A 57,671-nucleotide genomic window follows, 5' to 3' on the forward strand; every position below is an offset into this window, starting at 1 on the left:
GTCTGGCAAACATCCGGGGTAACTTAACGAGTGTGGTTGATTTGCCTCGTTTTCAAGGACTTGATACGACACAGCTCGACCAAAGTTGCCGCATCGTTGCGTTTGCACCAGTGCTCGCCTTCAATAGCGGACTCTTGGTCTCACAAGTTCTTGGTTTGCGTAACATTGCCGAAATGGAAGAGGTGACTTCTGTTGAGGGCACGTCCGGTATGCCTGCCTGGCTATCAAGTCAGTACCGTGATCGTGAGGGAAATATTTGGCATAAGCTCAGCCTGGCTGCACTCGTGCAAGACCAGGATTTTTTACAAATAGGTTCATAGTCAGTTTGTATTTTAAGCAACACTGAAAGCACGTCAATCGTTTAGGAGACTTAGTAATGGAATTAAAGCTACCGTTCTTGTCCAAGGGAAAAGAAGATCCGGAAATAGACGGAGCAGATGTTGCGGCAAGGTCGTTCGGTAATGTTGATCCAGCTGAAGTGGAAGAGGCGAGCAACGTCAAAATGCTGACTCCTGAACCTGAGACCGCCGCGCCTCAGCAAAGTGCTGAAGCAGCGATCTCGCAAGATCAACGCGCCGATGCGACATTCATTGGTGATGCGCTGGAAAAAGGTGGTGATATTCGCTTGCCAATTATTGGCAAAATGTCGCTGCAACAACAGATGCGCGTCCTTTCCATTACGATGGGTTCTGCACTGGTTGTTGGTGCGTTTTTCGTATGGCTCAATGCAAGTCAGTCTGCGCTGGTATCAACACAAGTACAGATTTCTGGTGACATGCTGATGCACTCGCAGCGTATCGGTAAAGCGGCACCAAATGCGATTCAAGGTAACGTTGAAGCGTTTAAGCAATTGGAAGACAGTCGGAAAGAGATTAATGCCGATCTGAATATTCTGCTCAAAGGTGGTGCCTATCAGGGTCGTAATGTCGATAAAGCAAGCTCAGCACTGGAAAGTGTATTGCTCGACACATCAAAAACTTGGCAAAACTCGAACAAAGCGGCGGAAACCATTTTGGCGCGTCGTAAAGAGCTGACTGGTTTCGGTGAAACACTGCAAAAACTGAATGCTTTGTCGCCTGCCTTGTTGGAATTGACAGAGCAAATTTCGACCTTGAAGGTGCAAGGCGGTGGTTCGGCACGTGAAATTTCTGCATCAGGCCAGTTGGTCATGTTGACGCAGCGTCTGGGTCGTAGTGCGAATGAATTCTTGACATCGGAAGGTGTTAATCCAGAAACGGCGTTCTTGTTGGGTAAAGATACCAACACTTTCCGTGACTTGGTCGATGGTTTCCTGAAAGGTAGTGATGTCTTACGCCTTGCAATGACCAAGGATGCTGATACACGCGACAAACTGGAAGAGCTGCAAAAAACATTTGAAGACTACCGTGCTTCCGTTTCCAGCATTCTGGGTAACTTGCAGAATTTTATTGCGGCAAAGCAATCAGAACAGCTCATTTTTAATGAAAACGAAGATTTAAAGACAAAATTTGCCAAACTGCAAAAAACGTACACAGAACAGCAAGATTCGATCAGTCTGACATTCTGGCTGTTGCTCTTGTCTGGTGTGGTGGCATTGCTTTCAGCGGTTGGTATCGCGCTGGTTCTGTTGCAAGATAGCCGTAACCGCGCAAAAGAGGCGAATGAACGTCGCCAAGAAGCTGCGGCACAGATGTTGCAAGCGCAGAAACAAGAAGAAGAAGCGAAAGCTGCTAACGATCAGAACCAGGCTGCGATTTTGCGACTCATGAATGAATTGCAAGAAGTGGCGGATGGTGACTTGACAGTGCAAGCGACCGTTTCTGAAGATATTACGGGTGCGATTGCTGACTCGGTTAACTACACGGTGGAAGAGTTGCGCGGACTGGTTGGACGTGTGACCAAAACAGCGGAACAAGTTACGTCAGCGTCAAACGAAGCGCAGGATATTTCGACCAATCTGCTGCAAGCGTCTGAGCAACAATCACGTGAGATTACCGATGCGGGTCAGGTTGTTTTGACGATGGCGGCGGAAATTACAGACGTTTCTCGTTCAGCCAACGAATCAGCAGAGGTTGCGCGTCAGTCGGTTGCTGCGGCGGAGCAGGGCGCGCATGCGGTGGAAGACGCGATCAAGGGTATGAATGAGATTCGTGAACAGATTCAAGAAACCTCTAAGCGGATTAAACGACTGGGTGAATCCTCACAGGAAATTGGTGAAATTACGGAGCTGATTTCCGACATTACCGAACAAACGAACGTCTTGGCGCTGAATGCGGCGATCCAAGCGGCGTCAGCGGGTGAAGCAGGACGCGGGTTCTCGGTGGTTGCGGAAGAGGTGCAGCGTCTGGCGGAACGTTCAGCGGAAGCGACGAAGCAGATTGGTGCGCTGGTTCGTACGATTCAAACGGATACCCATGACGCGGTTGCCGCGATGGAAAAATCAACGCAGGGTGTGGTTGAGGGAGCCCGTTTGTCAGATGCGGCGGGTACGGCGTTGTCTGAGATTCGTAGCGTTTCTAATCGCCTTGCGGAACTGATTCAAGGGATTTCTCTTGCGACTGAACAGCAAGCGACGTCAGCGAACGGCGTTGCGCAAAATATCCAACACATTTTGACGGTGACCGAGCAGACACAAAACGGTACGCAACAAACAGCGGATTCGATTAGGCAACTCGCCTTGCTGGCGGAGGAATTGAAAAACTCCGTTGCACGTTTCCGCGTCGCTGCCTGATTTTCAGTCTTTGAAACGTGCTCATGCCGTTTCATCCTATGTCGAGACGATGAACCGAGTTTCATCGTCTCTTGAGTTTGCGGAGCACGAATGACATCCGATTTTTCTAGTTCGTCACATCTGCCTCAGGATCAGTTTGATACTGGACCACTATCCTGGGTGATGGCGGAAGTACGTGAAGCAGTAAATAGTGCCGGCAAGATGCTGAAAGACGCACTTGCGCAGGATGCTGAAGCAAGATCAACGTCTATTTTTCATGCCAAGAGCTACCTGCATCAGGCGCACGGTGCGTTGCAAATCGTTGATATCGATGGCGTTGCTATCGTCACAGAAACCATTGAAGATCTGTTAGACCGCCTGCACTCGGGGCAGTTGGACATTACAGCGGCCCACATCGACGTCATTCTCGATGCATTTCATGCCGTCTTGCGGTATCTCGAAGACTTATTATCTGGTGCTGCGCATCAGCCGGTTAGATTATTCCCCTACTATCGTTCTCTGTTGGAATTAAAAGGTGCTGAGCGTATTCACCCAGCTGATTTATTTTTCCCAAGCTTGGTTTCTCAGCAGACAGTGCCCGTATTGGATGTGAAGTCCTCCAATACACCAGTGAGTTATACAGCCGAGCGTCAGAAATTTGAAAAGCTGCTTCTCACGTTATTGACCAACAAAGACGTCGCACAGCAACGAAATGCCGCGCAACAGATGCGCGACGTGGTCGGCGATATTGCTGCAGCCCAGTCGAACGCACAAGCGAAGGCATTTTGGGCCGTGATGTGCGCATTTGTCGAGGCCTATGCCGACGGTAGTATCGATAATCAGTCCTATGCGAAGCAGATTTTTGGTCGTATTAATTTGCAAATTCGTCGCTTGGTGGAAGGTGTTGCAGCTATTCCTGAACGCTTGTTAAGAGACGCGCTCTTTTTCCTCGCTCAAGTTCGCTCGCCGACACCGTTTGTCGATAGCATTCGCCAAGCCTATCAACTCGATAACAAGGTCCCTGTTGATTACGACCAGAAAAATTATGGTCAGATCGCAGCGGGCGTGCAAAGTACAGCGAAGGAACAACTCACGGCTGTAAAAAATTTGTGGGGACGTATCGCGAACGGCGAGAATGGATTGGCCGAGAAGTTCTCACAAAAGATGAAGGATTTGGCAGAAACTGGCGCTGGATTTAACGCGCCTGCCTTATCGAAATTGTTGCGTGAATTAAGCGGTATCGCGCGCCATGTCGCTCATTCTGGCGATAAAGAAAAATTAGATATCGAACTGGCAACGAGCTTGTTGTTTGTTGAAACCGCGTTAGACCAAATTACCCGCTTGCCAGCCCATTTCTCAGAGCGTGCTGATGAGATTACAGCCCGGTTGTTGTCGATTGTTTCCGGCGAAGAGCCGCAATCGCAAAAAGCTTGGATGGGTGAAATCTCTCGTGAAGCGCAGCAACGTCAGACGATGGGTGTCCTCGTCAACGAGATGCAAAGCAGCTTGCGCCAAGTAGAAAAGAATCTCGATGAGTATTTCCGTGATCCATCTCAGCACGGCTCTTTAGCCGCCGTTGAGGATGTTTTACATCAAATTGGCGGTGCCTTGGCGATGTTGGATCAAGATGATGCCATGCTCGCCGTTGAGCAAACACGTCATCTCGTCAGCACATTCAAGGATCCTGTGGATGTGTTTGATGAAGCCGCCGTGATTGAGCGTCAAGACGCCCATCACAAAGTCGCACAGAACATTGGTGCACTGAGCTTCTTTATCGAAACCCTGCAAGCCCAGCCTGATTCTGTCCGGAAAAAATTCAGCTTTGATGCTGATGCTGGAATCTTCCGTTCTAACCTGCTCGAAACAGTTGCACATAAAGAGTTACTCCCTGTCATCGATGAGGCCAATACCTCGACGGCAGAACACCATGTGACGACTGACAATACCTCGTCACATGGGGCAGCGACTGCTGAGCAAGAACTTGTCCAACAACAGCAGGAATCAGCACGATTAGCAGTATCGTTGGCAGAACATCCTGAAGACAAAGATCTGCAGGCACAACTCAAAGATTCGTTGGAATTAGAGCGTTCTGTCGCGACGTTGCTTGATGATCCGGACGCCAGTGAACGTGCGAAAGTTGCGATTGATTTGCTGGATGAAACAGGGACAACACATTCGTCTGAACGCCTGCAAGATATCGTCGCCGCAACGAGTTCTGCTCCTGAGACATCAGCACCTGTTGCCGATCTTGCGCTGCCATCGAGTGATGAAGCGATTGATGCGGAGCTCTTAGACATCTTCCTGAGCGAAGCCGAAGAAGTCTTGACTTTTGTGAGTGAAATTTTACCGTTGTCGCAAAAAGATAACGACAACCAAGATTACCTCACGAGCCTCCGTCGCTCATTCCATACCCTCAAAGGCAGCAGCCGGATGGTGGGTCTGAACGTCTTTGGCGAGACAGCGTGGAATGTTGAGCAGGTGATGAATCTCTGGTTGTCCGAATCGCGTTCGGGTAACGAAGATCTCTATGCATTATTGTCCCACGCCGCTAGTGAAATGGGCTTGTGGGTAGAAGAACTGAAGCGCGATGGTCATTCGAGCCGTCGTGGAGCAGCGATCATCGAAGCTGCGCAACGTTTGAAAGCGGGTGAGGCGATCGAGTCGATTGCTGCTGAAACACCGATCGCCTCCAGTGCTGTAGAGACTGCGCAAGTCATCCATGCTGAGTCGGTTCCAGTTGCTGAACAAGAAGCAACTAAAGATATTGAACTCCCTGCTCAAGCATTGCAAACGGCAGCGTCGGCACATGAAGATCATCACACCATCGACGACCTCGGTTTGGACGATCTCCGTTTTGATTTAGACGATTCAATTGAATCGACGGTACCTGTCAATGACAACAACGCGCAAGTGTTGGACGAGCCATCGCATGATGTTTCACCGACGCCGTTGGAGAGCCTGACGACGATCAATGAGCCATCACTGTCAACAGCAACGGATGCTGAAACGGTGTCAGATGATGTGGTCCCTGCGCTGGACGCATTGCAGGTTGAAGAGTTCAGTATCGACTTGTCTCCGACGCCAACGATGGATGAGCTGTTGGCCGCTGCGTTGGGTACTGCTGCGACAACTTTGCCATCGATTGGAGAAATGCCTGTCGGTGAGACGCCAGTTGATGCCCTCGCGTCCGATCTGTCATTGGATCACGACACGCTGAATGAGAGCGTGTCGGAAAGCGCGCCAAACATTCATGCGGCAGAAGAGACACATGAAGCTGATGCCCATAACTCACTAGAGACGCTCGCAGAAACACCTGCTGAACCCGTCGCACCTGAGCCACAAGAAGCGCCGGTGGTCAGTGCAAAAATTTTAGAGTTCCCTGACCTCATCAAACCTGTCGCCGTTCCGACCATTGATGACAATATCAAGCGGATTGGCGATTTGGAAATCAGTCTGCCGTTGTATTCCATTTACATGGCAGAGACGGATGAGATTGTTCGTTTCTTGTCGCAGGATTTTTCAGAATGGCGTCACGAGCCACACCGTAACGTTACGACGCATGCTATTCACGCCAGCCACACGCTGGCCGGTAGTTCAGCGACGGTTGGATTAAAGCCCTTACAAGAATTAGCGCATAGCCTTGAGTTAGTCTTGCAGCGTCTCGAACGTCATCCTGTCGTGCTTGAGGCGTCCGAGTTCGATGTGCTTGAGCACGCGCTCGACACAGCGAAACGCATGTTGCAAAAATTTGCGCTTGCTGAAATGGCGGCGTTTGCACCAGACGTTGTTCGACAGTTAGAGCAATTAATGCAAGAGGTGATTGCACGCTCTGATGCGGGTGCTGATGAAGAGTTCATTACATCAACCAATGAAAAATTGGATTTGAATGGATGGGACACCGAGCCACAGTCGCTGCCAGAATCAGTAACAGATCCATTGGTTGCGTCGGAGACCTTATCGTCGATCAGCCCTGCATCAACACCGATGACAGAGCACAGCCTTCAGATCAACGATGAACTTGATTTGGACTTGTTGCCGGTGTTCCTGGAAGAGGGGCATGATCTCTTGCCAATGGTGGGGCAACTGCTGCGTAACTGGCAGGAACATCCAAGTGATACCGCCATTCCGCAGTCAATCGCTCGCTTGATGCACACCATCAAAGGAAGCGCACGCATGGCTGGCGCGATGGGCCTGGGGCAGCATATTCATGATATGGAAACCCGTATTGAGAGTCTGATGCATGTGGGTAGTCTGGTGCGTCAACCATTACTGGAAGACCTGCTCGCAAGACACGATTTCAGCATGCAGCTCTTTGATCGCTTACAGCATCCTGAAGCCTATGCCTCGATGCCTGTGATGCAAGCCCCGCTCACAGCAGCGCAGGAGCTCGATCAGTTCCAAGAAGGACAGGCTGCGCAAGAGAAAGAAATACCGCACGCTACAGAGATGGTAAGTCTGCAGCCCGTCATGCCATTGATCAACGCAGGACAAAAGGCAACGACGACACCGGCAGTAGCCGCAACGACAGCGGCGGCGACACCTGGTGCGCCTGTACCGCTCGTTCGTGTCCGTGCTGACGTCTTGGATCGTTTGGTGAATCAGGCCGGTGAAGTTTCCATTTCGCGATCACGCCTTGAGAATGAAGTCAGTACATTACGTTCCTCACTCGGTGAATTAACCGAGAACGTCACACGTCTACGTGATCAGTTGCGTGAGGTAGAAATTCAAGCAGAAACGCAGATTACGTCCCGTATGGCGCACTCTGCTGACCGTGAATTCGATCCACTTGAGTTTGACCGTTTTACACGTTTGCAAGAATTAACTCGCATGATGGCGGAGAGCGTGAGCGACGTGGCGACCGTTCAAACTAACTTGAACCGGACGATTGATGGCGCAGCAAGTAACCTGCATGCACAAGCACGTTTAACGCGCGAACTGCAACAGGATTTGATGCGTGTGCGGATGATTCCTTTTGCCAGTGTGTCTGAGCGCCTCTACCGCGTTGCTCGTCAGACAGCCAAAGAAATCGATAAGCGGGTTAACTTGGATATTCGCGGCACCAACGTCGAGATGGACCGTGGCGTTTTGGAAAAAATGGTCGGACCGTTCGAACATCTATTGCGGAATGCGATTGTGCATGGGATTGAATCCCGTGAGGCGCGTCGTCAACAGGGGAAAGATGAAACGGGTGAATTGCTCATTGAAGTGCGCCAAGAAGGTAACGAAGTCGTTATCCGTTTCAATGACGATGGACAAGGTCTCAACTTAACGACCATCCGTGAAAAAGCGCAGTCCTTGGGCTTATTGCTGCCGGACGAAACAGTCAGCGACGCAGAAACTGCGAACATGATTTTTGAGCCAGGATTTTCTACGGCAACAGAAGTGACCGAGTTGGCAGGACGCGGCGTTGGTATGGACGTTGTTCGCTCAGAAGCAGCAACTTTGGGCGGTCGTGTTGAGGTCAATAGCACACCAGGTAAAGGTGCCGAGTTCACGATTCACTTACCACTGACATTGGCAGTGACACAGGTCGTGTTGCTGCGTTCAGGTGGACGCACGTTTGCTGTGCCATCGGTACTGGTCGAACAGGTGCAACATCTGAAAGCAAACGCCTTGGCGAATGCCTATAACGATGCTGCGGTCATGTGGCAAGATCAACGCGTGTCGATGCATTATTTATCGGCACTCCTTGGCTACCGTGATGATATCCCGACGTCGCAGCAATATACACCATTGCTGATCATGAAGAGTGGTTCTGATCGCGTCGCGATTCACGTGGATGACATCGTTGGTAACCGCGAGGTAGTCGTTAAAAATATTGGCCCGCAATTGTCACGGATGGCTGGTATTGCAGGTGCAACAGTGCTTGGTTCTGGTGACATTGTTCTCATCATTAACCCAGTACCACTTGCGCAACGCATGGAATATGAACATGCCCGTTTACCGCAACAAGGTGTTGATACCGTCAATGTCGGTGCAGTCGCTGATTTACATCAGCCGCAGCAACAACTTGCAGTCAATACTGAGGCTGTGCAAGGGTTGCGTACACAACATACCATCATGGTGGTCGATGACTCTTTGACGGTACGTCGCGTCACGCAACGTTTGCTGACCCGTGAAGGTTATCAAGTCATTCTGGCAAAAGATGGTATTGATGCACTAGAACAATTGCAATCGGTGACGCCAGACGTCATGCTCGTCGATATTGAAATGCCGCGTATGGATGGGTTCGATCTGACACGTAACGTGCGCAGTGATGCCCGTACCAGCCATATTCCTATCATCATGATTACATCGCGTACGGCAGATAAACATCGTAACTACGCGAAAGAGTTAGGGGTGAATGAGTATTTTGGTAAACCTTATCGTGAAGACGACCTGATGGCTGCGATTGTTCACTTCATCGATGCTGAACAAACGGCGAAAGAATAAGTCACCGTTTTGTAGGATGCCGGATGCGTTCAAACTTCAACAAAAAAGCGGGGAATTCCCCGCTTTTTTTATGTGCAATTGATCATGCACCCCTATTCTATGGGGCTTAGTCTTCTGCCGTTGTCGGTTCATCTGCTTTTTTAACGACAGCATATCTCGCCAGCGTCGCCTTCCTCGCCACATCGTGATCAACAATCGGAGTTGGATAGGTGTCCCCTAATTTGACACCTGCTTGCTGTAAAAGAAGCGGTGCCGCTTTCCATGGTGCGTGAATCGAACGTTTATCCAATCGAGCTAATTGCGGTAAATAGCGGCGAATAAATTTGCCATCCGCGTCAAACTTTTCTGATTGCGTGATGGGATTAAAAATACGGAAATAAGGTTGCGCATCACACCCCGACGAGGCTGCCCATTGCCAGCCGCCGTTATTCGCGGCGAGGTCAAAGTCATTGAGCTTTTCGGCGAAATAGGCTTCGCCACGACGCCAGTCAATGCCCAGATCCTTGATCAGAAAACATGCCGTCACCATACGTAAACGGTTATGCATATAGCCGGTTTGATTGAGTTGCAACATGGCTGCGTCTACCAATGGATAGCCCGTTTTTCCTTCGCACCAAGCGTTAAAATACTTGTCCGCCACATCGCCATCTTCCCACTGAATAGCGTCGTATGCAGGTTTAAAAGCCGCTTTTTCGACGCGTGGATGATGGTGTAGGATCATGAAGTAAAAATCACGCCAAATCAGTTCATTCAACCAAGTCTGCGCGCCTTGATGTGATGCTGTCCGAATTTGTTGCATTGCTTCACGTACAAGATGGCGCACTGACACCGTCCCAAAACGCAAATGCACTGACAAATACGATGGCCCTTTGATCGCCGGAAAATCGCGCGTCACATCGTAGTCTTTCATCCGATTCACAAAATCGTCGAATAACTGTCGACCACCAGACATGCCTGCGGGGATGTTGATGGGCTGCGATTCAGCTTCCGCAAATCCCATGGATGCCAAGGTCGGCATGGGCGTTGGTGGAACCGCAAGAAATCGATCTGCATACGCCGCGACGGGATAAGCCTTTGAGTAAAAATCATCCGACTGCGCATAAAACTTTTTAAGCCACGCATTTTTATACGGCGTAAAAACGGAGAACTGTGTATTCGACAGCGATAACACTTCACTTTTTTCGAAAATCACCTGATCCTTAAAGCTCAACATCTCGCAAGAGTACTCTTTGAGTGCAGCCTTGACCTTGTCATCGCGTGAGATCGCCGAAGGCTCATAGTCATGGTTAACAAACACTGCCTTGGCGTGCAATTCCGCTGCAAGCCGTGGAATCTCGGTTGCTGCATCGCCGTAACGAACAATCAGGCTACCACCACATTCTTGCAAGGACTGTTGCAACTCCCGAACGCTGTCCGCAATAAATTTGACCCGCCTGTCATTGGATGGCAAATGATCAAGAATCGCCTTGTCAAAAATGAATACACCAATAACAGCCTTACTCTGCCGCAACGCATGATAAAGCGCGGCGTGATCAAAACTACGCAGATCGCGACGGAACCAGACTAAGGATAGGGGGAATTGTGGGGTGTGATCGCTCATGAGATGCTTCAAGTAGATATCGCAAAATAGCAGAGGAATGTCATTGGCTTTACATCAAAGACATCGAATTATAACGAGTATGTTGATGCTTCGCCGATCCTGCTATTAAACCGATCTTAATGGCAATGTCTAAACGTAAATTAAAATCGGATCAATTATCTCAACATGAACCTGATGCCACATCGGCATGAAAAATAGCGTCTTCACGACGTGGGTGTAAGTAGATGTGAGTTCAGTATTTGTTCGTAATACTTAGTGTGCTCGCGTTGAATGATCAATATATTTGTGCGCTTCGTTTAGTCGCTTTGCTTCTCATAACGCCTTGAGAACAAGCTACTTAAAGCTTACAAAATTTTGATTTTTCCTCTATGTTATCTCTAGTTCCGTGTTGTATCACGTTGTTTAGACATCTTCTTAAAACAGCATATAAATCGACCTTCATTCGTTCATTGCTTCTCGTGCACAGTCGCGATCGCTTGATTAAATCTATCCTTTTATGCTTTCCATTGATTGTTAGTTATGTAGGGGCTGACGCACAAGTTCAATACGTCAACTATGTCCATAACAACTGGGCTGATTCTCTTCAAGGGGCAGTTGCTGGTTGTTCTGCAGATAGTGCGGGTGTTGGTGGAGGTCCATGTTCTTGGAGCGATTTACAAGGATCGAGACAAGTCTCAAACGCATTTTTTTTCTTTACTGATACGTATCCTATTTATCGGTACTACATATTCAATTGGTATTTTTGTCGATCAGGAACACACTTTACAGATACCGACGATTGTAACGACTCGACACTAGCGCCTCCCCCAAAGCCCAAACCACCACCACCTTGTCCTGCGTGTGGCGATCCAATTAACCCTGCTGATGGCACAAACATGCAGTGGGCGACAGATATGGTCGCTATGGGACAAGAAAATAGTCTTTCACTAAAACGCTATTACTATGGAAATCCGCTCAACCCGGATGATGAACTCGTTCGCAGCTTTGGATTGCGGTGGATACAACGATACGATTCAGCGTTGCGACAGGAAGTTGATCAGCAACCAAATACTCCCAGTGGTCAATGCTTAAAAAATACTGCGACAGGTAACACCTTTTGTCATTACACAAAAATTGCTGGTATTGCAGCCGAGCCTCAGACAGTGTCAATTAGTAGACCAAATGGCGGGCGGCTATTTTTTAGTCGGGTGGGTAATAATTGGTTGGGCGACGCCGACATTAATGACAAGCTTACTCCGAATGTTGACAACAAAGGAGTGATAGCTAGCTGGAAACTTGTTGCTACAAGCAATGATGATACGGAACTGTATGGTAGTGATGGAAAACTGCTTTCCATTACTTCACGTAACGGTGCGGTACAGCGGTTGACGTACAGTTCAGGTACGAGTAATGACACCTCTGTCTCTCGATTCCCTGTAAATGCACCGGTATGTAAGCACGTTCAAAGCGGCAATGCGATGGCAGCGGGTCGCTTGTTATGCGTTACAGCTAACTGGGGACGTCAACTGCAATTTGAATATGATGAGTATGGTCGGGTTACCAAGGCATTTGACCCTGACAATCAACCTTATCTCTATTCCTATGACGGGCCGTCAGCGGGGTGTCCTACTGTAGTTACAAATAACCGCGCATGTTTCGCCGGGAATCTGACGAACGTTACCTACCCAGACGGTAAATCGATTACATACTTCTACAACGAAGCTGCAAAAATTAATGGTGGACTACCTTGTTCGGGGACCAATCCGATTGGTTCTGGGTATGGTAGTCTCATTAATAGTTTAACTGGCCTTGTCGACGAAAATGGCGTGCAATATTCGTCATGGACTTACGATTGTCAGGGGCGTACTACTTCGAATCAACTTGCTGGTGGTGTTCGTCGTGTTGACCTCAACTATGGATCAACAGATCCTAACGGTCATAGTGTGACGACGGTTACCTATACTTTAGGGAAACCCACAAAGAGCCAGCAGGTTTCAATAAAAATCTCGTACGCGACGATTTTGAATGTTCTCAAAAATATCGACATTGATCAGCCTTGCCCTGATTGTGATCGCGTCGCACACCGCACTTACGATGCAAACGGCAACGTCGCGAGTACCACGGACTTTAAAGGTGTTGTCACCAAGTACGGCTATGACCTAAATCGTAACTTGGAAACGAGCCGTACCGAAGCAGCAGGTACAACTTTAGCGAAGACAACAACCACATCTTGGCATGAGAAATTCCGCTTACCAGTACAAATCAACGAACCCTTATTGCGCACTGTATTCATCTACGACAGCAACGGAAACGTTTTAACTAAAACCCAGCAAACGACTACCGATATGAGTGGTAGTCAAGGTGCAGCAGCCACGGTGACTGGCGCCCCTCGCGTCTGGCGGTACACCTATAACAGCGTCGGTCAAGTATTGACGGTCACCGGTCCACGCTCCGACGTTGTAGATGTCACTACCTATGCCTATGACACCCAAGGCAATCTCACCAGCCTCACCAATGCGGCAGGACATGTCACCACCATGACCAACTATGATGCTCACGGCCATGTTGGCACGATCACCGACCCAAATGGTGTTGTGACTAACTTGACTTATGCCCCACGTGGCTGGCTGCTTAGTCGTAGCACCAGTGCCGACGGCGTTACCGAAACGACCACCTACACCTATGACGGTGTAGGGCAAATGACTCAGGTAACTTTACCGGACAATAGCCAGGTGCACTACACCTACGATGATGCACATCGCTTGGTACGCATCACCGATAACGTTGGCAACAGCATCAACTACATCTTAGACAACATGGGTAACCGTGTTCAAGAAACCGTGACAGACGCAAGCGGCAACCTGAGCCGTCAGGTTAGTCGTATCTACGACACACTCAATCGTCTCCAGCAAGTGACTGGAGTAGCACAATGACGAACGTCATTTCATTGAAAAACTTTGGCTTAAAAAAACTCAAGGTGATTATGACTTACAGAAGACTCGTTATCTTATTTTTGTTAATCGGATATACAATTCCCTCTGCTTTTTCGGCCTCTCTATTCGACTCTCAATCTACAAGAGTGAATAATAGAGAAGCCGCAATTGAAGCGTGCGGTGCATTTTCTGCACACTTTGGAGTTGATTCCGACGGATGTAAAACACGGGGATCAATGGATGGTTCAGGAAATGGCATTCTTGACGCGGGGTGGTATGCCACATGGGATGGCCCTGATGTGACTTACCATTATGCTAGATGGAATTTTTGTGGTTCTAACACGCGTTATTTTTTAGACCTAGGATCTTGCTCCGCGATTACTGCTATTCCGCCGTTCCCAGAGCCTCCACCATGTCCACCATGCCATTCGGGAGCGAATGCTCAACCAATTGCCGGCAACCCTATTGTTGTTGCCACTGGCGCGAAAATTCAAACTGAAATCGATTATCGTAATACCAGTTTTTTTAAGCTGATACGTACCTATGATGGTAATCCTTTGAAAGTATCTTCCATTGATTCGCATCCCTTTGGTAGTCGCTGGACACACAACTTCGAGTCTAGCATTCGGGCTGAAAATTCGGTGACGTTAAACACCACTCGATCGATTTGCTGGCAGAGGTCTGATAATAAAAACATTTTTTGTGAGAATGATACTAGCAACCTTAATCCGAGCAAAATTCCTGATGCGGTCTCTGTCACCATAGGCTCTGACAATAAAATTTTCTTTAAACGTGATGGCATGAATTGGCAAAGTGACCTCAGTACTAATGAGCGCTTAACTTCAATTTTTGACCGCAATCTAGGTACTATTGTTGGCTGGCTTTTAATAACTGGTGATGGTGATGAAACTTGGCAGTACGACGCCATTGGTCGTTTGATGTCGGTATCTAAACGTAATGGCGTTAAATTTAAACTGACTTATAGCAATGGTTTCACTAACGACCCGAACTTGGGGCGTATACCAGTTGATGCTCCCATCTGTACACAAGTACCGCAAACTGGAGCTGTTATCGATGCAGGAAAAATACTCTGCATTACAGATAATTGGGGGCATCAACTTCAAATGAAATATGACATTGCAGGGCGTATTAGTCTTCTTATTGATCCTGCGGGTGGTAGATTTACATATTCCTACGATGGTCAGAGTGGCGGTTGTGTAACTCCTTCAGATGGTACATCGGCGTTTGCAATAAGTGCAACTTCCAATCAAGCATGCTCTGCAAATAACTTGACTTCAATGACTTTTCCGGATGGAAGTAAGCGTGTGTACTACTACAACGAACTCGCCAAAGTTAACAACGGACAAGCGTGTCCAGCTAAAAATGTGAGTGCAGATTTCGGGTCACTCGTTAATGCTCTAACGAGCATTGTTGATGAGGACGGTACCGTCTATGCGAGCTGGAATTACGATTGCCAGGGGAGAGCAATCTCCTCAGAACACGCCGAGGGAGTAGACAAGGTCATACTGACTTATGGCACAACACAGCCAGATGGATCGAGTTCTGTGCAGGTTTCTACATTTTTAGGAACTGTCACAGAACCGCAGTCTACTTCGACCAATTACCAATTTAAATCGGTTCTGAATACCATCCTCAACGTTGGAATGGATCTACCCTGTCCAGATTGTAATAACATAGCAAGCCGCACTTACGATGCAAACGGCAACGTCGCGAGTACCACGGACTTTAAAGGTGTTGTCACCAAGTACGGCTATGACCTAAGTCGTAACTTGGAAACGAGCCGTACCGAAGCAGCAGGTACGGCTTTAGCGAAGACAACAACCACATCTTGGCATGAGAAATTCCGCTTACCAGTACAAATCAACGAACCCTTATTGCGCACTGTATTCATCTATGACAGCAACGGAAACGTTTTAACTAAAACCCAGCAAACGACTACCGATATGAGTGGTAGTCAAGGTGCAGCAGCCACGGTGACTGGCGCCCCTCGCGTCTGGCGGTACACCTATAACAGCGTCGGTCAAGTATTGACGGTCACCGGTCCACGTACCGACGTTGTAGATGTCACTACCTATGCCTATGACACCCAAGGCAATCTCACCAGCCTCACCAATGCGGCAGGACATGTCACCACCATGACCAACTATGATGCCCACGGACATGTTGGCACCATCACCGACCCAAATGGTGTTGTGACTAACTTGACTTATGCCCCACGTGGCTGGCTGCTTAGTCGTAGCACCAGTGCCGACGGCGTTACCGAAACGACCACCTACACCTATGACGGTGTAGGGCAAATGACTCAGGTAACTTTACCGGACAATAGCCAGGTGCACTACACCTACGATGATGCACATCGCTTGGTACGCATCACCGATAACGTTGGCAACAGCATCAACTACATTTTAGACAACATGGGTAACCGTGTTCAAGAAACTGTGACAGACGCAAGCGGCAATCTGAGCCGTCAGGTTAGTCGTATCTACGACACACTCAATCGTCTCCAGCAAGTGACTGGAGCAACACAATGAACAGACCACCATTAAAGATCAGCCTTCGGTTAACAAGCTTGGCTTATGTGACCGCCCTATCAATGGGCAGCATCAGTAGCAGTGCAAAGGCACAGAAAGTAACGTCAACGCCGTCACCTTCTGTTCCTGTGCAAAACAGCACCTATCAATATGAATATGATGCACTGGGAAATGTGACTAAGATCACCAACCCTTTAAAAGCGCAAACCATACAAAGCTACGATGTATTGGGTCGTTTGCAAACACAGACCGATGCCAATAACCAGGTCACCAGCTATAGCTATGATGGACACGATCACCTCATTAAGGTCACTGACGCACGCCAGTTGTCGACCCTCTATAGCATTGATGGTCTGGGTAATCAACTCGGTTTAACTAGTCCCGATACCGGTACCACTAGCACTACCGTTGATATCGCTGGTAACGTGCTGACATCCAGCGACGCTAAAGGACAAACGACTCGTTACACCTATGATGTCTTAAATCGCGTCACAAGGATTACCTTTAGTGATGGGCAAGTAGCGAACTACACTTACGACCAGGGGAACAATGCCAAAGGTCGTCTGACGCAAATACAGGACACCAACGGTAGTATTCAACTCAGCTATGATAGCCGTGGCCGACTTCTTAGTGAAACCCGCACGCTCAGCAATATCGGGATCCCCATCGTGTCGACCACCAGCTACCAGTACGACATTCAGGGACAGCTAACACAGCTCACCTACCCAAACGGAAGACAGATTCGCTATACACGAGATAGCCTTGGTCACATCATACAGATTGATACTAGCAAAGGTGGCATCACCGCCACCGTGTTAAGCAAGGTTGTCTATCGCCCCTTCGGTGGCGTACAAAGCTACCTCAATAGTGTAGGGCAAGCCTATACCCGAAGCTTTGATCTTGATGGTCGCATTACCAGCTTCACCCTTAATAACCAAGTACAAGCCATTAGCTACGATGCTGCCAGTCGTATTATTGCCATCAACGAAGTTAACAATACTGCACGTCAGGTCAGTTATGGCTATGACAGCGTTGACCGTCTCACCAGCTATCTGACCCCGCAAAATAATCAAAAATTTAGCTACGATGCCGTGGGTAACCGTCAAAGTAAAGCCACCGGATCGATCACTACCAACTACAGCTACAGCAACACCAGTAACCGCTTAACCCAGATTTCCGGTAGTCAGAGCACGAGTATTCAGATGGATGCCAATGGCAGCACTACCAACAACGGTAATGCGCAAATGAACTACGACGCCCGTGGTCGTCTCGTCTCAGTAACAACCGCCGGTACCACGATTAGCTACCGCATCAATGCCTACGGTCAGCGCGTACAAAAGAGCAGCCCGAATGGCAACACCCTGTATCACTACGATCAGCGTGGCCACCTCATCAGTGAACATAGTGGACAAAGCGATGTGGATTACGTCTACCTCGACGATATACCGGTCGCCGTGCTGAAGTAAGTCACACACAGCACACAAACCATCCACACATCACCCCATCATTGATGACAAGAAAAAATAGAAGATAAAAATGAAGCACGAACTTCCAACACTTCACGCACCAATAAATCCATGGCGTATGAGCGCCCTGAGTGCAGTTGTACTTCTGGTGGCTCTTTGCAACCAGGTGCAAGCACAAAGCCAACCTAATCAACCCCAGACAACGAGCAGCGGCAGCGTTTTTAACGCCTTCGCCAACGGGGGTATTACCTTAGGCGATCAGATTAATACGCAGGCGTATTGCAACTTTAGGTTTTACGATAGCCCAGTGCTTAATGTTAATAAGGCAGGGCTACTAGGGACCTCACAATGTCAAAACACCGATACAAAAAATCAAGGCGCTGCACTGACCAAAGTCAGTGCCAGTGGCAATCCTATCACCCGCTTACCGCTCGCAGCGTTCCAGACGACCAGTAGTTCACTCAACGTCAACTTTACTAATAGCTTACAAGTCATCGTCAACGATGGCGGTACTCAGAAACAGATCAGCGGCAATGGCCAAGTCAGTGCCAATAGTTTGGGACAAAGCCTGCTCATCAGCAAACAAGGTAACGTCGTTACCATTCCTGCAGGTGACTATGCAAGCATCACTCTCCAGGTCAATGGCATCCTGCACTTCCAAGCGGGAGCGAATAGTACGCGTATTCACCAACTCAATTTAGCCAATTGCAACGGCATGAGCATGGAATTTGAACCAGGTGATTACTACATCAACCAAGCAAGCATCCAGACTAGTTGCCATTTAAAAATCACACCAGCAACAAGCGGTGGTAGCAGCAATACCGCCAGCAACAGTACCAGCGTCAATTTGCACCTTAACAGCAGCTTCACGCTCAATGCTGGCCCCACCTGCTGGAACATGAGTGAAGGTACCTGCAACGCTACTATTGGTGTGCCAGAAATCCAAGCTCAACACCCGGAACGACTCAAGCTCTACCTGCATCAGGGTGACTTCATCACCTACCAAGGCGCTAAAATCGCTGCAGGCATTTATGCCGATCAGGGTGATATTAAATTCGTCGGCGCTGGTAACTCTGCCTTCATCGGCGAGGTATGGGCGAACCATATCACTTCCGCCAACGGTGGCCCAACTGCATATGCTTACCGCGAGGTCTTCACCACCAGTGGCGGCGGTAGTAATAACAACCCACCACCGAGCATCAGCATCACACCGGTAGCACCCAATGTTACCTTCGTCGCACCCGCCAGCATCACTGTGAGTCTGAACGCCACTGCGGTCGGAGCCGGCAATAGCATCACTAAAATCGACCTGTATCAGGGCAGCATCTTAGTGGGCACCACAAGCAGTCCTACTGCGCCGAACAGCAACACCTACAGCATCACATGATCAAATGTGGCAGCAGGTACTTACAGCATTACAGCTAAAGCAACAGACAACTTAGGAGTAAGCACAACCAGTACCCCAATCACCGTCACGGTAGCAAGTGGTACAGCAAAGATTTATGATGTCCAAACAGATCAAATCAACACGCCGCGGGTCATCACTGACAGCACAGGCAATGTCGTATGGAGATGGGATAGCACACCGTTTGGAGAGAGCTTGCCGGATCAGAATCCGGGTCATACGGGAACAACGAACGACTTTACGTTCAATTTGAGATTCGCGGGTCAGTACTATGATCAGGAGACGGGGCTGCACTACAATTACTTCCGGGATTACGATCCGGCTACGGGGCGATATATCCAAAGTGATCCGATTGGCTTGGGTGGAGGGATTAATACTTATGCGTATGTTGAGGGAGATCCGATTTCAAAATTTGATCCTGATGGTCTTGTTGTTGCTGTATGTTCTCGACCAGCCAATTTGCCGGGACCGTTAGGCTTAGTTCATCATCAGTGGATAAAAACCGATACCATAGAAGCTGGTATGGGGGCGACTCCTGGGGTGATTCCAGGGCAAGGGAATATGGATCTTCCATTTACACTAACACAAGTCGTGAATCACCAAGGTCAGTCTAAAGCGCCTAATGCGACTTGTGAACCTCAGAAGCCAGAGGTCGATGAGGATTGTGTTAATAAACATTTGGGGCTTGGGACTCCTACGGGTCGTTGGGCGCCATGGAATCAATGTCAATCATTTGTTAAAGAAGTTATTCAACAATGTACAAGAAAAAAGAAAAGTTAAAATTCAACTCCTCCATTTGTCTTATTAACGAATTAATTTAATAACGCAATGTTATAGAAATTTCGATTTTATGAAAAATTTAATTCAAAATAAGATATTAGTTTTTAGTTTAATTTTATGCATTACTTTTTTTATTTACGGCTTATTTGGCGTTCTCCAGACAATTTTTTTATTTGGTGTTGGCCCAAATTTTTCAAAGAATCGGTTTGTCTCTAATCTGGAAATTTGGGTCACATTAACTATCGTGAGTTGCGTATTGTTAATTTATTTATTTAGATGGATTTGTTTTTTACGAAAGCATAGAAAGTAGTGGCCGACAGCACTAGATAATGGTTCCGTCGCATTAACTTTTAAAAAGCGAAATCGGTTATGCTCCGCACATTTTTAAAATTGATGCTCAGCCATGCTTGATACGAAACGAATGCGATTTCCAGTAGAAATTATAGCCGTCTGTATTCGTTGGTATGCAGCTTACCCACTCAGCCACCGACATCTCGAAGAGATGATGCGCGTATGTCGGGGAAATCCGGTTTCTCTCAGCGACCCATATTGCCGCGACTGTTAGGCATAGTTCATCATCAGTGGATAAAAACCGATATCGTAGAAGCTGGTATGTGGGCGACTCCTTGGGTGATTCCAGGGCAAGGGAATATGGATCTTCCATTTACACTAACACACGTCGTGAATCACCAAGGTCAGTCTAAAGCGCCCAATGCGACTTGTGAACCTCAGAAGCCAGAGGTTGATGAGGATTGTGTTAATAAACATTTGGGGCTTGGGACTTCTACGGGTCGTTGGGCGCCATGGAATCAATATCAATCATTTGTTAAGGAAGTTATTCAACAATGTACAAGAAAGAGGGGGAGCTGCGATTGGGATCGAGAAGACGGCAGCCTCCAAGGGGGGAATTTGTTGGTAATGCCATGATGCGGGCGGTCCCTGACAACCTCTTAATCGGGCATGTGGTGGGCTCTGGTCTGGCGACATTTGGTGGCACTGCCTCCGGTGTCGTTGAGGTGGCTGGAGCCGTGCTAATCCCGTGTGGTACGGCGGTGTCGAGCACAAAGAGGTTGAAAACGACAACCATTGAATTGCTTAACTATTATTTGAAATGTTCATCAGACAAATCGTATGAGAAAAATCCGATATAGCGTACCCACGCTTGTTGCGATGATTTCCGTCATCGCGATATTTGTATTAGGAGGTTATTTAGCACAGCGGCCTTCATTTGTAGATCAAGCAAACGCGTGTGTTGCTAGCTGCAGAGAGCATGGCAAGCTCGGTGGCTTGGTAAAACAAGACCGTCCATACTCAAATAAACCTTCAAATATTGCGTTTAACTGTGAATGTTCATAGCTGGAATCAAATCGTGATGATGCAACGATGCATGCTTTTACCTGCCCTCAATCACCACCAACTACCCCTAATATTTTAAGATGGAGACGACCATCGGTAATACACAAACCTCATTCCTCACATAAATCATGTAGCCATTTCTCTTTGCAATTCATTCCCCATGACCTAGCTTTTATGCAATTTCTATTGGGTATTGAAAATTTATTATTGAGCCTTGTACCTTAACCCCCTTGTAAAAGAGCCCCTCGATACGAGGAATGTCACGAAGTTGATTTCTTTGCAAAAGCTTATTTATGGCTTTTATTGCAACTTATTGTCTTAACGCACCGATGCTTAGACATCGAAAAACCCCGCCAAAAATGCTAGAATACGGGAATGGTGAAGCAAATAAAATCCCCTCAAACAGACTTAAGCGACAACAAGTCCGCGTCGTCGATGGCGCTATCAGACACAGATGAATCTGCGACTGCGGAGCAGCCGTTGGTTGCCGAGCTTAATCTGACAAATCATTTTCTCATCGCAATGCCTGGTATTCAGGATCCGGTATTTGGTGGCTCGGTGATCTATGTGTGTGAACATAGCAAGCGGGGCGCGATGGGCATGGTGATTAATCGTCCGACGGATATGACCGTGTCGGGGTTGTTCGATCGCATTGATCTGAAACTGGAACATATTTCTGATTCTCACCCGATAGGTAAAGAACCTGTCTTGTTCGGTGGTCCAGTGCAGGATGATCGTGGATTTGTCTTGCATTCTCCCGCAGGAAAATACACCTCCTCACTCAAAGTGACTGACGAAATTGCTTTTACGACATCGCGTGACGTGTTGGAGGCGATTGCGGCAGGTGACGGACCCGAGCGTGTACTCATGGCGGTGGGTTATGCCGGGTGGGGTGCAGGTCAGTTGGAAAAGGAAATTCTCAATAATAGCTGGTTGACGGTGCGAGCTGATCCGCAGATCGTGTTTGCCTTGCCGCTGGAAGAGCGATTTCATGCCGCGATCAAACTGCTAGGTATTGATCCATTGATGTTGGCGCCAGTCGCGGGGCATGCCTGATGGGGGTGAGTCCGGCATCCACTCCTGCCGATGGCACGGTGCTGGCATTTGATTTTGGTTTGAAGCGTATTGGCGTTGCCGTTGGTAACACCTTTCTTAAACAAGCCGAACCTTTACGAATTATTCATGCAGCGACCAACGATGGCAAATTTGCCGAGGTCGCGGCACTGATCAAGAATTGGCAACCGGTGTTGTGTGTCGTGGGATTACCCATGCATCCTGATGGGGAGGCGCACGAGATGACACAGCGTTGCAAGCGTTTTGCCAACCAATTGCAGGGGCGATTTAATGTTCCGACGGTATTGGTTGATGAGCGTTATTCCTCAGCAGTACTCAATGGACAACGCGGTGAGTTTATCGATGATGATGCCGCCGCCCTTATTCTGCAACAATATTTCGACGAGAATCCATGACGACACTTGCCACAACCCTGAATGCAGAAACACTGTATCAACAGTTATTGAGTCAGATCAGAACGCACCTTATTGCTGATCCGCATCCTTTGTCTATCGTTGGTATTCATTCGGGAGGCGTGTGGATCGCAGAGCGTTTGGTCAACGATCTGGGCAGTGCTGTCGCTGCAGGTCAAATCGACGTCTCTTTTTATCGTGACGACTATGCAGCGAAAGGCTTGCATGCAAAAGTGAAACCATCGCAGATTCCGTTTGATGTCGATGGTGCGCATATTTTGCTGGTCGATGACGTCCTTTACACTGGCCGCACGATCCGTGCCGCGATGAATGAATTATTTGACTATGGCCGACCGGCGCGCATTTTGTTAGCTGCACTGGTTGATCGGGGTGGTCGTGAGTTACCGATTGCTGCCGATTTCGTTGCCCATGTCGCCCCATTTGAACCCGCTGTCTCTGTGAATCTGCAACGCGCAGAGGATGGCACACTGAGCTTCTCTATTGATCATGCATAATCCTCAACTGAATAAACACGGCGAACTCCAGCATCTGCTGACGATAGAGGGCTTGCCAAAATCGATTATCAATCACATCCTCGATACGGCATCGTCGTTTGTCAGTGTCAGCGATCGTGAAGTGAAAAAAGTCCCGCTGATGCGGGGGAAAAGTGTTTTCAATTTGTTTTTTGAAAATTCTACGCGTACCCGTACCACCTTTGAGATTGCTTCTAAGCGTTTATCCGCTGATGTGATCAATCTGAATATTGCTGCGTCGAGTACGAGTAAAGGCGAGTCCTTGCTTGATACGATCGACAATTTGGCGGCGATGCATGCCGACATGTTTGTCGTGCGTCACGCAACGTCTGGCGCGCCGTTTTTGATTGCTAAACATCTCAACGACACACGCCAGCATCATGTCCATGTGGTGAATGCAGGAGACGGACGCCATGCACATCCGACGCAAGGTTTGCTCGACATGTACACCATCCGTCATTACAAAAAAGATTTCACCAAGCTCACGGTAGCGATCGTTGGCGACGTGTTGCATAGCCGGGTGGCACGTTCTGACATTCACGCATTAACCACCCTCGGTGTCCCTGAGGTGCGCGTGATTGGCCCGCGTACATTGTTGCCGGGCGGATTGGAACAAATGGGCGTGCGTGTTTTTAGTGACATGAACGAAGGTCTCAAGGGTGTGGATGTCATCATTATGCTGCGCTTACAAAACGAGCGAATGAGTGGTGCTTTATTGCCTTCAGCACAGGAATATTTTAAAAGCTACGGCCTGACGCCAGAGCGCCTCGCACTCGCCCATCCTGACGCTATTGTGATGCACCCGGGGCCGATGAATCGTGGCGTTGAGATCGACTCCGCCGTGGCCGATGGTCCGCAAGCCGTGATTTTACCGCAGGTCACATTTGGGATTGCCGTCCGGATGGCGGTGATGAGTATCGTGGCTGGCAACAGTGGTGGCGACGCTTAAGCGAATAACTACACGTGCCGTTCAGGCTCAACGAGAAGGACAACGATGATGACTGTAATGGCGACGGAAGAGGAATGAAGAACATGAAAATACAAATACAACATGGTCGTGTGATTGACCCCGCCAGCGGCAACGATGCCGTTCAAGACGTATTTATTGCGGATGGAAAAATTCTGAGCTTCGGCACAGCGCCTGATGGTTTTGTTGCAGACCAAACCATTGATGCACGCGGTCTCGTGGTTGCGCCCGGTTTGGTCGACCTGAGTGCGCGGTTGCGTGAACCTGGTTTTGAATACAAAGCGACGTTGGAATCAGAACTGCAGGCAGCGATGCGTGGTGGTGTAACCAGTTTAGTGTGCCCACCTGACACAGATCCTGTGCTGGATGAATCTGGATTGGTTGAAATGCTCAAGCAACGTGCGCGGATGCAGAACAAAGCACACGTCTATCCGCTCGGTGCGTTGACGGTGGGACTGAAAGGGGAGTCATTGACTGAAATGTCTGCGCTCACCGATGCGGGTTGTATTGGATTTTCTCAGGCAGAAGAGACGATTGCCGATACCAATACCTTGCAACGTGCATTGCAATACGCAGCGACGTTTGGTTACACCGTCTGGTTACGTCCGCAAGATGCCTATATCGGTAAAGGCGGTGTCGCACACAGCGGTCCGTTGGCCTCGCGCTTGGGCTTGTCGGGTGTTCCTGTGATGGCAGAGACGATTGCATTACATACCTTGTTTGAGCTCATGCGTGCGACGGGTGCCAAGGTGCATTTGTGCCGTATTTCCTCGGCTGCTGGTTTAGCGTTGGTGCGCGAAGCTAAAAAAGAAGGATTGCCACTTAGTTGTGACGTTGGTGCCCACCACGTACATCTCACCGATGCGGATATCGGTTTCTTTGATTCGAATGCCCGCATGACGCCGCCATTACGTAGTCAGCGCGATCGTGATGCCATCAAAGCCGCGTTGGTTGATGGCACGATTGATGCCATTTGCTCCGACCACACCCCCGTGGATGATGATGAAAAACTCTTACCCTTTGCTGAAGCATCGGCAGGTGCAACGGGCTTAGAGTTATTGCTGTCTCTCGCATTAAAATGGGTGGAAGACAGTCGCGGTGACGTGACACTCACACAGGCACTGGCCGCTATTACATCGCGTGCAGCGCAGGTTGCTGGCATTAACGCGGGTACGTTGGCGGTGGGACAGGTTGCCGATCTTTGTGTGTTTGATCCAGTTGAACGCTGGAAGGTCGAGGCAAAAGCGCTTGTCAGTCAGGGTAAACATACTTTGTTTTTAGGGTATGAATTGCCGGGCGTTGTTAAAGCGACGATCGTTGAAGGCCGTGTCGCATTTAGTACATTGTCTTAATGTGTGAGACAGATGGCAGTAAAATGTCATCTCAGGCCGTTATTTGCGGCGGATCAAGGTAAGTGACTGTTAGTCCAGACGATCGCTGAAGGCAGGATAGCATGTCGTTTTGGCTGTAATGGCAGGTTATCAGATCAATTCATCGAAGTGGGAGCAAGGGCAGGTGCAGCACGGGTGATACTGCTGCATTGGCGCCTCACTCCCCTTTTTTACGATAAAAATTAACTAAATTATTGATACTTTTTAGAGTATCTGGCGAGATCAGCATGCTTTTTTGGTCATTCTTCCGCGTCTTTCTTCATTTGCTGTCTGGCTTATCCATCTGCATTTTTATTTTTCCGTTTATCGATGCAACGAAGCAGGAAAACCACGTTCGCCAATGGTCAAAGAAGCTTCTGGGTATTTGTCGAATCGACGTACGATTTATTGATGCCAGCGGCGGTCAAGTTGCAGACCGTGCGATGATTGTGTCCAACCATGTGTCGTGGCTGGATATTTTTGTCATTAACACGCTGCATCCATGTCATTTCGTCGCGAAAGCAGATATTCGTCAGTGGCCACTGATCGGTTTTTTGTGTGAAAAAGCGGGCACAATTTTTCTGGCGCGTGGCAAACAGCGCGAAGTGCGCAGAATCTACGAAGGCTTAGTGCATCAGATTGCGGACGGTAAGCGCATTGCTTTTTTCCCAGAAGGTACGACCGCCGCGCAGGGAAATTTATTGGCGTTCCATGCAAACTTATTTGAGGCAGCGATTGAAGCCAAAGTGCCCGTTCAACCATTCGTCCTGCGGTATGTGGATGATCAAGGCAAATTTCATCCTGCTGCCGATTTTATCGGTGACATGACGTTTGCTGAGAGTATGGCGGTCATTCTCAAAGCGCCGCGTATGAGCGCCGAGTTAGTCAGGTTACCAGCCATCGCCACAGAGGGAGCTCACCGACGCCATGTTGCCCAGCATGCCAGAGAGGCGGTTGCCGAGGCACTCGGCATCACTGATCAAGCAGCCTGAGGCATTATCAGCAGACCACCCTGCATCTTAGGCGGCTTCAGGTTGTTCGATGACATCCGCTGAGGTCAGTAGGGCTTGTACTGCTCGTTCAAATAACGGTTCCGCCTCTAGAAACCGGACACGGCCATGAGCAATCATGCGCCTAAACATGCGGACGCTAACCAGTGATGGTTTCGAATGTCCTTCCAAACTCAATACCAGATTCCGTAATTGTGGATCTACCCAGCTTAGTTTACCGGTGCTTGGTTTGAACCCTAAATGAAGTTCAAGACTGACACCAGTACGCAGCCGCTCTTTAATCATTTCAGGCGTCACCTCATTGGCCGCCACGTCTGTATTGACGGTGCTCGCTGCTGTTGACGTTAATTCGTTATCGCAAAGCTGGTCCAACATCTCGACCTGAATATCGAGTTCTCGAATCGCCTTGTCGAGACGCTCCTGAATTTCAGGATGCTTTGTCTCATTGAACATCACCTCGATGCCCACATCCGCAGGATAAATAAACGGGTGGAAATGGTGGTGAATCGAGGGCAAGGAGAGCGTGCGTGATGGGATATCGGATTTTGCAGTGCGTAATGCCGCAGTATGGGCATCCACCAGCCAGTCCAGTAAGCGTTTCTGATACGCTTGGTCGCATTGAAGCAAGCCGAGCGCTTCACGAATGGTGCTCAGAATGATCGGCAAGAGGGCAAAAAGTTGCGTACGATCTTCATCCGCTGCTTTAGGGACGATACTCCACAAGAGATCGGGTACCAGCAGACGATAACGGGTTCCACGTTTGGTATCCGTGCGTTCGACGAGCTCGATCGCCGATACCCATGTGTTTTCAAGGAACTCTCGCAAGAACGGATTGATGGTCAGTTTTTGGATTATTTCTTGCAGCTGAGCGGCGATGTGGACGATGCGCAGGGTACGGTTCTGTACTTCCTCGACCGCTTCGATCGTATCGGCTGTTTGCTTATCGTTACTCCGTAATTCGCGGGCAATAAAGGCGTCAAACTCATCCAGCATGCGACTAAAGAGTTGCGAGTTTTCGCTTTCATCTTCGAGCAAGGTTTCGACGATACGGCAGATTTCTTGCGTGATATGCACGCCACTCGGATCAATTTGTTTCAGCCCCAGCGAAATGGTACCAACACGGTTAATCAACAGGCGGGCTGGATGCCCTTTTTGCGTGAGTAGGCTTTGGTCGCGTAAGGCGATTTTAAGCACCAAAAATTGCAGACGTCCGAGTTGCGCCCGAATCTCTGCAGGGACTTGGTTATCACTCAGAATAAACTCAAATAACATCGCAACGACGTCAATCGTCATTTGCTCATCGACGTCGTCTGTCATGTCATTGAGTTGTTCGCGCTGCTCCAGAATCAAATTACGGATTCTGCCAAGCGGATCGAACATATGCTCTGTCGAGGCGGTGTGGCTTCGTTGTAATTGATGTACCGACTGGACAATGCCAGAGTGCGATTGACGCGGCACTTCTTGGTATTCACCGTTTCCTGCACCATGTACGTAAGGCGCTTGGGAACTCGCTTCCATCCCCGATACCGGCACCTCTGAGCCTATCATGGCATCTGTAATGACCTCCGCACCTGACAACATCTCTGTCTCAGTTGTCGAAGCGAGCGCATCGATAGGAGCGGCGTCAGTTGTTCCTTGTATCGGCGATCCTCTATGTTGGTCTTCGGTAGTCCGACCGCTAAATACTTGTCTCAGTACTTTGCCAATCGACTGATGTTGCCCTAGCCATGAGAACTGTTGGCGACGCATGTTTGTCTGTGATACGCCACCGCCTTGGTCTGCCGAAAAGCCGGAATCGCTTCCTTCGAACTTCGCTGCACTAGGTTGCGAGAGCGGAGAAAACGCCGTCTCTCCAGAGACGTTTTGCATGCGTGTAGCCGCAGGACGACCGCGACCATTGCCCAATCCACTGGCGAGATGGCGAACGGCTCTGACCAACTGTTCAATTCGGTTGGGTGGTTGGTCTGTGGAGACTTCCCTATCACTCGTACTATAAAATTTGCCCCCAATATCAACGATATCTGAAGCGGGTGTCGGCTGATCGATTGGCTGAGATCCGCCGTGTGCATAGGGCTGTTGTCCTTGCGCGTTGGATTCGATGGAGTTGTCTTCGTCAGTCACCCCTGTAGAAGCGCTGGAGCCTGATGCGTTCGCTGATTGTGGTGATTTTTTGAATCGGAATTGGAGTTCGGCAGCGATACCATGGGCCGCCATACACTCGTTCACTTTTTCATAAATCGTCAGTACGTGAGCCGAAAAATCTTCTGCAATCTGTGTTTCCAGAATATTGCATAACGCCCGCTCAAGCTGCATCGCATCGAGGGTGTTCGAGATACTTCTTGCCAGGAGGTAGGGCCGAAAGGGATTTTCTCGCTCGCGGATCGTGTCTTGCGCAAACAAAATGGCGATACGGATATTTAAGTCACGAATTTGATCATTGGCTTCAATGCGGAACTTGTCCGTAATCTCATTGAGCAACAACTCATCATCAAAAACATGGGTGTCGACCAATGACAGATTGTTGCTATTGAGGCTGAGTGCGGAGACTGGACGAAACGTGTTGTAGGTCGTTTGAAAGCTACGGGTGAGTAGCGCTTCCATACTGGCCCGCATTTGTTCCAGTAATTCTGATGACTTACGCAGGATATTGCAGGCATGAAGATAATGCGTCTGTTCAACCGACGAGTAGGCGCTTTCTGCTTTTTTAAACAAGGCTTCAACAGAACGTGGAAATGCTTCCTCTAAGGATTCCAAAAAAGCTTTTTGAAATTCTGTGCGAACGATGGGAAGAAGTTCGTTTGGGTCCATGCTTGTACCTAGGGGCCTTGTCATTCGGTTTGAAAAAGTGTTGTCGCTCTCTTGTCTGAGAAGTATATGCGCATTTCTTACGATAAAAACCCGATAGAGCGCGATTTTAACATTTTTGACAACTATGTTGCTACTTTGAAAATATTTTCGTTGGAAAACGATGTGAATCGCGACCACGTCGACCCGGGTGATGACAGAGCATGCCGCCGCCTCTCTTTCATGAGTGCCAGAAATTGTTATCGGTAAAAAAAACCATTGCTGAATAGTACGGAAGACGTATTCTGCAGAGTGAATAACAAATCGGCGGTCACGATGCGAGGAGACAGCTGGAAAAAGAGTAGCGTACAGAAACGCTATCTTGTTGGGAAATTAAATTGCTCTACGTAAATTGCGTGATGCCCAACAGATTTAACCTGGTTTTTGTTGTTGCGGACAATCAATTTGAACGACATGCCGCTCATGCATCGCGACAGCGGTGAGCTTGCCTCCCCAAACGCAGCCCGTATCAAGGCTTATTAGATTTGGCCGCAGTATTAATCCGAGTGTCGACCAATGTCCAAAAACCATCGTGCAGGAGGATGTTGCTCTGGGTAAATCAAACCAAGCGGCGTAGCCTGGCGGTGTCGAACCGACGCCTTCTTTCGTTTCAAAATCCATGCGTCCGTCAGCAGAGCAAAAACGCATTCTTGTCAGTGCGTTGATAATACAACGTAGTCGATCATTACCTTGCAAGTCATCGTGCCACGTATCAGGTGTGTTGCCGTACATGGTGCGCAAAAAGTCCAACCAGTCAGCACCTTTGAGCATGGTTTCTACTTCATGTGCGAGAGACATGGTTTGTTCGGCGGACCACGATGGAAAGACCCCAGCATGCACCAGTAGATGGTCATTTTTAAAGATCGCCATTGGCCGTTGCCGCAGCCAATGCAATAACTCGTCTCTGTCTGGCGCGTCTAAGATCGCCTCTAAGGTATCGTTACGGTGCGGTTGTCGTATGCCATTGGCTACAGCGAGCAGATGGAGATCGTGGTTGCCCAAGACGCTCTCAGCCCGTCCTGTCTGTTGCAATGTGCGGATCAGGCGTAAGGTGTCGAGCGATTTGGGACCGCGATTAACGAGATCTCCGGCAAAGAGATAATAGTTGTTTGACGAAGTTCGTTCGATGACCTCAATGAGTTCGCGTAACTGATCCGCGCAACCTTGAATGTCACCGATAAAATAAGTACTCGACATTGCTCTCTCAGCGTTCTGCGCCGAGGCGCTTTGCTTCCGACCGACTCAGCAAGGCTTGCTGTTTTTGCTCTTCGCGCAAACTTGCCGTCATCATGGTTGGCCAGCCGATTAAGTGTTGTTCGGCGATCTCTGCGAAGCCACGCATCCACGCAGGCGATTCATTGAGGCATGGAATGTAATTGAATTCTTTCCCACCAGCATGCAAAAACTCTTCTCTCACCTCCATGGCGATTTCTTCCAAGGTCTCGAGACAGTCAGCAATAAATCCGGGGCAGATGACGTCGATACGTTTCACGCCGTCTTTTGCCAATTGCTGAACAGTTGGTGCCGTGTAGGGTTGCAGCCATTCCGCACGACCCAAGCGCGATTGGAACGTGACGAGATATTGCTCTTTGCTTAATCCAAGTGATTCTGCCAACAAGCGAGCGGTTTTATAGCATTCGCAGTGGTAGGGATCGCCGCGCATGAGAAATGCTTTTGGTAAACCATGGAAACTCATCACCAGTTTTTCTGGGCGTCCGTAGGTTTGCCAGTGATTTAACACGGATTGCTTTAATGCTTCAATGTAGGCGCCATGATCATGGTAATTTTTTACCATGCGCAGTTCGGGAACATTGCGGACTTCCTGGTAATGAGTAAATACGGCGTCGAAATTAGAGGCCGTCGTTGTGGACGAATACTGCGGATAGGCAGACAAAATCAACAAGCGCTCATATCCTTCTGACTTGAGTTTTTCAAGGACAGAAGGGATAGAAGGAGAGCCGTAACGCATGGCATAGACCACGTTCACATCATGACCTCGCTCTCCCAAATAGCCTTTCAGAAGCAGGGCTTGTTTTTCGGTATGAATTTTTAATGGCGATCCTTCGTTTGTCCAGATCGATGCATATTTCTTGGCAGACTGACTAGAGCGAAATGGCAAGATGATCAGATGAAGAATAAGCCACCAGATGAAGCGAGGCACTTCGACAACGCGTCTGTCCCATAAGAATTGCTTTAAGTAGCGTCGTACTGCTGAGCTCGTAGGTGCATCGGGTGTGCCAAGGTTCACCAAGACAACCGCTGTTTTGGCAATTTTGCCGTGGGAATACTCAGGTTCTTTCAGAAAGCGCATGGTAGATCTTTACAATAAAATTAAGAGGCCAATAATTCTCTGGCATGTTTACGTGTTGTCGCGGTGATTTCAATACCGCCAAGCATACGGGCAATTTCTTCGACGCGTTGTTTATTATCCAGTGGCGTAATCGACGAAATCGTTTTTCCTTCCCTATTGGTTTTGCTGACTTGGAAATGCTGATTTGCCTGGCTGGCGACTTGCGGCAAGTGGGTTACGCACAGCACTTGCCGATCTTGACCGAGGCGTTTCAGCAAGCGTCCAACGACTTCTGCGACACCGCCACCTATGCCACTATCGACTTCATCGAAAATCAATGTGGGTGTCGCAGTTGCACATGACGTTATGACGGAAATGGCGAGAGAAATGCGAGCAAGTTCGCCACCAGATGCCACTTTGGCGAGGGGGCGCGCTTGAACGCCGGCATGTCCTGCAACTAAAAATTCGACTTGTTCGAGACCATAACTTGCTGCCTCGCATGGCACCAACGACACGACAAAACTACCACCGCTCATGCTTAAGTCTTGCATCGCCGTAGTGACTGCTTGGCTTAATTCATGGGCGATTTTTTTACGTGCGGCGCTTAATTTGTCGGCGGCTTTTAGATAACGTTGCCGTGCTTTTTCTTCTTCGGCTTTGAGTGCATCCATGTCCGTTGCATTGGATAACTGAAGCAATTGCGCGGAGAGGGTGGCAAATTCTTCGTGCAGATGTTCCGGTGCAACATGAAAACGTCTTGCTGTCGAGTGAATGACCTCAACACGGTTTTCTACTTCGCGCAGGCGCACTGGATCGAGTTCGGTACGACTGAGATAATCGTTGAGCGCGTACGTCGTTTCTTGCAGATGAATACAAGCGGATTCAAGGGCATCCGTTACTGGCTTGAGTGCGATGTCGTAATCGAGTAACTTCAGTAATTTTTGCTGAACGGCAGACAGTTGCGACAAGACAGGGTGGTCCGATTCGGAGATCAGCGCGGCGGCTTCTTGGGCACCATCGAGCAGGCTTGCTGCATGCGCCAAGCGACTATGTTCTTGGCTGATATTTTCCCATTCACCGGCTTTGATTTGGAGTTTGTCGAGTTCGCCGACTTGCCATTCTAAGCGTTCACGTTCTTGCAATACGCTTTTGGCATTGGTTTCAAATTCTTCGCGTTGCTTGCTGAGATTGCGCCATGCTTTATACAACGCGGCGACATCCACGACTTGGGCCTCCAAGCCGCCTTGCATATCCAGTAATGCACGTTGCGCGTCGGTTTTGAGCAATGATTGGTGCGCGTGCTGGCCATGAATATCAACCAGTAAGTCGCCTAATTCTCTCAGTTGGGTGGCGGTGGCAGTAATGCCGTTAATCCACGCTTTGGAGCGTCCTGCATTGTCGATGGTCCGTCGCAGTATTAATTGCTGGTCGGGATCACTGAAATCATTGGCTTCTAGCCATTGGCTGATGGCATCGCTGAGTGAAAATTCGGCACTAATATCCGCTTTCGATGCCGACTCTCTGACCATACTAGCATCACCACGGCCACCGAGTGCCAGGCTTAAAGCGTCAATCAGAATGGATTTACCAGCGCCAGTTTCGCCAGTGAGTACACTAAAGCCAGAGGAAAATTCTAGCTCTAAAACATCAACAATCACAAAATCACGAATAGCGAGCGTGCGCAGCATAGTAGCGGGAGTCTAGTTAGGTTATCGTCGATTGAAAAAAATCAGAGGCGGGCATGGATGATCCAGATAATCCATACCAGCGCACCGGATGATATTGTAGCAACTGTCGATTAATTCAGTGCGCCCTCGACCGAAGGATATTCATTCCAATGTAACTTTTCCCGCAGTGTATTGTAGTAATTCCAATCTTGCGGATGCAGAAACGTAACGGTATGGGTTGAGCGTTTGACGATGATCTTGTCCTGATGCATCAGGCTCGCAAATGTCTGCATATCAAAATTAACACTGATGTCACGTCCTGCTGCAATTTGAATCACAACTTCACTGCTATCCGGCAGCACAATAGGACGGTTTGATAGCGCGTGGGGGGCGATCGGTACCATGACGATGCCATTCAGGCTGGGGTGAAGCAAGGGGCCGCCAGCGGAGAGGGCATAGGCCGTGGATCCTGTGGGTGTCGAGACGATCAACCCATCAGAACGTTGGTTGTACATAAATAAGCCATCGACTTCGACCCGTAACTCCACCATCCCCGAACCAGCACCACGAGCGACAACGATGTCATTAAACGCCATGCCACTAAAAATCTGATCCCCATCGCGCACGACAATCGCTTGTAATAGGCTGCGGCGTTCAGAGACATACTTTCCTTGCAGCATGTCACTAATGACGGGAATCATCCGGTCTAAGGGAATATCGGTGATAAAGCCAAGGCGGCCTTGGTTGATTCCAATGAGCGGGACGTTGTAAGGTGCGAGCTGACGGGCAATCCCGAGCATTGTACCGTCGCCACCGACAACGATCGCGGCGTCGGCCGTTTTGCCAATATCAGCAACGGACATTGACTCGACACCATCTAACTGAATGTAGTGGGCAGTTTCTGCTTCTAGAACGACGGTATGACCCGCCTTATCTAAAAAGTGTGCCAGCTCGTACATCGAGTGATTAATACCAGCCGCATTGTATTTACCAACGAGCGCAATCGTTTTAGCCTGAACAGTCATAGAAAATGTAGGGTGACGTGATTCGTCAGATTAGACCATAATTACGCAAAAAATGAACTAACTGAGTGCGGGATATGACAATTAAAGCAGTATTGCTGGATTTAGATGACACCTTGTGGCCGGTTGCCCCGGTGATTCAACACGCAGAGGCGACCTTGTATGCGTGGATGAAAGATCACGTGCCCAAGGTGGTGTCGAGTTACGACATCAGCGCGCTCAGATCCAGACGTCAAGCGTTGGTCGTGACGGATCCCCGATTTAGTTATGATTTGTGGGCGTTGCGTCATCGCTTGTTACAAGACGTGTTTGTCGAACAAGGCGAAGATCCAGTGAAAGCGGATGCGGCGATGGCGGTCTTTGCCGCAGCGAGGAATGCGGTGGCACTCTACCCAGACGTCACACCTGCCTTGACAGAATTAGCAAAGAGGGTGAGATTAGGCACGATCTCTAATGGATTTGCTGACTTGCACAGCATCGGATTAGCGCCACATTTTGAGGTATCGATTGCGGCGCATCAGTTCGGCTGCGCCAAACCAGATCCAAGAATTTTTCATGCAGCATGCGAAAAGTTGTCTTTAGCGCCAGACGAAGTGTTGTATGTAGGCGATGATTTGGTGTTAGATGTACAGGGTGCCCAACAGGCAGGATTGCAAGCGGGATGGATGAATCGACGCGGTCTTCATAGTGAGCACCCGCATCACGCGCACATCAAGCCGGATGCAGAATTCAACGATTTACATGATTTGACACAATGGTTGTGATATTCAGTATGTTCAACTTGTTCACCCTCACATAAAATGCAGTTATGCAACTTGATATTCGTGCCCAAACGCTTTTAAAAGCCCTTGTCGAACGCTACATCGCTGATGGTCAGCCTGTGGGGTCGCGGGCGTTGTCCAAAATATCCGGTTTAGAGTTGTCACCTGCAACCATCCGTAATGTGATGGCTGACCTTGAAGAGCTGGGGTTTGTGGCGAGTCCGCACACGTCAGCAGGCCGGGTGCCTACGCCACGTGGTTATCGGGTATTTGTGGATGAATTGCTCACAGTGCAAGAAATTGATGAAAGTGCATTGAGTTCGCGCTTACAGCCTGGATTTTTGACCCAGCCGCCACAGCGAATTATTGCGAACGCGGCACAGATTTTGTCGTCGCTGTCGCAATTTGCGGGTGTGGTGATGACACCCCGAACAGAGTCGATTTTTCAGCAAGTGGAGTTTTTGCGTTTATCAGAAAAACGGATATTACTGGTTGTCGTCGCCCCTTCGGGAGATGTTCACAACCGCTTGTTGCTGACTGATGTGGATTACACACCGGGGCAATTAGTGCAGGCAGCGAATTACCTGAATCAAAATTTTAGTGGTCTCAGTTTTGATCAAGCACGCCTCCGAATTAACAGTGAATTACGTCAGTTACAGTCAGACATGACGTCATTGATGCAGGCGGCTGTCGAGGCTGGCAGTGATGCGTTGGCTGACCAAGGCGAGGATGTTGTGATCTCTGGTGAGCGCAATCTGCTCAATGTCGAAGACTTATCGTCGAATATGAATTCGTTACGAAAATTATTCGATATGTTCGAACAAAAAACGGGCCTGATGCAGCTCCTTGATGTCTCGAGCAAAGCAACGGGCGTACAGATTTTTATTGGTGGCGAGTCTCAACTAGTCCCCATGGATGAGATGAGCATTATTACTGCGCCCTATGGAGTCAATGGGAAAATCGTTGGTACCTTGGGTGTGATCGGTCCCACTCGGATGGCTTATGAGCGAGTCATTCCTATTGTCGACATTACCGCTAAATTACTCTCTAATGCACTTAGTCAATAGAAAGGTTGATTATGTCAAACCAGAATGTCTCAATCTTGTTAGTTGACGACAACGATATTACGCGTGAAGTATTGCGGGTAGTGTTACGGAGCGAAAATTACAATGTTGTTGGTGAGGCAACTGATGGCGGTACAGGATTGGATCTTGCCTTAAAACTCAGACCAGACATCATTATGCTCGACGTCGTGATGCCGAAAGTGAGTGGCTTGGAAGTGCTCCCGAAGATAAAAGATATGCTGCCTGAAAGTCGCGTGTTGTTGGTGACGGCGAGTAAAGATACCGAAACGATTTCTGAGGCGGTGCAAGCAGGTATCCACGGCTTTATTCTTAAGCCGTTTAATGCACAAAAAATTCTAGATACCGTCGCGGGTGTTGTCGCTAAGATGAAGCCAAAAGCAGGCTGAAGGGTTCTCGCGCGACCCTCCGCAGATGCCGAGGGTCGAGCTATCAATTAATTATCTCTGTGCGCACAATTTTCTTTTGTGCAACTCCCATAAATGGCTAATGAGTGATCAGCAATCTTAAATCCACGCTCTAACGCGATGGTTTGTTGTCTTTTTTCAATTTCAGCATCGAAAAATTCTTCCACCCGACCGCAATCGAGGCAGACCAGATGATCGTGGTGTGAGCCTTCATTGAGTTCGAAAATGGCTTTTCCGGTTTCAAAATGGTTGCGATGAAGCAATCCCGCCTGTTCGAACTGCGTGAGCACCCGGTAGACAGTTGCCAAACCAACATCCATGTTTTCATTCAGTAAAATCTTGTAGACATCTTCGGCGGTGAGGTGTCGAACCTTGCTATTTTGGAAAATTTCAAGGATTTTGAGACGCGGCAAGGTCGCTTTGAGACCGCTTGCTTTAAGATTTGTCGTGCTGTTTGTCATGTTTTCGGTCAAAAGATGGCTATCTGCTTTATGATATCGGGTTTTAGGGCATATTGCTCAATTACTGAGGGTACCTATGCGATTGTTGTTTTCGACATTGAGTCAAGCTAACGTTTTACGGATAGCAAGTCTGGCATTGTTGGTCAGCGTCACTGCTTGCGCTTCTTCACCGTCTCTTCTTGCGGATAAGAATGCATCGGGCACAGACACTGTGCCAAACACCGCGTCCGGCACACAAGTGTACACACCGACTGGCGCTAAGAAGTTCCTTGGATACATATCACCGTACCGTATCAGTGTACAACAAGGTAACTTTGTTTCCGAAGAAATGATGTCGCAGATTAAGCAGGGAATGACGCGCGAACAGGTACGTTTCGTACTCGGTACGCCACTGCTGACCGATATGTTTCATGAAGATCGTTGGGACTTTCCCTTCCGTTTGACGAAACCAAAGGGTGAGCAGGTCTCTAGTCTGGTAACGATTTATTTCAAAAATAATACGGTATCAAAGTTTGAGGGTGGTAATTTACCAACCGAGAAAGAGTATCTGGCACGTATTACCGAATCAGCGCTGGGTCTGGAAAAAGTGGAATCCCTCAACGATCTCGACGGTACGCCAAAGAAAAAAGATAAAAAATAAAAGATAAAGAGAATTCAGCATGACAGTATTGAAAGTAGCGGTTGCTGGCGCGTCCGGCCGAATGGGCCAAATGCTGGTGGAAGCAATCACAGCAGCAGAAGGCCTTGAACTGACTGGCGCGTTAGACATCGCCACGTCCCCAGCAATCGGTGTTGATGCGGGCGCATTTTTGGGTAAGGCGACTGGCGTTAAGATTGAGTCAGATTTGGCGGTGGCATTAGCGAACGCTGATTACTTGATTGACTTCACACGCCCCGAGGGCACGCTGAAGCATCTTGCCTATTGCGCTGAACACGGCATCAAGATGATTATCGGGACAACAGGTTTCGATGATGCTGGGAAATCGGCGATTGCCAAAGCGGCAGAAACAACTGCGATCGTTTTTTCTCCGAACATGAGCGTTGGCGTGAATGTGACGTTGAAATTGTTGGAGATGGCCGCAAAAAGCTTTGCAACGGGCTACGATATTGAAATTGTTGAAGCACACCATCGCCACAAAGTGGACGCACCTTCTGGGACTGCACTTAAAATGGGTGAAGTGATTGCCGATGCGTTAGGACGTGACCTGAATGAAGTGGGTGTGTTTGCGCGAGAAGGTGTGACGGGCGAGCGTGATCCATCTTCGATTGGTTTCGCAACGATCCGCGGCGGTGACATCGTTGGTGATCACACGGTGTTATTTGCGGGGATCGGCGAGCGCGTTGAAATCTCTCACAAATCCTCTAGTCGTGTGACTTACGCGCATGGCAGTGTCCGCGCCGCACGCTTTTTGGCGGACAAGTCGACAGGTCTGTTCGACATGTTTGACGTCTTGAACCTGCGTTAATTTTGCATGCCTGCTGCGATCAGCCATTATTGGGCGCAGTCTGACCAGTTTGGACACGCAATAGCCTACTTGCTTTTGTTGATGTCCTTGGTGAGTTGGACGCTTCTTTTTACCAAGGCATGGTCGTTCTGGTGCATCCGCCGTGCTGCGCCTGCGATCCAGACGTTCTGGAGCGCACCGACAATGCATGATGCGTTGGTGTTGTTGCAACGCGCTGACCATGAACGCCTCTTTGCAAGCATGGCAACAGCGGCAGTGAACGCTGCCGAACAGCCGCAACAGGGTATGACGTTGTCTTCTGCTAGCAATGTGAGCAATGGGAGCAATGTCATTGATGCGAGATATCAGTGACCTGCTCACCCGAATTCTCCGACAAGAGTTACAGACGGCGACGGCGCGTCTCGAAAACGGCTTGACGATCCTTGCGTCCGTTGGTGCCACCGCGCCCTTTGTTGGATTATTGGGCACGGTTTGGGGTATTTATCATGCGTTATCCAGCATTTCCGCCTCAGGCTTAGTGCAAATTGATCAATTGGCGAGTCCTGTTGGCGAAGCATTGATCATGACAGCCTTTGGGCTGATGGTCGCGATTCCAGCGGTGTTGGCGTTCAATGCATTCAATAGAATCAATCGAATAACGCTCGCGGAACTCGATGGATTTGCCCATGATTTGCACGCCCATCTCACGAAGCATCACCGTTGGCAAGTGCGCTGACATGTGGCGAACCAATATTCACTCTCAGGTGTGACGATGGCGTTTGGTCAATTTGATTCGCAAGGAAGTGCCTCATCCAAGCCATTGCAAACAATGGCAGAGATCAATGTCACGCCGATGGTCGACGTGATGTTAGTGTTGTTGGTCATTTTTATCATCACCGCGCCGTTGATGGCGCCGATGTTAAAGCTAGAGTTACCGAAGGCCGCTGCAAAAGCATCGCCCTCTGCCGTTGATGTTTTGCATGTCGCCATCGATGCGGATGGCATTGTTCATCTCAATGATCAGGTGATTGAGTATCCGGTATTAGAGGCAAAACTGGATGCAGCAGGCCGTCAGCCTATCCCGCCCGATTTACAGCTACGGGCCGACAAGTCGACACGTTACGAAACCATCGCTCAATTGATGGCGATGGTACAAGCAAAAGGGGTTAATAAGATCTCTTTTGTTACTGATATACCAAGGTAAAGTCCGCGCTGAACCCGTTTCTCCATCAAAACCAACTGATAACAGATGCATAAGTGACGCTGAAATATCACTTAAGCAGTTATAATCTACGGTTCTGAGTCATTTTCGCACCTATCTCCGGTCACGCCATGCAAGAAAAATATACTCCCTCTGACGTCGAACAAGCGGCGCAATCCCATTGGAAAAAAATTGATGCCTATACGGCAACGGAAAACGATCCACGTTTCCCGAAAGGCAAGTATTACGCCTGTTCTATGCTGCCTTATCCATCGGGTAAGTTGCACATGGGTCATGTCCGTAACTACACCATCAATGACATGTTGGCGCGCCAACTGCGCATGAAGGGCTACAACGTCCTGATGCCAATGGGGTGGGATGCATTCGGTTTGCCGGCAGAAAATGCAGCGATCGCATACAAAAAATCGCCAGCAGAATGGACTTATGCCAACATCGAAGACATGAAGTCGCAGATGCAGCCGCTGGGTCTTGCGTTTGATTGGTCACGCGAAGTCGCTACTTGTGACCCTAATTACTACCGCTGGAATCAATGGCTGTTTTTGAAGATGCTGGAAAAAGGCATCGCCTACAAAAAGACCCAAGTCGTTAACTGGGACCCGATTGATCAGACCGTGTTGGCAAATGAACAGGTGATCGATGGTCGTGGCTGGCGCTCTGGTGCCTTGGTGGAAAAACGCGAAATTCCGGGCTACTACTTTGGTATTACCCAATATGCCGATGAATTATTGAACAGCATCGACACGCTTGATGGTTGGCCAGAGCAAGTGCGTACCATGCAGCGTAACTGGATCGGCAAAAGTGAGGGCGTACGTTTTGCTTTCCCCCATCAGATCGCTGATGAAACAGGCGCTTTGGTACAAGACGGTAAGTTATTTGTCTTCACCACCCGCCCAGACACGATCATGGGTGTGACATTCTGTGCTGTCGCTGCAGAACATCATTTGGCGACGTTAGCAGCAAAAAATAATCCTGCACTGGCGGCATTTATCGAGGAATGCAAAGCAGGTGGCACAACCGAAGCTGAAATGGCGACCAAAGAAAAAGAAGGTCTGCCGACAGGGTTGTTTGTGACACATCCTCTCACTGGTGAGCAAGTGGAGATCTGGGTTGGTAACTATGTGTTAATGACCTACGGCGACGGCGCTGTCATGGGCGTCCCTGCGCACGACGAACGTGATTTCGCTTTTGCAAAAAAATACGGCATCAACATTAAGCAAGTCGTTGCTGTCGAAGGTGAGCCATTCTCTACCGATGCTTGGGCCGACTCCTACGGCGATAAACAGCGCGGTGTGATGGTAAATTCCGGTAAATACGACGGCTTACACTTTAAAGAAGCCGTTGACGCTGTGGCGGCTGACCTGGCAGCCAAAGAATTGGGCGAGAAGAAAACAACATGGCGCTTACGTGACTGGGGTATTTCCCGTCAACGTTACTGGGGTACACCGATTCCTATTATTCATTGCGAATGCTGCGGTGATGTGCCAGTGCCTTATGAAGACTTGCCAGTGGTATTGCCGACGGAATGTATTCCAGACGGTTCAGGCAATCCACTCAAAACGCATGCTGATTTCTTGAACGTTGATTGTCCGAAATGCGGTAAGCCAGCGCAACGCGAGACCGACACTATGGATACGTTCGTTGATTCTAGTTGGTACTTCATGCGCTATACCTGCCCAGATGCAACGAGCATGGTGGATGAGCGCAATGACTACTGGATGGCGATGGATCAATACATCGGTGGTGTAGAACACGCCGTATTGCATCTGTTGTACGCCCGCTTCTGGACCAAAGCAATGCGTGACTTGGGCTTGGTGAAGATTGACGAGCCATTCAAAAACCTGTTCACGCAAGGGATGTTGCTCAACGAGTCTTATTTCCGCGAAGAAGAAAACGGTAAAAAAACTTGGTTCTATCCTAACGAAGTGGAAGTACAGCACGATGACAAAGGTCGTCCTGTATCCGCAAGTTTGAAGAGCGACGGTCAGCCTGTTCAAATGGGCGGCATTGAAAAAATGTCGAAGTCCAAAAACAACGTCGTTGAACCAAAAGATATCATCACGCAGTTCGGTGCCGATACCGCACGTTTGTTCACCATGTTTGCCGGTCCTCCAGACCAAAGCGCAGCGTGGAGCAATAGTGGTGTGGAAGGCGCATCGCGTTACTTACGCCGTTTGTGGGCAAACGCTTTGCGTCTGTCAGACAAAATTGCAGCGGGTGCGGGTACGCGTCCAGAGGCAGCCTCTTTTGCAGCAGACGTGAAAGCCTTGCGCCGTGAAGTGCATTTGACCCTCAAACAGATCGATGGCGATTACGAGCGTCTTCAGTACAACACCGTCGTATCTGGTGCGATGAAGTTGCTCAATACCATCGAGTCATTCAAGTCAGAAGCGGACGGTCATGCTGTGGCATTGCGTGAGGCATTCAGTGTATTGCTGCGCGGTCTGTATCCGGTGTGCCCACATATCACGCATGCTTTGTGGCAAGAACTTGGCTTTGCTGCCGAGTTAGGCGAGCTGATCGATGCGCCATGGCCAACAGTTGATGAAGCCGCGTTAGTGCAGGACGAAATCGAACTGATGATTCAGGTGAACGGCAAACTGCGCGGCAGTATTAAAGTCGCGAAAGACGCCGACAAGGCAACGATCGAAGCGACTGCATTAGCCAATGAAGCGGTTCAGCGTTTCTTGGAAGGTGCACCGAAGAAAATCATCGTTGTACCAGGGAAGTTAGTCAACATCGTTGCTTAATGTTGGTCAGTGAATTCGTTGTTCATGTTGATGGGCAACACTAAATCAGGAGTACGCCGCATGCGTCAAATTTTTTCTCGTCAGCACACATGGTTACTGATGCTGGCTGTCGCGATGATGTTGTCTGCCTGCGGTTTTAAAATGCGGGGACCAGTAAGTCTCCCATTTCATTCGATTTATGTTGCCTTACCCGAAGCCTCACCGCTTGGCGCCGAGTTGCGCCGGCAAATCCATGCAAACGGCCAGACGCAAGTGATGGAAAGTGCCGATGGTGCTGAAGTGATTATGGATGTGCTACAAGAATCGAGAGAGAAGCAGATTTTGTCGCTGAACAGTCAAGGCCGCGTTCGTGAATATACCTTGCTGTACAACTTCACTTTCCGTTTGCGTAATGCACAAGGCAAGGAATATCTGGAGCCCGTCAAAATGCAATTAAAACGCACGCTGACCTTTAATGAGGCGGTTGTTTTGGCGAAAGAATCCGAAGAGGCTACGCTTTACCACGATATGCAAATTGATTTGGTACAGCAAATTATGCGTCGCTTGGCCGTCGTGAAGGTGGGCGATTAAGATGCAATTGCGCTTCGATGCCCTCGATGGCCATCTGGCGAAAACACTGGCACCACTCTATGTGATCACCAGTGATGAGCATCTGCTTGCCCTCGAGGCCGCGGATAAAATCCGGCGCGCAGCCAAAGCGCAGGGATTTTTTGAACGTGAGATTTTAACGGTCGAACGCAGCTTTAAATGGGGAGCATTGCTCGCTGCCAATCAATCACAGTCGCTGTTTGGTGATAAAAAGCTGATTGATTTACGAATTCCCACTGGTAAGCCAGGAAAAGACGGTGGTCAGGCATTGCAGGATTATGTCAGCCATTTGTCGCCCGATAACCTTACGCTCATCACGTTGCCGAAATTAGACTGGGCGACGCAAAAAGCAGCTTGGGTCGCTAGTTTGCAACAAGCAGCGGTCTATATCGATATTCCATTGGTAGAGCGGAATCAGTTGCCGAACTGGATCAACCAGCGATTGGCAATGCAACAGCAAAGTGCTGATCGCCAAAGTCTCGATTTTATTGCCGATCGTGTTGAAGGCAATCTGCTCGCGGCACATCAGGAAATACAGAAACTGGCACTGCTGCATCCAATCGGTAAATTGAGTTTTGAACAGATCCACGATGCAGTGCTGAATGTGGCACGCTACGACGTATTCAAACTCAACGAGGCTATGCTCAGCGGCGATGTGGCGCGTTTAGCTCGGATGCTCAATGGCTTAAAAGGTGAGGGCGAAGCTTTGCCGCTGGTATTGTGGGCAATGGCGGAGGAAATTCGTACCTTGTTGAAACTGAAATCAGGCATGAGCCAGGGGCGTCCCTTATCAGCGCTGCTGAAAGAATATCGCATCTGGGGCCCGCGAGAAAAGCTCATGGATCCTGCATTGCGACGGGTAAGTTTGCAGACCTTGCAGACCGCACTGCAAGAAGCATCGCAAGTCGATAAAATGGTTAAGGGCTTACGCGCCAAAGCATTTTCAGGCGACGCCTGGGATGCCTTATTGCAACTCGGGCTCCGTGTTGCCCGTGCATCCTAGTCACTGACACGGTATGTGCCTCGGTCTGAGGTGTGTCCAAAAGACACCGTCAGAACCGCATAATATTTGTCATGCTTTCCTTAACAATAGGGGAGTATCTGAAGATATAGATAATCTGTCCTTAGCCACTAAGGATGTTTACAAATACTCAGGGGAGCATTTCCTCTATTGAAATGACATCATGGATATAAAGCATTACATGACCGACCTCGGCTCACGCGCCCGCGCCGCTTCTCGCGCGATGGCCAGAGCCGATACCGCCGCTAAAAATACGGCATTGCGCTTGATTGCCGCCGCGATTCGTCGCGATGCTGCTGCGTTACGCGCCGCGAATGAACTCGATTTGACTGCTGCCCGTGCAGCCGGCATGGAAGCCGCAATGCTGGACCGATTGACGTTATCCGATAAAGCCATCACGACGATGGCAGAAGGATTGGAACAAATCATCAGTCTGGCTGACCCGATTGGCGAAATTTCAAACATGAAATATCGGCCGACGGGTATTCAAGTAGGCCAGATGCGTGTACCGCTAGGTGTGATTGGCATCATTTATGAAGCACGTCCGAATGTGACGGTTGATGCGGCAGGGTTATGTATTAAGAGCGGTAACGCAACGATTTTGCGGGGTGGCTCTGAAGCGATTCATTGCAATCAGGCACTTGCCCGTATTGTGAAAGAAGGTCTTGCCGGCGCAGGTTTGCCGCCAGATGCGGTGCAGATCGTCGAGACGACCGATCGCGCTGCGGTTGGTGAGTTGATCACGATGCCTCAATATGTGGATGTGATCGTTCCGCGCGGTGGCAAAGGCTTGATCGAGCGGTTGATGCGCGAAGCCACTGTGCCAATGATTAAACACCTCGACGGTATTTGCCATGTGTATATTGATGACAAAGCCGACTTGAAAAAAGCGGTTGACGTGGCGTTTAACGCCAAATGTCATCGTTACGGTACTTGCAATACAATGGAAACCTTATTGGTCGCCAAGGAGATTGCTGCCGAAGTATTGCCAGCGTTGCGCCCTTTGTATGAGGGAAAGCAAGTCGAGCTGCGTTGTGATCCGGCCGCATCCACGATTCTGGCAGGTTATCCTTATCTTGCTGAGGCAACCGAAGCGGATTGGTCGACCGAATATTTGGCCCCGATATTGGCGGTAAAAATTGTGGCGAATATGGACGAAGCGATCACGCATATCAATGATTACTCGTCGAAACATACCGAGGCGATCATTACCGAAGACTACAGCCGTGCAATGCGTTTCCTGCGTGAGGTAGACTCTGCCTCGGTGATGGTCAATGCATCGACACGGTTCGCAGATGGATTTGAATATGGTTTGGGTGCTGAAATTGGTATCTCCAACGATAAATTGCATGCGCGGGGGCCAGTAGGTCTCGAAGGTTTAACGTCGTTGAAGTATGTCGTCTTTGGTCATGGTGAAGTTCGTCAATAACTCTGAAAGATAATGATGCTCTGGATAAAAGCGTTTCACATTTTGTTTGTCATTTCCTGGTTCGCTGGTTTGTTTTACCTGCCCCGCATTTTGGTTAATTTGGCAATGGAAAATGATGCAGCGACGACAGAGCGTCTCTTGTTGATGGCAAGAAAGTTATATCGGTTTATGACAATCCTCGCTGTGCCAGCATTGGCGCTTGGTTTGTACTTATGGTTGGTTATCGGTATCGGCAAAGGGCCAGGCAATGGCTGGATGCATGCGAAGTTGACGTGTGTTATTTTGCTGATTGGCTACCACCACGCTTGCGGCAGTTTGCTGAAAAAATTTGAGCAAGGTGCCAACAAACGCAGCCACGTCTGGTTCCGTTGGTTTAATGAAGTACCCGTTGTGTTGTTGTTACTCGTGCTGATTATGGTTGTTGTTAAACCATTTTAAGGAAGTTGTTCAACACGGCGGATCTTGCAGCGGCGATCGCCATCAAGATCGCGGTGCAGTGTTGAAGATGTTGGGTTGTAGGAAGTAAGTAGTAAGTAGTAAGTAGTAAGTAGTGTTGAGTTTTGTCGCAATCAACATGTTGTTATTGTTATTGCGATGGTTTTTGATTTTTAACGGATAAAAGGTTCCCCATGACGAGATATTCCTATTTTTGTCCATGCCCACGCGGCATGGAAATCGCGCTTGCTGAAGAGTTGACTGAAATTGCTGCAATGGGTAAAACCATGTCAGTGCACAATCAAGTACCTGGCGGCGTACATTGCTCCGGTAGCTTGCAGGACAGCTGGCGTATTAACTTGCATTCACGGATCGCATCGCGTGTGCTGATGCGTATGGCGCAATCGAGCTATGTGAATGAAAACGATATTTACGATCTGGTTTTAGAACAGCCTTGGGAAGACTGGTTTGGCTATCATCACACGATTCGCGTTGATGTGACAGCGGTGAAGTCGCCACTGAAAAGTCTGGAGTTCACCACGCTCAAGATTAAAGATGCAATCTGTGATCGTTTCCGCGATCAATTCACGCAACGCCCTTCGGTCAACACCAAAACGCCAGATATGCGCATCGTTGGCTTTATGGACGCCCGTAATTTCACGATCTACCTAGATACATCGGGCGAGGCCTTGTTTAAACGTGGTTGGCGTATGGAAACGGGTGATGCACCATTGCGTGAAAATCTGGCGGCGGGATTGTTGCGTACAGCGGGCTGGAAACCAGGCGTTCCCTTGTTTGACCCTATGTGTGGTTCCGGCACGATTTTGATCGAAGCCGCACAAATCGTGGCAGGTATCCCCCCAGGACTGAAGCGCGAATTCGCCTTTGAGAAGTTTCATCAGTTTGATGAGGCCGCATGGGACGCCATCAAATCAAGCGTCAAACCCAATCCATTGCCTGCTGAGCCAACTATCTTTGGTAGCGATATTTCTGGTGATATGGTTGTGATGACACGAAACAACCTGAATAAAGCAGGTATTCGCTTTGAAGTACCTCTCAAGCAAATCGAGGCGCAGGAAATCAAAGCGCCTACCACACAGCCAGGCGTATTGCTGACAAACCCACCGTATGGTGAACGTATTGGTGTGCGTGGTGATAGTTCGTTAGAGACGGATGAGCTGGCAAAAGAGTTTTTCAGTGCGTTCAGCGCGACGCTCAAGCAGCGATTTGCCGGATGGAGCGTGTTTTTATTCACCGCCGACCTGACGGTACCTAAAATGTTACGCTTAAAAGAATCGCGTAAAACGCCATTCTTTAACGGCGCATTAGAATGCCGTTTGTTCCGCTTTGATATGGTGGCAGGGTTCAATCGCCGCGAAGAAGCGAAACCAAAAGAACCGAACGCATCTCACTAATTATCAATGATGTCGTTATCTTTGTTTTAATTTCCAACGGTCAGTTCTCTGCAGAGCTGGCCGTTTTGCTTTACCCTTACCTGTGTGCTGATGCTGTTTCAGACATGTTCCCATCCACAAGAGGGGCACACGACGTGACAGCACCGAATTGGCTATTGTGATCATTACATCGGAGAAAGCTTGTCATGTCTGTAACGCAAATCAACCACCAACTCGTTTTAAAAGATGCGTCATTGCTGCGAGATGCAGCGTTTATCAATGGGACGTGGCACACCACGCCGTCTCGATTTCCAGTGACTAACCCTTCGAATAATCAGCTTCTCGCGCAGGTGAGCAATGTGTCGGAAGCCGATGCCGAAGCCGCAATTGCTGCCGCACAGGCGGCCTTTCCTGCTTGGGCCGCGAAAACAGCCAAGGAACGCGCCACGGTGATGCGCACGTGGTTCAATTTAATGATCGCACACGCTGATGATTTGGCTGCCATTATGACGGCTGAACAAGGTAAGCCATTGGCTGAGGCCAAAGGCGAAGTGATTTATGGAGCCAGTTTTCTGGAATGGTTTGCCGAGGAGGCAAAGCGCGTTTCCGGTGATGTCATGGCATCGACATGGACCGATAAGCGTATCGTGGTGTTGAAGCAGCCAATTGGTGTCTGTGCAGCGATCACACCTTGGAATTTCCCGATTGCCATGATTACGCGTAAAGTGGCGCCAGCATTGGCTGCGGGATGCACGATTGTGATTAAACCTGCCGAACAGACCCCGCTGTCGGCATTGGCTGTGGTCGAACTAGCCCATCGTGCAGGTATTCCAGCAGGTGTCATTAATGTGTTGACTGCCGATGCTGATCGCTCGATCGCTGTGGGCAAAGTGTTGTGCGATAGCCCAGTTGTACGTCATTTGTCCTTTACTGGTTCGACACCAGTAGGCCGTATTTTGATGCGTCAATCGGCACCGACGATTAAAAAACTCGCGCTCGAACTTGGTGGACACGCTCCATTCATCGTCTTTGACGATGCGGACGTCGATGCTGCTGTTGAAGGGGCATTGCAATCGAAATTTAGAAATGCAGGTCAGACCTGTGTTTGTACCAATCGCTTCTATGTCCATAGCTCGATCTATGACCAGTTCGTTGAAAAATTAGCGATCGGTGCAAAAAAAATTCAGGTCGGAGACGGATTCACTGCGGGTGTTCAGCAGGGACCAATGATTGATGCGCAAGCCATTTCCAAAGTCAGTGAGCATGTGGCGGACGCGCAAGCAAAAGGTGCTCGTTTAGTGACTGGCGGTCGTGTACACGTTGCTGGCGACTTATTTTATGAACCAACCGTGCTGTGTGATGTCACACCGACCATGCAAGTCATGCAGGAAGAAACCTTCGGACCAGTGGCTGCTGTGATGAAATTTGAAACAGAAGACGAAGTCATTGCCGCGGCGAACGATACTGATTTTGGCTTGGCGTCCTATTTTTACTCGCGTGATATCGGTCGCGTATGGCGTGTCGCTGAAAAGCTGGAATACGGCATGGTCGGCATTAATACAGGTCTGATGTCAAACGAGGTTGCGCCATTTGGTGGTGTGAAACAATCTGGTCTGGGACGCGAGGGGTCAAAGTACGGCATGGATGAATACCTCGAGATGAAGTATCTCTGTCTTGGTGGCATGTAATCTAAATATGTGGATGGACGTCGTTAGCACTGAAAGAACGACGGATTGAAGGAGGGCGCTTTCATCGCCCTTCGACATCGAGAGCTTTCAATAGGGCGGAATTTCCTCCGCCCGAATTTTTTATACAACCGCTCACGCGGTCAATGATTGGTATTTATGGCATCAAGCAGTACACACGACAACAAGCTAAGTAACGCAGGGTTGGCAACATTACTGGCGGCGCTGGCAATGCTTGGCCCCTTTTCTATTGATACCTACCTCCCCGCTTTTCCGCAGATTCAGTCAACGCTCGGTGCCAGTGCGCTGGAAGTGCAGCAAACCTTGACGGCCTATATGCTGTCGTTCGCGGCAATGACGCTATGGCACGGTGCTCTATCCGATTCTTTTGGTCGTCGTAATGTGATTCTGATTGCGCTATTGGTGTTTGCTGTCGCTAGTTTTGGCTGCGCGTCAGCACATAGTATTCATTATCTGTGGGGATTTCGGATATTGCAGGGCGTTTCCGCTGGAGCTGGGATGGTGATTGGTCGGGCGATCATCCGCGATCTGTATGCAGGTGCGCCAGCGGAACGTTTGCTATCGATGGTGACCATGATTTTTTCGATCGCACCAGCCATTGCACCAATTTTGGGCGGTTGGATTGTCGTTTTTTGGTCATGGCGGGGCATTTTTCTGTTGTTATTTGCCTACACTATGCTCCTTTTTGTCGCATGTTACAAATTTCTTCCCGAATCGTTGCCCAAAAGTAAGCGACAAGAATTTAGCCCAGAGTTTCTTTGGGAAAGTTATTTAAAAGTATTTAAATCTCCTCTTTTCCATTTAAAAGCAGGAACGATTGCCTTCAACTTTGGTGGGCTTTTCCTTTACATCTCTTCTGCACCTGTCTTCATCACTCAGCACTTAAAACTGCATGCGGATCAATTCGGTTGGCAGTTTATTCCTTCTGTCGGCGGCATTTTTTTAGGCGCTTTGGCGGCAAATAGGCTGGCTGGAAAAATGACTGTATGGAAACAAGTTACCATCGGATTTTGCTTTTTAGGCGGGGCAGCTATATTCAATGTGATCTTTAATTTGCTGTCGCCTCCGGTGTTGTTCTGGTCAGTGATGCCGCTCTTTTTTTACACATTCGGGATGTCATTAGTGGCGCCTGGCGCAACCCTGCAAGTGTTGGATTTATTCCCTCCTATCCGCGGTATCGTTGCGTCCTGCCAGTCTGCGAGCGTGACACTGCTTGGTGCCGTGATTGCTGGCGTCGTTGCGCCTGCGCTGGATCAGTCGCCGTTATACCTTGCACTCGGGCAGTTTGCTTGCGTCTTGATTGCGATCGTCATGTGGTACACAGGACGCGCCTACTGGCGTGCAATGACTGCCCAAAAACAAAGTCCATGGGAAACGATTGGTTAATGCAGGATTAGCATTGTTTTTTAGTAATTTTTTATTGCGCCGGCTGTAGAAAAATGAGGCTGAGTTAGCGCCAGAATTCCTATTATTAAAAAATAATTAAAAACAATGAACGAAGACTCTTGAAAAGCGGCAAAACTGCCTTATCTGGGTTGTGCTGTGCAGCATAGTGAAAAATTGCCTATAATAATGGCTTGAGTCACAACGCATCGCATTTTGTTTATTTGAACTAATTACGATTTACTGTGTCTTTATATTGCAACGCTTTGTAAGACCTTGTTTTTAAAGTAGTCTGATTTCATTAAAATGTCATTTTCAGCAGGTATTGTGACATTTGTCATTGAGTCTAAGTTCGATTCAAGGCTTTAACAGACCTGCAATTCAGCTTTTTGCCGCGATGGATTCTGTGCTGCAGCAAAAAAATTAACATTCATTTTTGGATACTAGACAATGAAAAAATCATTCCTCGCACTTGCTCTGATGAGTGCATTCTCCGGTGCGGCTTTCGCGCAATCTTCAGTCACTATCTACGGTATCGCTGACGTTGGCGTTTCCGGTTTCAGCGCAGGTGCAGGTAAAACAGCACGCGTTGAAAGCGGTCAAGAATCCGGTTCCCGTTTGGGCTTCAAAGGTACTGAAGATCTGGGCGGCGGTTTGAAAGCTAACTTCGTATTGGAACAAGGTATCTTGATGGATACTGGCGCTTCTGATCAAGGCGGTTTGACATTCGGTCGTCGTTCTATCGTTGGTTTGTCTGGCGATTTCGGTGCTGTTAATCTGGGTCGCGACAAGAGCCCAACATTCCAATTGTTTGACAACTTTGATCCGTTCGGTTCTGGTTTCATCAACAACGGTAACGGCTTGAAAGGTATCTACTCCATCAGTGGCGGCGCTACTGCAGTTGGCGTAAATGCAAACACACGTGGTCGCGTAAGTAACTCCGTGTTCTACTACACACCAAGCAACATCGGTGGTTTCTACGGCGTAGCTCAATACGGCGCTGGCGAAGTTGCTGGTGACAACTCTGCAGGTCGTTCTATCGGCTTCACAGGCGGCTACAAAGCTGACGGCCTGGATGTTGCATACAACTACTTCAAAGACAACGCACAAGACGCAAAATTGGTAACAAACGCGAAGTCTGCAAACACAATCGCTGTTAACTACAACTTCGGCGTTGCAACTCCAGTATTCATCTACCAAAAAGTGAAAACTGACGGTACAGCAGCTGCACAACCAATCGATCGTAAGATCTTCACATTGGGTGTAACAGTTCCTGTTGACGCATCTGGCAAATTGTTGGCAACTTTCACAGACGTGAAAGATGACACAGTTCTGGTTGCTGCTACTGGCGCAAAAGTTGGTTCCGCTAAGCAATTCGCTTTGGGCTACCAATATGCATTGTCCAAGCGTACTGACCTGTACACAGCATATGCTCGTACAAACCAAGATTCCACATCTACAGGCTTCGAAGCTGGTGGCATCCTGAAAACAGCAGCTGGCGCAAACATCAACGAAATCACAGCTGGCGTTCGTCACCAGTTCTAATTTCTATCAGGCATCTGCCTGATACGATGAGTTGATAAAAAGAGCGGTCTTTTGACCGCTCTTTTTTTATTTCTTCGAAAAAGACAGCAATCGATCTTTTGTCTTCTCTGTCCCTTTATTTCAGATTGATACGGTACAAATGTCGTCGATTATTCGTCACTGAAGTGGGCTTGATTTGTTACAATGACTGTACGAAAAGTTCAACAGGTAGCCATCATGAAAAAAACGCTCAAACTCTGCGTGGGACTAGGTACTTCAGCACTGGTGTTGCTGCTTGCAGGGGCGGTTGATGCTCAGACGGCGACGGGACCTGCAACCACACAAACTAAAAGTGATCTGACACCGCCACCGCCGCCACCAAGACTGGAAGTGCTTGAAGAAGGTCCGCCTGAAGCAGACGTCAAAGCAGGTAAGGCAGAACCCAGAAATCAAACAAAAGAAATACGCGATAACACCGGCAAAGTCACTGAGGTTCAAGTGCAGTCAGGTGGCAGCCACTATGTATTGAAAGCCGACCCTGAGATTGGCAATGCACCAAAGGGGACTGCACAAGGGACAAATAATCGGCCCGCACAATGGACCCTCTTCCAATTTGGTGGAAAAAAAGAGAATAAAGAATCCGAGCCTTTACCAGTATTGCCTCCGGCACCAGCACAAGCTGCTTCCGCAAGCGCGACTGATAAGTGAACCAGTTGAGTATTTTTTTGTGAATGAATAATGGCAGTTTTTACACCAGTTACCCTCAATGATCTGAGCGCATGGATGCGTCAATTCCCACTTGGCGATGCACTTGCCATCAAGGGGATTGCCTCCGGTATCGAAAATAGCAATTTCTTTATTACGACCGAAGCTGGTGAATATGTTCTGACGATTTTTGAGAATCTGAATTTTGAGCAGTTGCCATTCTATTTGAAACTCATGCGCCATTTGGCAGATCATGGCGTACTGGTTCCTGCACCTGTTCCCAATGCAGACGGTGAGCTTGTGGTGGCCCTGCATGGTAAGCCTGCAGCGATCGTGAGCAAGCTCGAGGGTAGTTCGCAGATGATGCCCCAAGCATCACATTGCGCCGAAGTCGGTGCGATGCTTGCTCGGATGCATTTGGTCGGTAAAGACTTTCCTTTGCATCAGGATAACCTTCGGTCATTAAGCTGGTGGCATGAAACGACGCCGAAGGTGTTGCCATTTATTTCTGATGAATTGCAGCATTTATTACGTGCAGAAGTCCATTTCCAGGACGCGTTTGATAGCACGTCTGTCTATAAAGCATTACCTCGTGGGCCGATCCACGCCGATTTGTTCAGAAATAACGTCATGTTCGATGGCGATCGCCTGACAGGTTTTTTTGATTTTTATTTCGCTGGTTGCGACACGTGGATCTTTGATGTTGCTGTGACCGTCAATGATTGGTGTATCGATCTCGAGACAGGGGCGTTGGATCAAACCAGAGTGAAGGCGCTTTTGGATGCTTATCACAGCGTGCGCCCGTTTACCAGCGAAGAGACGATTGCGTGGCAACCCATGTTACGGGCTGCCGCATTGCGTTTCTGGTTATCTCGTCTATATGACTACTATCAACCACGCGATGCCGAAATGCTGACGCCGCATGATCCAGCCCATTTTGAGCGTATTTTGCGTTTACGTGAGTCACTGCCAGTACCTCCATTACCAACGACATGATGAATCAAATACTGCCAACTGCAGGTTGGCTTTGGGTAAAACGGGGATTCTTTCTGTTTCGGCAGCAACCGACAGAAATGCTGACCCTGTTTTTTTCTTATATGTTCATTGTGATGGGAATTGGATTTATTCCCATTGCTGGCGAATTTTTGCCGCTGCTATTAATCCCAGTGTTTAGCATGAGTTTCATGCAGGCATGTGATCGTATCGAAAACGGTGTCAAGGTCTACCCTAATTTGCTTTTAGTGGGGTTTCGTTCTGAAGCATTTACGCGGTTGTTGGCGCTGGGATCCTTATACGTTATTGCGATCGCGCTCGCTATTTTCATTTCCAGCTGGGTTGATGGGGGCGCACTGTTTGATTTCCTGTCTAATCAGAAGCCAACTGATCCCAAAGCATTACCTGATGGGCGTTTGTTTTTAGGCATTCTGGTGGCAGGATTGATCTATCTTCCAGCGTTAATGGCGTTCTGGTTTGCTGCGCCCTTGATCATGTGGAAAAAAATGCCGCTTGGAAAAGCGATTTTTTATAGTTTTTTCTCGGTCAAACATGCGGGTAAAGCATTTTTACGCTATGCCGCCGCTTGGATGTTCATTGCTGGCATTTTGCCTGCCATTTTTAGTGTTTTTGTGGCGGTAATTATTGGTGATGCCGTCGCGGTCATGCTGGCGATGCTGCCCATCTCGGCCGTGCTGACTACGATTTTATATTGTTCGTTTTATCCGACTTACCGCGATATGTTTGGTAAGCCGGAAATCGATACCCACGCTTGACGCGTAGAAGAACAGGTGGCTTACGCCGTCTGTTCTGTCACAACTTCATCGGTCAGATCGTCGATGATGTCGAAACTGTGCGTGATCGTTGCTGTTTTTTCCAGCATGATCGAGGCTGAGCAGTATTTTTCGTGCGATAGTTTGATTGCGCGCTCTACAAGATTCGGTTTGAGTTGACGACCTCGGACCGTAAAATGAAAATGAATCTTCGTAAATACCTTTGGCTCTGTGTCGGCGCGTTCGGCTTTTAATGTGACGTCACAAGCACGTACATCCTGTTTTCCTTTGCGCAAAATCAGCACAACGTCATAGGCTGTGCAGCCGCCAGTTCCCAATAAAACCATCTCCATGGGCCGTGGCGCACGGTTATGGCCACCACCCTCTGGAGCGCCATCCATCAATACAGCATGACCAGAACCGGTTTCAGCGAGAAATGACATACCAGACGGGCCGGTCCAGCGTACTGTTGTTTCCATAATGTCCTCTTTTGTTAGGTAGATGTTGTCGACCACAAATTGTACTGCATTCAATGACGCTGGGTTTTCTGAGAGAGCGGGAAGTGGGTAAGCTGTACAGCGCGACGAAAAAGGTTAAGCAGGTAATTTAGAAGAAATCTTCTCATATTTTGCGTCATTTATCTTGCACTGCACAATTTCTTGTCCTATTATTGACTCATCGGTTAGTTATTGCATCTAGACACTGAGTTTGACGTTGTGAATTGCGACAGCTACCAAGCAATTGTCTCCTCCACCTACACCTTTGGTGGATTCAGCCCGAAGCATGGTCTTCGGGCTATTTTTTTGTGCAATTTGTTTTACGCGTATCTATTTATGCCTAAAATTTAAACAGTTCTTGCACTAAGTCTTTGAAAACCTTATAATTTCCGATTCTCGATTTGCCTGAGCGAGAAATTCACAAGGGAGAGTCTGCCAAAACATGGGCAGAACCACCGCACAAAGGCGTATTTAACTTTTTAGGATTCAACATGAAAACCTTTTCCGCTAAGGGCCATGAGGTTCAGCGCGACTGGTTCGTGATTGACGCGACAGATAAAGTACTCGGACGTGTTGCCAGCGAAGTGGCACTCCGTTTACGCGGCAAACATAAACCAGAATTTACTCCACACGTTGACACTGGCGATTTTATCGTTGTAGTGAATGCAGGCAAACTGCGCGTGACAGGCACTAAAGCTCTGAACAAAACATACTACCGTCACACTGGTTACCCAGGCGGTATCTATGAAACAAATTTCACGAAAATGCAAGCGCGTTTTCCAGGTCGTGCACTCGAGAAAGCTGTTAAGGGCATGTTGCCTAAAGGCCCACTCGGCTACGCAATGATCAAGAAGCTGAAAGTGTATGCAGATGCAACGCATCCGCACGCAGCACAGCAACCACAAGTACTCGACATCTAAGGATTAGCCATGATCGGTAATTACAACTACGGAACTGGCCGTCGCAAGAGCGCAGTTGCTCGCGTATTCCTGAAATCCGGCAGCGGCAAGATCGTTGTGAACGGCAAACCAGCAAACGAATATTTCTCTCGTGAAACTGGCCTGATGGTTATCCGTCAACCACTGGAACTGACTAACAATCTCGAAACATTCGATATTATGGTTAACGTTCACGGCGGCGGCGAATCTGGTCAATCTGGTGCAGTTCGTCACGGTATCACCCGTGCATTGATCGACTACGATGCAGCATTGAAATCTGAGCTGTCAAAAGCTGGTTTCGTTACACGTGATGCACGTGAAGTTGAACGTAAAAAAGTTGGTCTGCGCAAAGCACGTCGCGCAAAGCAATTCTCCAAGCGTTAATTTTTTTTCGCTGGATCAAAAAGCCGTCCTTTGGGCGGCTTTTTTATTTTACATTTCGTGTAACGATTTTTAACGTGTCGAATGAGATGCATCACTCTGCTGTTAAAATAGTGAAAAAACTTTTACTGGGGAAAGTAAATGATCAAAGTAGGCATCGTAGGTGGTACAGGTTATACAGGCGTTGAATTACTCCGCTTATTATCAACTCACCCTCATGTGCAATTAACAGCCATCACTTCACGTAAAGAAGACGGCTTGCCAGTCGCAGATATGTATCCTTCATTGCGCGGTAAGGTCGATTTGGCGTTTTCCTCTCCTGATAAAGCGAATCTCCACGAATGTGACGTCGTGTTCTTTGCGACACCACACGGTGTGGCGATGGCGCAGGCACAAGAACTATTGGCTGCTGGTGTCAAGGTCATCGACCTCGCCGCTGACTTCCGCTTAAAAGATGTGGCGCAGTTTGAAAAATGGTATGGCATCCCACACACTTGCACCGATGTCCTCGAAGAAGCTGTTTATGGCCTGCCAGAATTGAACCGTGAAGCGATTAAATCTGCACGCGTGATTGGTAATCCTGGCTGTTACCCGACAACGATGCAACTCGGTTATGCACCGTTACTCAAAGCTGATGTCATTGATGCAAGTAGTCTGATTGCTGATTGCAAATCAGGCGTTTCGGGCGCAGGACGTAAAGCAGAAATTGGGATTTTGTTCTCCGAAGCCAGTGATAGTTTTAAAGCATACGGCGTCTCCGGGCACCGTCATACACCAGAAACGACAGAGCAATTACAGCGTTTGACAAAGCAGCCTGTTGAATTGTTGTTCACACCTCACCTTGTGCCGATGATTCGCGGGATGCATTCCACTTTATACGCCCGCTTGACCCGTGACATTAGCAACGAAGAACTTCAGGCGTTGTTTGTCGAGGCCTATAAAGATGAGCCGTTTGTCGATGTGATGCCATTCGGATCCCATCCGGAGACGCGATCAACACGTGCATCGAATATGTTACGGTTGGCGCTACACCGTCCTCAAAACGGTAAGACCGTCATTGTCTTGGTTGTACAAGATAATCTGGTGAAGGGGGCTTCAGGTCAGGCTGTGCAGTGCATGAATCTCATGTTTGGCCTCGATGAGACCACAGGCTTGCATCACGTTCCGGTCTTGCCATAACTGATATGGCTAAATCACGTTTCACAAATCGGCGCTATCTGGCGCCGAAACTCACCATCTCTCACGCCTGGCCATGGCATGTAAAAATAGGTGTTGCTGTACTTGTTTTGGCCTTGGTGGCTGTGTTGGCATGGTGGACGTATGACTTGGGTCGTAATTTTGCTTTTGGTTCTCGTTTTAATCGGAATCAATTGCAAGAGATGCAAGCCACCATTGATCGGCTCACCGCAGAACGCGAC

Annotated in this window: 44 protein-coding genes and 2 pseudogenes (2 of these 46 running past the window's edge); 38 read left to right on the top strand and 8 right to left on the bottom strand. The window is 48.8% G+C overall.

The window, feature by feature from the left end:
- From ACO0K2_RS00535 to ACO0K2_RS00545, 3 genes are all read left to right on the top strand, one after another.
- Positions 1–320: the 3' portion of a chemotaxis protein CheW gene (locus ACO0K2_RS00535; protein ID WP_423014651.1), read on the top strand. Its footprint begins 265 nt before the window's first position; 320 of the gene's 585 nt are visible here — the last part of the coding sequence; the start codon falls outside the window, past its left edge; its stop codon occupies positions 318–320.
- 56 nt (positions 321–376) lie between these two features.
- Positions 377–2,710 carry a methyl-accepting chemotaxis protein gene (locus ACO0K2_RS00540; RefSeq protein ID WP_423014653.1) on the top strand — a complete coding sequence of 778 codons (2,334 nt, stop codon included), beginning with the start codon at positions 377–379 and terminating at the stop codon, positions 2,708–2,710.
- 90 nt (positions 2,711–2,800) lie between these two features.
- On the top strand, positions 2,801–9,121 hold the full coding sequence (locus tag ACO0K2_RS00545) for an Hpt domain-containing protein (protein ID WP_423014655.1): 6,321 nt from the start codon (positions 2,801–2,803) through the stop codon (positions 9,119–9,121).
- A 106-nt stretch (positions 9,122–9,227) separates the two neighbouring features.
- On the opposite strand, the gene ACO0K2_RS00550 is transcribed toward ACO0K2_RS00545, so the two are convergent.
- Positions 9,228–10,721, bottom strand: coding sequence for a cryptochrome/photolyase family protein (locus ACO0K2_RS00550; protein WP_423014657.1), 1,494 nt, complete (start codon positions 10,719–10,721; stop codon positions 9,228–9,230).
- 476 nt (positions 10,722–11,197) lie between these two features.
- Between ACO0K2_RS00550 and ACO0K2_RS00555 the strand changes: the two genes are divergently transcribed.
- From ACO0K2_RS00555 to ACO0K2_RS00610, 12 genes and pseudogenes are all read left to right on the top strand, one after another.
- Positions 11,198–13,633, top strand: coding sequence for a DUF6531 domain-containing protein (locus ACO0K2_RS00555; RefSeq protein WP_423014659.1), 2,436 nt, complete (start codon positions 11,198–11,200; stop codon positions 13,631–13,633).
- Positions 13,630–16,185: a DUF6531 domain-containing protein gene (locus ACO0K2_RS00560; protein WP_423014661.1), complete on the top strand. Its 2,556-nt coding sequence runs from the start codon at positions 13,630–13,632 to the stop codon at positions 16,183–16,185. The genes ACO0K2_RS00555 and ACO0K2_RS00560 overlap by 4 nt, the downstream gene beginning before the upstream one ends.
- Positions 16,182–17,651 (top strand): hypothetical protein, encoded by a 1,470-nt coding sequence (locus ACO0K2_RS00565; protein WP_423014663.1) that lies wholly within the window; start codon positions 16,182–16,184, stop codon positions 17,649–17,651. The genes ACO0K2_RS00560 and ACO0K2_RS00565 overlap by 4 nt, the downstream gene beginning before the upstream one ends.
- Before the next feature lie 70 nt (positions 17,652–17,721).
- A complete protein-coding gene (locus tag ACO0K2_RS00570; protein WP_423014665.1) occupies positions 17,722–19,038 on the top strand; it encodes a hypothetical protein in 1,317 nt (438 codons plus the stop codon).
- A 6-nt stretch (positions 19,039–19,044) separates the two neighbouring features.
- A complete protein-coding gene (locus ACO0K2_RS00575; RefSeq protein ID WP_423014667.1) occupies positions 19,045–19,836 on the top strand; it encodes an RHS repeat-associated core domain-containing protein in 792 nt (263 codons plus the stop codon).
- A gap of 403 nt (positions 19,837–20,239) precedes the next feature.
- Positions 20,240–20,344, top strand: a pseudogene (locus ACO0K2_RS00580) (IS6 family transposase); the annotation flags it as partial.
- Between the two features lie 1,223 nt (positions 20,345–21,567).
- Positions 21,568–22,248 (top strand): YqgE/AlgH family protein, encoded by a 681-nt coding sequence (locus tag ACO0K2_RS00585; protein ID WP_423014669.1) that lies wholly within the window; start codon positions 21,568–21,570, stop codon positions 22,246–22,248.
- Positions 22,248–22,661 (top strand): Holliday junction resolvase RuvX, encoded by a 414-nt coding sequence (gene ruvX, locus ACO0K2_RS00590; RefSeq protein ID WP_423014671.1) that lies wholly within the window; start codon positions 22,248–22,250, stop codon positions 22,659–22,661. The genes ACO0K2_RS00585 and ruvX overlap by 1 nt, the downstream gene beginning before the upstream one ends.
- The gene (gene pyrR, locus ACO0K2_RS00595; protein ID WP_423014673.1) at positions 22,658–23,173 is read left to right on the top strand and encodes a bifunctional pyr operon transcriptional regulator/uracil phosphoribosyltransferase PyrR; all 516 of its coding nucleotides are present in this window, start codon (positions 22,658–22,660) and stop codon (positions 23,171–23,173) included. The genes ruvX and pyrR overlap by 4 nt, the downstream gene beginning before the upstream one ends.
- Positions 23,166–24,140, top strand: a complete 975-nt coding sequence (locus tag ACO0K2_RS00600; RefSeq protein WP_423014675.1) for an aspartate carbamoyltransferase catalytic subunit — start codon at positions 23,166–23,168, stop codon at positions 24,138–24,140. Before pyrR ends, ACO0K2_RS00600 begins: the two co-directional genes overlap by 8 nt.
- A gap of 83 nt (positions 24,141–24,223) precedes the next feature.
- Complete coding sequence (locus tag ACO0K2_RS00605; RefSeq protein ID WP_423014676.1) at positions 24,224–25,510, top strand: dihydroorotase; 1,287 nt, start codon at positions 24,224–24,226, stop codon at positions 25,508–25,510.
- Between the two features lie 266 nt (positions 25,511–25,776).
- A complete protein-coding gene (locus ACO0K2_RS00610) occupies positions 25,777–26,520 on the top strand; it encodes a lysophospholipid acyltransferase family protein (protein WP_423014678.1) in 744 nt (247 codons plus the stop codon).
- 27 nt (positions 26,521–26,547) lie between these two features.
- Here ACO0K2_RS00610 and ACO0K2_RS00615 read toward each other — a convergent pair whose 3' ends face one another.
- The 5 genes from ACO0K2_RS00615 to ACO0K2_RS00635 form a co-directional block, all read right to left on the bottom strand.
- Positions 26,548–29,346, bottom strand: coding sequence for a DUF1631 family protein (locus ACO0K2_RS00615; protein ID WP_423014680.1), 2,799 nt, complete (start codon positions 29,344–29,346; stop codon positions 26,548–26,550).
- A gap of 408 nt (positions 29,347–29,754) precedes the next feature.
- Complete coding sequence (locus tag ACO0K2_RS00620; protein ID WP_423014682.1) at positions 29,755–30,579, bottom strand: symmetrical bis(5'-nucleosyl)-tetraphosphatase; 825 nt, start codon at positions 30,577–30,579, stop codon at positions 29,755–29,757.
- 7 nt (positions 30,580–30,586) lie between these two features.
- The gene (gene hemH, locus ACO0K2_RS00625) at positions 30,587–31,693 is read right to left on the bottom strand and encodes a ferrochelatase (protein WP_423014684.1); all 1,107 of its coding nucleotides are present in this window, start codon (positions 31,691–31,693) and stop codon (positions 30,587–30,589) included.
- 20 nt (positions 31,694–31,713) lie between these two features.
- Positions 31,714–33,360, bottom strand: coding sequence for a DNA repair protein RecN (recN, locus tag ACO0K2_RS00630; RefSeq protein ID WP_423014686.1), 1,647 nt, complete (start codon positions 33,358–33,360; stop codon positions 31,714–31,716).
- 110 nt (positions 33,361–33,470) lie between these two features.
- Positions 33,471–34,364 carry an NAD kinase gene (locus tag ACO0K2_RS00635; protein WP_423014687.1) on the bottom strand — a complete coding sequence of 298 codons (894 nt, stop codon included), beginning with the start codon at positions 34,362–34,364 and terminating at the stop codon, positions 33,471–33,473.
- Between the two features lie 74 nt (positions 34,365–34,438).
- Here ACO0K2_RS00635 and ACO0K2_RS00640 point away from each other — a divergent pair, with 74 nt between their 5' ends.
- Genes ACO0K2_RS00640 through ACO0K2_RS00650 form a run of 3 tightly spaced genes read left to right on the top strand, consistent with a single transcriptional unit; the run spans position 34,439 to position 36,593 of the window.
- Positions 34,439–35,125 carry an HAD family hydrolase gene (locus ACO0K2_RS00640; protein ID WP_423014688.1) on the top strand — a complete coding sequence of 229 codons (687 nt, stop codon included), beginning with the start codon at positions 34,439–34,441 and terminating at the stop codon, positions 35,123–35,125.
- 44 nt (positions 35,126–35,169) lie between these two features.
- The gene (gene hrcA, locus ACO0K2_RS00645) at positions 35,170–36,189 is read left to right on the top strand and encodes a heat-inducible transcriptional repressor HrcA (protein WP_423014689.1); all 1,020 of its coding nucleotides are present in this window, start codon (positions 35,170–35,172) and stop codon (positions 36,187–36,189) included.
- Between the two features lie 11 nt (positions 36,190–36,200).
- The gene (locus tag ACO0K2_RS00650; RefSeq protein WP_423014691.1) at positions 36,201–36,593 is read left to right on the top strand and encodes a response regulator transcription factor; all 393 of its coding nucleotides are present in this window, start codon (positions 36,201–36,203) and stop codon (positions 36,591–36,593) included.
- Positions 36,594–36,640: 47 nt separating this feature from the next.
- Here the strand turns inward: ACO0K2_RS00650 and fur are convergent, their stop codons facing one another.
- Positions 36,641–37,072, bottom strand: coding sequence for a ferric iron uptake transcriptional regulator (gene fur, locus ACO0K2_RS00655; RefSeq protein WP_423014693.1), 432 nt, complete (start codon positions 37,070–37,072; stop codon positions 36,641–36,643).
- Between the two features lie 76 nt (positions 37,073–37,148).
- On the opposite strand from fur, the gene ACO0K2_RS00660 reads away from it, so the two are divergent.
- The 16 genes and pseudogenes from ACO0K2_RS00660 (at position 37,149) to ACO0K2_RS00735 (ending at position 54,440) form a co-directional block, all read left to right on the top strand.
- Positions 37,149–37,712 (top strand): outer membrane protein assembly factor BamE, encoded by a 564-nt coding sequence (locus ACO0K2_RS00660; protein ID WP_423014695.1) that lies wholly within the window; start codon positions 37,149–37,151, stop codon positions 37,710–37,712.
- A gap of 19 nt (positions 37,713–37,731) precedes the next feature.
- The gene (dapB, locus tag ACO0K2_RS00665; RefSeq protein WP_423014697.1) at positions 37,732–38,538 is read left to right on the top strand and encodes a 4-hydroxy-tetrahydrodipicolinate reductase; all 807 of its coding nucleotides are present in this window, start codon (positions 37,732–37,734) and stop codon (positions 38,536–38,538) included.
- 6 nt (positions 38,539–38,544) lie between these two features.
- A pseudogene (locus ACO0K2_RS00670) lies at positions 38,545–39,253 on the top strand (MotA/TolQ/ExbB proton channel family protein).
- A 36-nt stretch (positions 39,254–39,289) separates the two neighbouring features.
- Positions 39,290–39,721 carry an ExbD/TolR family protein gene (locus tag ACO0K2_RS00675; RefSeq protein ID WP_423014699.1) on the top strand — a complete coding sequence of 144 codons (432 nt, stop codon included), beginning with the start codon at positions 39,290–39,292 and terminating at the stop codon, positions 39,719–39,721.
- 128 nt (positions 39,722–39,849) lie between these two features.
- Positions 39,850–42,486, top strand: a complete 2,637-nt coding sequence (gene leuS / locus ACO0K2_RS00680; RefSeq protein WP_423014701.1) for a leucine--tRNA ligase — start codon at positions 39,850–39,852, stop codon at positions 42,484–42,486.
- Between the two features lie 60 nt (positions 42,487–42,546).
- Complete coding sequence (gene lptE, locus ACO0K2_RS00685; RefSeq protein ID WP_423014703.1) at positions 42,547–43,056, top strand: LPS assembly lipoprotein LptE; 510 nt, start codon at positions 42,547–42,549, stop codon at positions 43,054–43,056.
- Position 43,057: 1 nt separating this feature from the next.
- Entirely contained in the window at positions 43,058–44,077 is a 1,020-nt protein-coding gene (holA, locus tag ACO0K2_RS00690) for a DNA polymerase III subunit delta (protein WP_423014705.1), read from the top strand.
- 181 nt (positions 44,078–44,258) lie between these two features.
- The gene (locus ACO0K2_RS00695; RefSeq protein WP_423014707.1) at positions 44,259–45,524 is read left to right on the top strand and encodes a glutamate-5-semialdehyde dehydrogenase; all 1,266 of its coding nucleotides are present in this window, start codon (positions 44,259–44,261) and stop codon (positions 45,522–45,524) included.
- A 15-nt stretch (positions 45,525–45,539) separates the two neighbouring features.
- The gene (locus ACO0K2_RS00700; protein ID WP_423016117.1) at positions 45,540–45,962 is read left to right on the top strand and encodes a CopD family protein; all 423 of its coding nucleotides are present in this window, start codon (positions 45,540–45,542) and stop codon (positions 45,960–45,962) included.
- Between the two features lie 191 nt (positions 45,963–46,153).
- Entirely contained in the window at positions 46,154–47,374 is a 1,221-nt protein-coding gene (locus ACO0K2_RS00705; RefSeq protein ID WP_423014709.1) for a THUMP domain-containing class I SAM-dependent RNA methyltransferase, read from the top strand.
- 185 nt (positions 47,375–47,559) lie between these two features.
- Positions 47,560–49,041: an NAD-dependent succinate-semialdehyde dehydrogenase gene (locus ACO0K2_RS00710; RefSeq protein WP_423014711.1), complete on the top strand. Its 1,482-nt coding sequence runs from the start codon at positions 47,560–47,562 to the stop codon at positions 49,039–49,041.
- 156 nt (positions 49,042–49,197) lie between these two features.
- A complete protein-coding gene (locus tag ACO0K2_RS00715) occupies positions 49,198–50,445 on the top strand; it encodes a multidrug effflux MFS transporter (RefSeq protein WP_423014713.1) in 1,248 nt (415 codons plus the stop codon).
- A gap of 447 nt (positions 50,446–50,892) precedes the next feature.
- On the top strand, positions 50,893–51,987 hold the full coding sequence (locus ACO0K2_RS00720; RefSeq protein ID WP_423014715.1) for a porin: 1,095 nt from the start codon (positions 50,893–50,895) through the stop codon (positions 51,985–51,987).
- A gap of 216 nt (positions 51,988–52,203) precedes the next feature.
- Positions 52,204–52,674, top strand: a complete 471-nt coding sequence (locus ACO0K2_RS00725) for a hypothetical protein (protein ID WP_423014717.1) — start codon at positions 52,204–52,206, stop codon at positions 52,672–52,674.
- 30 nt (positions 52,675–52,704) lie between these two features.
- The gene (locus ACO0K2_RS00730; RefSeq protein WP_423014719.1) at positions 52,705–53,667 is read left to right on the top strand and encodes a homoserine kinase; all 963 of its coding nucleotides are present in this window, start codon (positions 52,705–52,707) and stop codon (positions 53,665–53,667) included.
- Positions 53,664–54,440: a BPSS1780 family membrane protein gene (locus tag ACO0K2_RS00735; protein WP_423014721.1), complete on the top strand. Its 777-nt coding sequence runs from the start codon at positions 53,664–53,666 to the stop codon at positions 54,438–54,440. Before ACO0K2_RS00730 ends, ACO0K2_RS00735 begins: the two co-directional genes overlap by 4 nt.
- Positions 54,441–54,460: 20 nt before the next feature.
- Here ACO0K2_RS00735 and ACO0K2_RS00740 read toward each other — a convergent pair whose 3' ends face one another.
- On the bottom strand, positions 54,461–54,916 hold the full coding sequence (locus tag ACO0K2_RS00740; protein WP_423014723.1) for an OsmC family protein: 456 nt from the start codon (positions 54,914–54,916) through the stop codon (positions 54,461–54,463).
- A 509-nt stretch (positions 54,917–55,425) separates the two neighbouring features.
- On the opposite strand from ACO0K2_RS00740, the gene rplM reads away from it, so the two are divergent.
- The 4 genes from rplM to ACO0K2_RS00760 form a co-directional block, all read left to right on the top strand.
- On the top strand, positions 55,426–55,854 hold the full coding sequence (rplM, locus tag ACO0K2_RS00745; RefSeq protein WP_186911382.1) for a 50S ribosomal protein L13: 429 nt from the start codon (positions 55,426–55,428) through the stop codon (positions 55,852–55,854).
- A gap of 9 nt (positions 55,855–55,863) precedes the next feature.
- On the top strand, positions 55,864–56,256 hold the full coding sequence (gene rpsI, locus ACO0K2_RS00750; RefSeq protein WP_423014725.1) for a 30S ribosomal protein S9: 393 nt from the start codon (positions 55,864–55,866) through the stop codon (positions 56,254–56,256).
- Positions 56,257–56,394: 138 nt separating this feature from the next.
- Positions 56,395–57,432: an N-acetyl-gamma-glutamyl-phosphate reductase gene (gene argC / locus ACO0K2_RS00755; protein ID WP_423014727.1), complete on the top strand. Its 1,038-nt coding sequence runs from the start codon at positions 56,395–56,397 to the stop codon at positions 57,430–57,432.
- A gap of 5 nt (positions 57,433–57,437) precedes the next feature.
- Positions 57,438–57,671: the 5' end (the start) of a DUF6776 family protein gene (locus tag ACO0K2_RS00760; protein ID WP_423014729.1), read on the top strand. The gene runs 492 nt beyond the window's last position; only the first 234 of its 726 coding nucleotides appear in the window; its start codon is at positions 57,438–57,440; its stop codon lies off the right edge, out of view.

This window comes from Undibacterium sp. MH2W (assembly GCF_049340215.1).
Classification (GTDB): Bacteria; Pseudomonadota; Gammaproteobacteria; order Burkholderiales; family Burkholderiaceae_D; genus Undibacterium.

What these genes read in the sequence shown, in the direction of transcription:
- ACO0K2_RS00585 (WP_423014669.1), top strand. Translation starts at nt 21,568, where the DNA reads ATGGTGAAGCAAATAAAATCCCCTCAAACAGACTTAAGCGACAACAAG.
- ACO0K2_RS00610 (WP_423014678.1), top strand. Translation starts at nt 25,777, where the DNA reads ATGCTTTTTTGGTCATTCTTCCGCGTCTTTCTTCATTTGCTGTCTGGC.
- ACO0K2_RS00545 (WP_423014655.1), top strand. Translation starts at nt 2,801, where the DNA reads ATGACATCCGATTTTTCTAGTTCGTCACATCTGCCTCAGGATCAGTTT.
- lptE (WP_423014703.1), top strand. Translation starts at nt 42,547, where the DNA reads ATGCGTCAAATTTTTTCTCGTCAGCACACATGGTTACTGATGCTGGCT.
- rpsI (WP_423014725.1), top strand. Translation starts at nt 55,864, where the DNA reads ATGATCGGTAATTACAACTACGGAACTGGCCGTCGCAAGAGCGCAGTT.
- ACO0K2_RS00705 (WP_423014709.1), top strand. Translation starts at nt 46,154, where the DNA reads ATGACGAGATATTCCTATTTTTGTCCATGCCCACGCGGCATGGAAATC.
- dapB (WP_423014697.1), top strand. Translation starts at nt 37,732, where the DNA reads ATGACAGTATTGAAAGTAGCGGTTGCTGGCGCGTCCGGCCGAATGGGC.
- leuS (WP_423014701.1), top strand. Translation starts at nt 39,850, where the DNA reads ATGCAAGAAAAATATACTCCCTCTGACGTCGAACAAGCGGCGCAATCC.
- ACO0K2_RS00565 (WP_423014663.1), top strand. Translation starts at nt 16,182, where the DNA reads ATGAACAGACCACCATTAAAGATCAGCCTTCGGTTAACAAGCTTGGCT.
- pyrR (WP_423014673.1), top strand. Translation starts at nt 22,658, where the DNA reads ATGACGACACTTGCCACAACCCTGAATGCAGAAACACTGTATCAACAG.
- ACO0K2_RS00605 (WP_423014676.1), top strand. Translation starts at nt 24,224, where the DNA reads ATGAAAATACAAATACAACATGGTCGTGTGATTGACCCCGCCAGCGGC.
- ACO0K2_RS00730 (WP_423014719.1), top strand. Translation starts at nt 52,705, where the DNA reads ATGGCAGTTTTTACACCAGTTACCCTCAATGATCTGAGCGCATGGATG.
- ACO0K2_RS00660 (WP_423014695.1), top strand. Translation starts at nt 37,149, where the DNA reads ATGCGATTGTTGTTTTCGACATTGAGTCAAGCTAACGTTTTACGGATA.
- ACO0K2_RS00720 (WP_423014715.1), top strand. Translation starts at nt 50,893, where the DNA reads ATGAAAAAATCATTCCTCGCACTTGCTCTGATGAGTGCATTCTCCGGT.
- ACO0K2_RS00695 (WP_423014707.1), top strand. Translation starts at nt 44,259, where the DNA reads ATGGATATAAAGCATTACATGACCGACCTCGGCTCACGCGCCCGCGCC.
- ACO0K2_RS00635 (WP_423014687.1), bottom strand. Translation starts at nt 34,364, where the DNA reads ATGACTGTTCAGGCTAAAACGATTGCGCTCGTTGGTAAATACAATGCG.
- ACO0K2_RS00715 (WP_423014713.1), top strand. Translation starts at nt 49,198, where the DNA reads ATGGCATCAAGCAGTACACACGACAACAAGCTAAGTAACGCAGGGTTG.
- ACO0K2_RS00675 (WP_423014699.1), top strand. Translation starts at nt 39,290, where the DNA reads ATGGCGTTTGGTCAATTTGATTCGCAAGGAAGTGCCTCATCCAAGCCA.
- ACO0K2_RS00570 (WP_423014665.1), top strand. Translation starts at nt 17,722, where the DNA reads ATGAAGCACGAACTTCCAACACTTCACGCACCAATAAATCCATGGCGT.
- ACO0K2_RS00620 (WP_423014682.1), bottom strand. Translation starts at nt 30,579, where the DNA reads ATGTCGAGTACTTATTTTATCGGTGACATTCAAGGTTGCGCGGATCAG.
- ACO0K2_RS00640 (WP_423014688.1), top strand. Translation starts at nt 34,439, where the DNA reads ATGACAATTAAAGCAGTATTGCTGGATTTAGATGACACCTTGTGGCCG.
- ACO0K2_RS00650 (WP_423014691.1), top strand. Translation starts at nt 36,201, where the DNA reads ATGTCAAACCAGAATGTCTCAATCTTGTTAGTTGACGACAACGATATT.
- ACO0K2_RS00600 (WP_423014675.1), top strand. Translation starts at nt 23,166, where the DNA reads ATGCATAATCCTCAACTGAATAAACACGGCGAACTCCAGCATCTGCTG.
- holA (WP_423014705.1), top strand. Translation starts at nt 43,058, where the DNA reads ATGCAATTGCGCTTCGATGCCCTCGATGGCCATCTGGCGAAAACACTG.
- ACO0K2_RS00700 (WP_423016117.1), top strand. Translation starts at nt 45,540, where the DNA reads ATGCTCTGGATAAAAGCGTTTCACATTTTGTTTGTCATTTCCTGGTTC.
- argC (WP_423014727.1), top strand. Translation starts at nt 56,395, where the DNA reads ATGATCAAAGTAGGCATCGTAGGTGGTACAGGTTATACAGGCGTTGAA.
- ACO0K2_RS00540 (WP_423014653.1), top strand. Translation starts at nt 377, where the DNA reads ATGGAATTAAAGCTACCGTTCTTGTCCAAGGGAAAAGAAGATCCGGAA.
- ACO0K2_RS00615 (WP_423014680.1), bottom strand. Translation starts at nt 29,346, where the DNA reads ATGGACCCAAACGAACTTCTTCCCATCGTTCGCACAGAATTTCAAAAA.
- ACO0K2_RS00740 (WP_423014723.1), bottom strand. Translation starts at nt 54,916, where the DNA reads ATGGAAACAACAGTACGCTGGACCGGCCCGTCTGGTATGTCATTTCTC.
- recN (WP_423014686.1), bottom strand. Translation starts at nt 33,360, where the DNA reads ATGCTGCGCACGCTCGCTATTCGTGATTTTGTGATTGTTGATGTTTTA.
- ACO0K2_RS00710 (WP_423014711.1), top strand. Translation starts at nt 47,560, where the DNA reads ATGTCTGTAACGCAAATCAACCACCAACTCGTTTTAAAAGATGCGTCA.
- ACO0K2_RS00560 (WP_423014661.1), top strand. Translation starts at nt 13,630, where the DNA reads ATGACGAACGTCATTTCATTGAAAAACTTTGGCTTAAAAAAACTCAAG.
- rplM (WP_186911382.1), top strand. Translation starts at nt 55,426, where the DNA reads ATGAAAACCTTTTCCGCTAAGGGCCATGAGGTTCAGCGCGACTGGTTC.
- ACO0K2_RS00725 (WP_423014717.1), top strand. Translation starts at nt 52,204, where the DNA reads ATGAAAAAAACGCTCAAACTCTGCGTGGGACTAGGTACTTCAGCACTG.
- ACO0K2_RS00735 (WP_423014721.1), top strand. Translation starts at nt 53,664, where the DNA reads ATGATGAATCAAATACTGCCAACTGCAGGTTGGCTTTGGGTAAAACGG.
- ACO0K2_RS00550 (WP_423014657.1), bottom strand. Translation starts at nt 10,721, where the DNA reads ATGAGCGATCACACCCCACAATTCCCCCTATCCTTAGTCTGGTTCCGT.
- fur (WP_423014693.1), bottom strand. Translation starts at nt 37,072, where the DNA reads ATGACAAACAGCACGACAAATCTTAAAGCAAGCGGTCTCAAAGCGACC.
- ruvX (WP_423014671.1), top strand. Translation starts at nt 22,248, where the DNA reads ATGGGGGTGAGTCCGGCATCCACTCCTGCCGATGGCACGGTGCTGGCA.
- hrcA (WP_423014689.1), top strand. Translation starts at nt 35,170, where the DNA reads ATGCAACTTGATATTCGTGCCCAAACGCTTTTAAAAGCCCTTGTCGAA.
- hemH (WP_423014684.1), bottom strand. Translation starts at nt 31,693, where the DNA reads ATGCGCTTTCTGAAAGAACCTGAGTATTCCCACGGCAAAATTGCCAAA.